The sequence below is a fragment of the Hylemonella gracilis ATCC 19624 genome (assembly GCF_000211835.1).
Lineage (GTDB): Bacteria > Pseudomonadota > Gammaproteobacteria > Burkholderiales > Burkholderiaceae_C > Hylemonella > Hylemonella gracilis.
In genome coordinates, this window is record NZ_AEGR01000001.1 from 1 (window position 1) to 54,529 (window position 54,529).

General features: G+C 63.7%; 59 protein-coding genes and 2 pseudogenes (1 of these 61 cut by a window edge). 37 read left to right on the plus strand and 24 right to left on the minus strand.

Annotated elements, in window-relative coordinates:
• From HGR_RS17455 to HGR_RS00040, 8 genes and pseudogenes are all read left to right on the plus strand, one after another.
• Window positions 1–747, plus strand: a pseudogene (locus HGR_RS17455) (hypothetical protein); the annotation flags it as partial.
• Between the two features lie 406 nt (window positions 748–1,153).
• Window positions 1,154–1,897, plus strand: coding sequence for an EAL domain-containing protein (locus HGR_RS00010; protein WP_006295971.1), 744 nt, complete (start codon window positions 1,154–1,156; stop codon window positions 1,895–1,897).
• A gap of 78 nt (window positions 1,898–1,975) precedes the next feature.
• On the plus strand, window positions 1,976–2,461 hold the full coding sequence (locus tag HGR_RS00015; RefSeq protein ID WP_006295972.1) for an arsinothricin resistance N-acetyltransferase ArsN1 family B: 486 nt from the start codon (window positions 1,976–1,978) through the stop codon (window positions 2,459–2,461).
• A 14-nt stretch (window positions 2,462–2,475) separates the two neighbouring features.
• Window positions 2,476–2,946 carry a group II truncated hemoglobin gene (locus HGR_RS00020; RefSeq protein WP_039851764.1) on the plus strand — a complete coding sequence of 157 codons (471 nt, stop codon included), beginning with the start codon at window positions 2,476–2,478 and terminating at the stop codon, window positions 2,944–2,946.
• A gap of 139 nt (window positions 2,947–3,085) precedes the next feature.
• Entirely contained in the window at window positions 3,086–3,511 is a 426-nt protein-coding gene (locus HGR_RS00025) for a GFA family protein (RefSeq protein ID WP_006295974.1), read from the plus strand.
• A gap of 13 nt (window positions 3,512–3,524) precedes the next feature.
• Window positions 3,525–4,004: a DUF4188 domain-containing protein gene (locus tag HGR_RS00030; protein ID WP_006295975.1), complete on the plus strand. Its 480-nt coding sequence runs from the start codon at window positions 3,525–3,527 to the stop codon at window positions 4,002–4,004.
• 51 nt (window positions 4,005–4,055) lie between these two features.
• Complete coding sequence (locus HGR_RS00035) at window positions 4,056–4,469, plus strand: VOC family protein (protein ID WP_006295976.1); 414 nt, start codon at window positions 4,056–4,058, stop codon at window positions 4,467–4,469.
• Window positions 4,470–4,560: 91 nt separating this feature from the next.
• Window positions 4,561–4,929 carry a hypothetical protein gene (locus HGR_RS00040; RefSeq protein ID WP_039851767.1) on the plus strand — a complete coding sequence of 123 codons (369 nt, stop codon included), beginning with the start codon at window positions 4,561–4,563 and terminating at the stop codon, window positions 4,927–4,929.
• 207 nt (window positions 4,930–5,136) lie between these two features.
• On the opposite strand, the gene HGR_RS00045 is transcribed toward HGR_RS00040, so the two are convergent.
• The 3 genes and pseudogenes from HGR_RS00045 to HGR_RS18050 form a co-directional block, all read right to left on the minus strand.
• A complete protein-coding gene (locus tag HGR_RS00045) occupies window positions 5,137–5,433 on the minus strand; it encodes a DUF6958 family protein (protein ID WP_006295977.1) in 297 nt (98 codons plus the stop codon).
• Entirely contained in the window at window positions 5,423–5,674 is a 252-nt protein-coding gene (locus HGR_RS17635) for a hypothetical protein (RefSeq protein WP_202796588.1), read from the minus strand. Before HGR_RS17635 ends, HGR_RS00045 begins: the two co-directional genes overlap by 11 nt.
• 6 nt (window positions 5,675–5,680) lie before the next feature.
• A pseudogene (locus HGR_RS18050) lies at window positions 5,681–5,968 on the minus strand (hypothetical protein); the annotation flags it as partial.
• Window positions 5,969–6,127: 159 nt separating this feature from the next.
• Between HGR_RS18050 and HGR_RS00055 the strand changes: the two are divergent.
• The 7 genes from HGR_RS00055 (at window position 6,128) to HGR_RS17150 (ending at window position 10,756) form a co-directional block, all read left to right on the plus strand.
• On the plus strand, window positions 6,128–6,583 hold the full coding sequence (locus HGR_RS00055) for an anthrone oxygenase family protein (protein WP_202796589.1): 456 nt from the start codon (window positions 6,128–6,130) through the stop codon (window positions 6,581–6,583).
• Window positions 6,584–6,608: 25 nt separating this feature from the next.
• Complete coding sequence (locus HGR_RS00060) at window positions 6,609–7,031, plus strand: DUF3052 family protein (protein ID WP_050797342.1); 423 nt, start codon at window positions 6,609–6,611, stop codon at window positions 7,029–7,031.
• 55 nt (window positions 7,032–7,086) lie between these two features.
• Window positions 7,087–7,617 carry an SLOG cluster 4 domain-containing protein gene (locus HGR_RS00065; RefSeq protein ID WP_006295981.1) on the plus strand — a complete coding sequence of 177 codons (531 nt, stop codon included), beginning with the start codon at window positions 7,087–7,089 and terminating at the stop codon, window positions 7,615–7,617.
• A gap of 82 nt (window positions 7,618–7,699) precedes the next feature.
• Window positions 7,700–8,155 (plus strand): nuclear transport factor 2 family protein, encoded by a 456-nt coding sequence (locus HGR_RS00070; RefSeq protein ID WP_006295982.1) that lies wholly within the window; start codon window positions 7,700–7,702, stop codon window positions 8,153–8,155.
• A gap of 135 nt (window positions 8,156–8,290) precedes the next feature.
• On the plus strand, window positions 8,291–8,644 hold the full coding sequence (locus HGR_RS00075; RefSeq protein WP_006295983.1) for a YciI family protein: 354 nt from the start codon (window positions 8,291–8,293) through the stop codon (window positions 8,642–8,644).
• Window positions 8,644–9,903: an RNA polymerase sigma factor gene (locus HGR_RS00080; RefSeq protein ID WP_006295985.1), complete on the plus strand. Its 1,260-nt coding sequence runs from the start codon at window positions 8,644–8,646 to the stop codon at window positions 9,901–9,903. Before HGR_RS00075 ends, HGR_RS00080 begins: the two co-directional genes overlap by 1 nt.
• Before the next feature lie 199 nt (window positions 9,904–10,102).
• Window positions 10,103–10,756 (plus strand): PDZ domain-containing protein, encoded by a 654-nt coding sequence (locus tag HGR_RS17150; RefSeq protein ID WP_138922339.1) that lies wholly within the window; start codon window positions 10,103–10,105, stop codon window positions 10,754–10,756.
• A 163-nt stretch (window positions 10,757–10,919) separates the two neighbouring features.
• Here the strand turns inward: HGR_RS17150 and HGR_RS00085 are convergent, their stop codons facing one another.
• The 7 genes from HGR_RS00085 to HGR_RS00115 form a co-directional block, all read right to left on the minus strand.
• Window positions 10,920–12,230: a citrate synthase gene (locus tag HGR_RS00085; RefSeq protein WP_006295986.1), complete on the minus strand. Its 1,311-nt coding sequence runs from the start codon at window positions 12,228–12,230 to the stop codon at window positions 10,920–10,922.
• A gap of 46 nt (window positions 12,231–12,276) precedes the next feature.
• The gene (locus HGR_RS00090) at window positions 12,277–12,564 is read right to left on the minus strand and encodes an FAD assembly factor SdhE (protein ID WP_006295987.1); all 288 of its coding nucleotides are present in this window, start codon (window positions 12,562–12,564) and stop codon (window positions 12,277–12,279) included.
• A gap of 37 nt (window positions 12,565–12,601) precedes the next feature.
• A complete protein-coding gene (locus tag HGR_RS00095; RefSeq protein WP_006295988.1) occupies window positions 12,602–13,306 on the minus strand; it encodes a succinate dehydrogenase iron-sulfur subunit in 705 nt (234 codons plus the stop codon).
• A 32-nt stretch (window positions 13,307–13,338) separates the two neighbouring features.
• Window positions 13,339–15,147 carry a succinate dehydrogenase flavoprotein subunit gene (gene sdhA, locus HGR_RS00100; RefSeq protein WP_006295989.1) on the minus strand — a complete coding sequence of 603 codons (1,809 nt, stop codon included), beginning with the start codon at window positions 15,145–15,147 and terminating at the stop codon, window positions 13,339–13,341.
• A 3-nt stretch (window positions 15,148–15,150) separates the two neighbouring features.
• Window positions 15,151–15,516 (minus strand): succinate dehydrogenase, hydrophobic membrane anchor protein, encoded by a 366-nt coding sequence (gene sdhD, locus HGR_RS00105; RefSeq protein WP_006295990.1) that lies wholly within the window; start codon window positions 15,514–15,516, stop codon window positions 15,151–15,153.
• A gap of 20 nt (window positions 15,517–15,536) precedes the next feature.
• Entirely contained in the window at window positions 15,537–15,980 is a 444-nt protein-coding gene (gene sdhC, locus HGR_RS00110; RefSeq protein ID WP_006295991.1) for a succinate dehydrogenase, cytochrome b556 subunit, read from the minus strand.
• A 195-nt stretch (window positions 15,981–16,175) separates the two neighbouring features.
• The gene (locus HGR_RS00115; RefSeq protein WP_039851786.1) at window positions 16,176–16,946 is read right to left on the minus strand and encodes a GntR family transcriptional regulator; all 771 of its coding nucleotides are present in this window, start codon (window positions 16,944–16,946) and stop codon (window positions 16,176–16,178) included.
• Between the two features lie 299 nt (window positions 16,947–17,245).
• Here HGR_RS00115 and HGR_RS00120 point away from each other — a divergent pair, with 299 nt between their 5' ends.
• Genes HGR_RS00120 through acnB form a run of 3 tightly spaced genes read left to right on the plus strand, consistent with a single transcriptional unit; the run spans window position 17,246 to window position 21,936 of the window.
• Complete coding sequence (locus tag HGR_RS00120; RefSeq protein WP_006295993.1) at window positions 17,246–18,232, plus strand: malate dehydrogenase; 987 nt, start codon at window positions 17,246–17,248, stop codon at window positions 18,230–18,232.
• 23 nt (window positions 18,233–18,255) lie between these two features.
• On the plus strand, window positions 18,256–19,329 hold the full coding sequence (locus HGR_RS00125; RefSeq protein WP_039851770.1) for an HpcH/HpaI aldolase/citrate lyase family protein: 1,074 nt from the start codon (window positions 18,256–18,258) through the stop codon (window positions 19,327–19,329).
• A gap of 12 nt (window positions 19,330–19,341) precedes the next feature.
• Entirely contained in the window at window positions 19,342–21,936 is a 2,595-nt protein-coding gene (gene acnB, locus HGR_RS00130; protein ID WP_006295995.1) for a bifunctional aconitate hydratase 2/2-methylisocitrate dehydratase, read from the plus strand.
• Between the two features lie 165 nt (window positions 21,937–22,101).
• Here acnB and HGR_RS00135 read toward each other — a convergent pair whose 3' ends face one another.
• Entirely contained in the window at window positions 22,102–22,671 is a 570-nt protein-coding gene (locus tag HGR_RS00135; protein WP_006295996.1) for a hypothetical protein, read from the minus strand.
• Window positions 22,661–24,619 carry a zinc-dependent metalloprotease family protein gene (locus HGR_RS00140; protein WP_050797343.1) on the minus strand — a complete coding sequence of 653 codons (1,959 nt, stop codon included), beginning with the start codon at window positions 24,617–24,619 and terminating at the stop codon, window positions 22,661–22,663. Before HGR_RS00140 ends, HGR_RS00135 begins: the two co-directional genes overlap by 11 nt.
• Window positions 24,620–24,791: 172 nt before the next feature.
• On the opposite strand from HGR_RS00140, the gene HGR_RS00145 reads away from it, so the two are divergent.
• The 4 genes from HGR_RS00145 (at window position 24,792) to HGR_RS00160 (ending at window position 27,464) form a co-directional block, all read left to right on the plus strand.
• A complete protein-coding gene (locus tag HGR_RS00145; RefSeq protein ID WP_006295998.1) occupies window positions 24,792–25,160 on the plus strand; it encodes a DMT family protein in 369 nt (122 codons plus the stop codon).
• A 93-nt stretch (window positions 25,161–25,253) separates the two neighbouring features.
• Window positions 25,254–25,901: a DUF47 domain-containing protein gene (locus tag HGR_RS00150; protein ID WP_006295999.1), complete on the plus strand. Its 648-nt coding sequence runs from the start codon at window positions 25,254–25,256 to the stop codon at window positions 25,899–25,901.
• 10 nt (window positions 25,902–25,911) lie between these two features.
• The gene (locus HGR_RS00155; protein WP_237701340.1) at window positions 25,912–26,934 is read left to right on the plus strand and encodes an inorganic phosphate transporter; all 1,023 of its coding nucleotides are present in this window, start codon (window positions 25,912–25,914) and stop codon (window positions 26,932–26,934) included.
• Between the two features lie 59 nt (window positions 26,935–26,993).
• Complete coding sequence (locus tag HGR_RS00160) at window positions 26,994–27,464, plus strand: Crp/Fnr family transcriptional regulator (protein ID WP_006296001.1); 471 nt, start codon at window positions 26,994–26,996, stop codon at window positions 27,462–27,464.
• 107 nt (window positions 27,465–27,571) lie between these two features.
• Here HGR_RS00160 and HGR_RS00165 read toward each other — a convergent pair whose 3' ends face one another.
• Window positions 27,572–28,021 carry an NINE protein gene (locus tag HGR_RS00165; RefSeq protein ID WP_039851773.1) on the minus strand — a complete coding sequence of 150 codons (450 nt, stop codon included), beginning with the start codon at window positions 28,019–28,021 and terminating at the stop codon, window positions 27,572–27,574.
• A 196-nt stretch (window positions 28,022–28,217) separates the two neighbouring features.
• Here HGR_RS00165 and rpsP point away from each other — a divergent pair, with 196 nt between their 5' ends.
• From rpsP to ampE, 6 genes are all read left to right on the plus strand, one after another.
• A complete protein-coding gene (gene rpsP / locus HGR_RS00170) occupies window positions 28,218–28,469 on the plus strand; it encodes a 30S ribosomal protein S16 (protein WP_006296003.1) in 252 nt (83 codons plus the stop codon).
• Between the two features lie 97 nt (window positions 28,470–28,566).
• Window positions 28,567–29,148: a ribosome maturation factor RimM gene (gene rimM / locus HGR_RS00175; RefSeq protein WP_006296004.1), complete on the plus strand. Its 582-nt coding sequence runs from the start codon at window positions 28,567–28,569 to the stop codon at window positions 29,146–29,148.
• A 53-nt stretch (window positions 29,149–29,201) separates the two neighbouring features.
• Window positions 29,202–29,990, plus strand: coding sequence for a tRNA (guanosine(37)-N1)-methyltransferase TrmD (gene trmD / locus HGR_RS00180; protein WP_006296005.1), 789 nt, complete (start codon window positions 29,202–29,204; stop codon window positions 29,988–29,990).
• A 121-nt stretch (window positions 29,991–30,111) separates the two neighbouring features.
• The gene (gene rplS / locus HGR_RS00185; RefSeq protein WP_006296006.1) at window positions 30,112–30,504 is read left to right on the plus strand and encodes a 50S ribosomal protein L19; all 393 of its coding nucleotides are present in this window, start codon (window positions 30,112–30,114) and stop codon (window positions 30,502–30,504) included.
• 156 nt (window positions 30,505–30,660) lie between these two features.
• A complete protein-coding gene (locus tag HGR_RS00190; protein ID WP_006296007.1) occupies window positions 30,661–31,380 on the plus strand; it encodes a CoA pyrophosphatase in 720 nt (239 codons plus the stop codon).
• A gap of 70 nt (window positions 31,381–31,450) precedes the next feature.
• Window positions 31,451–32,506: a regulatory signaling modulator protein AmpE gene (gene ampE, locus HGR_RS00195; protein WP_006296008.1), complete on the plus strand. Its 1,056-nt coding sequence runs from the start codon at window positions 31,451–31,453 to the stop codon at window positions 32,504–32,506.
• A 42-nt stretch (window positions 32,507–32,548) separates the two neighbouring features.
• Here the strand turns inward: ampE and HGR_RS00200 are convergent, their stop codons facing one another.
• Both HGR_RS00200 and HGR_RS00205 read right to left on the minus strand, forming a co-directional pair.
• Window positions 32,549–34,987, minus strand: a complete 2,439-nt coding sequence (locus tag HGR_RS00200; RefSeq protein ID WP_006296009.1) for a hybrid sensor histidine kinase/response regulator — start codon at window positions 34,985–34,987, stop codon at window positions 32,549–32,551.
• The gene (locus HGR_RS00205; RefSeq protein ID WP_237701341.1) at window positions 34,984–35,775 is read right to left on the minus strand and encodes a response regulator transcription factor; all 792 of its coding nucleotides are present in this window, start codon (window positions 35,773–35,775) and stop codon (window positions 34,984–34,986) included. Before HGR_RS00205 ends, HGR_RS00200 begins: the two co-directional genes overlap by 4 nt.
• Window positions 35,776–35,997: 222 nt before the next feature.
• Here HGR_RS00205 and HGR_RS00210 point away from each other — a divergent pair, with 222 nt between their 5' ends.
• Window positions 35,998–36,735: a tetratricopeptide repeat protein gene (locus HGR_RS00210; protein ID WP_006296011.1), complete on the plus strand. Its 738-nt coding sequence runs from the start codon at window positions 35,998–36,000 to the stop codon at window positions 36,733–36,735.
• Between the two features lie 34 nt (window positions 36,736–36,769).
• On the opposite strand, the gene rsgA is transcribed toward HGR_RS00210, so the two are convergent.
• Both rsgA and HGR_RS00220 read right to left on the minus strand, forming a co-directional pair.
• Window positions 36,770–37,810 carry a ribosome small subunit-dependent GTPase A gene (rsgA, locus tag HGR_RS00215; protein ID WP_138922341.1) on the minus strand — a complete coding sequence of 347 codons (1,041 nt, stop codon included), beginning with the start codon at window positions 37,808–37,810 and terminating at the stop codon, window positions 36,770–36,772.
• A 14-nt stretch (window positions 37,811–37,824) separates the two neighbouring features.
• Window positions 37,825–39,204, minus strand: a complete 1,380-nt coding sequence (locus HGR_RS00220) for a M48 family metallopeptidase (RefSeq protein WP_006296013.1) — start codon at window positions 39,202–39,204, stop codon at window positions 37,825–37,827.
• Window positions 39,205–39,240: 36 nt separating this feature from the next.
• Between HGR_RS00220 and orn the strand changes: the two genes are divergently transcribed.
• Together orn and HGR_RS00230 are read left to right on the plus strand one after the other, a co-directional pair.
• Entirely contained in the window at window positions 39,241–39,828 is a 588-nt protein-coding gene (orn, locus tag HGR_RS00225; RefSeq protein ID WP_006296014.1) for an oligoribonuclease, read from the plus strand.
• Between the two features lie 257 nt (window positions 39,829–40,085).
• Window positions 40,086–41,798, plus strand: a complete 1,713-nt coding sequence (locus tag HGR_RS00230; protein WP_006296015.1) for a DEAD/DEAH box helicase — start codon at window positions 40,086–40,088, stop codon at window positions 41,796–41,798.
• 100 nt (window positions 41,799–41,898) lie between these two features.
• Here the strand turns inward: HGR_RS00230 and HGR_RS00235 are convergent, their stop codons facing one another.
• Window positions 41,899–42,426, minus strand: coding sequence for a hypothetical protein (locus tag HGR_RS00235; RefSeq protein ID WP_138922340.1), 528 nt, complete (start codon window positions 42,424–42,426; stop codon window positions 41,899–41,901).
• Window positions 42,427–42,467: 41 nt separating this feature from the next.
• On the minus strand, window positions 42,468–42,911 hold the full coding sequence (locus HGR_RS00240) for a helix-turn-helix domain-containing protein (protein WP_006296017.1): 444 nt from the start codon (window positions 42,909–42,911) through the stop codon (window positions 42,468–42,470).
• A 406-nt stretch (window positions 42,912–43,317) separates the two neighbouring features.
• Here HGR_RS00240 and HGR_RS00245 point away from each other — a divergent pair, with 406 nt between their 5' ends.
• The gene (locus tag HGR_RS00245) at window positions 43,318–43,842 is read left to right on the plus strand and encodes a gamma carbonic anhydrase family protein (protein ID WP_006296018.1); all 525 of its coding nucleotides are present in this window, start codon (window positions 43,318–43,320) and stop codon (window positions 43,840–43,842) included.
• A gap of 51 nt (window positions 43,843–43,893) precedes the next feature.
• Window positions 43,894–44,898, plus strand: coding sequence for an Hsp33 family molecular chaperone HslO (gene hslO / locus HGR_RS00250; protein ID WP_006296019.1), 1,005 nt, complete (start codon window positions 43,894–43,896; stop codon window positions 44,896–44,898).
• A 449-nt stretch (window positions 44,899–45,347) separates the two neighbouring features.
• Here the strand turns inward: hslO and HGR_RS00255 are convergent, their stop codons facing one another.
• The 3 genes from HGR_RS00255 to HGR_RS00265 all read right to left on the minus strand — a co-directional run bounded on the left by HGR_RS00255 (window position 45,348) and on the right by HGR_RS00265 (window position 48,774).
• Complete coding sequence (locus tag HGR_RS00255; RefSeq protein ID WP_006296020.1) at window positions 45,348–45,638, minus strand: septum formation initiator family protein; 291 nt, start codon at window positions 45,636–45,638, stop codon at window positions 45,348–45,350.
• A 78-nt stretch (window positions 45,639–45,716) separates the two neighbouring features.
• Entirely contained in the window at window positions 45,717–47,003 is a 1,287-nt protein-coding gene (gene eno / locus HGR_RS00260) for a phosphopyruvate hydratase (protein WP_006296021.1), read from the minus strand.
• Between the two features lie 85 nt (window positions 47,004–47,088).
• Window positions 47,089–48,774: a CTP synthase gene (locus HGR_RS00265; protein ID WP_006296022.1), complete on the minus strand. Its 1,686-nt coding sequence runs from the start codon at window positions 48,772–48,774 to the stop codon at window positions 47,089–47,091.
• 396 nt (window positions 48,775–49,170) lie between these two features.
• On the opposite strand from HGR_RS00265, the gene coaBC reads away from it, so the two are divergent.
• The 3 genes from coaBC to HGR_RS00280 are packed head-to-tail and all read left to right on the plus strand — an operon-like array spanning window position 49,171 to window position 51,341.
• Window positions 49,171–50,397: a bifunctional phosphopantothenoylcysteine decarboxylase/phosphopantothenate--cysteine ligase CoaBC gene (gene coaBC, locus HGR_RS00270; RefSeq protein ID WP_006296023.1), complete on the plus strand. Its 1,227-nt coding sequence runs from the start codon at window positions 49,171–49,173 to the stop codon at window positions 50,395–50,397.
• 16 nt (window positions 50,398–50,413) lie between these two features.
• Window positions 50,414–50,863, plus strand: a complete 450-nt coding sequence (gene dut / locus HGR_RS00275; RefSeq protein ID WP_006296024.1) for a dUTP diphosphatase — start codon at window positions 50,414–50,416, stop codon at window positions 50,861–50,863.
• 40 nt (window positions 50,864–50,903) lie between these two features.
• Window positions 50,904–51,341, plus strand: a complete 438-nt coding sequence (locus HGR_RS00280; RefSeq protein WP_006296025.1) for a GNAT family N-acetyltransferase — start codon at window positions 50,904–50,906, stop codon at window positions 51,339–51,341.
• 38 nt (window positions 51,342–51,379) lie between these two features.
• Here the strand turns inward: HGR_RS00280 and HGR_RS00285 are convergent, their stop codons facing one another.
• Window positions 51,380–53,044, minus strand: a complete 1,665-nt coding sequence (locus tag HGR_RS00285) for a glucan biosynthesis protein (protein ID WP_039851792.1) — start codon at window positions 53,042–53,044, stop codon at window positions 51,380–51,382.
• 29 nt (window positions 53,045–53,073) lie between these two features.
• Entirely contained in the window at window positions 53,074–53,640 is a 567-nt protein-coding gene (locus HGR_RS00290; protein ID WP_006296027.1) for an FKBP-type peptidyl-prolyl cis-trans isomerase, read from the minus strand.
• A 64-nt stretch (window positions 53,641–53,704) separates the two neighbouring features.
• Here HGR_RS00290 and HGR_RS00295 point away from each other — a divergent pair, with 64 nt between their 5' ends.
• Window positions 53,705–54,529 carry the 5' portion of a ribosomal protein uL16 3-hydroxylase gene (locus HGR_RS00295; protein ID WP_006296028.1) on the plus strand. The gene runs 363 nt beyond the window's last position, so the window shows 825 of its 1,188 coding nt (coding positions 1–825); its start codon is at window positions 53,705–53,707; its stop codon lies off the right edge, out of view.

A 54,529-nucleotide genomic window follows, 5' to 3' on the forward strand; every position in this document is an offset into this window, starting at 1 on the left:
AACAACCTGACGACCACGACGACGGGCACGGGCACGACGAGCTTCGGGACCACGAGCCTGGGTGGCAACCTGGGGGTGACGAGCGCAAGTGCGGTGAGTGACACGGGCAGCGTGAGCGTCACGGGCACGACGACGCTGGCCGCGGGTGCGAACGCGATCACGCTGGACAGCGCCGGCAACAGTTTCGGCGGTGCCGTGACCGCCAACGGCACCAGTGTCACGATCGACGGTGGCACCGGCAGTCTGAATGTCGGCAGTGGTGGCATCACGGCCAGTACTGGCAACGTGGATCTGCGTGCCGATACGCAGATCAGCGCGACTGGCAACATCAGTGCCGTGAATGGAACGGTGATATTGTCGGCATCCTCCGCCGGTGCCGGTATCGTACTGAGCAATCTGCCGCCATCCAACCGGATCATTGCGGATAACCTGCAAATCGGTCGCTCCGGTCAAACGGGTGTGATCTCCCTGGGTGGGAACTTCTCGACGGGCAACAACCTGACCTTCGCCCAGGCGGTGCGACTGACCACGGACGTCACGCTCAACACCAGCTCGGGCAACGGCAACATCACCTTCAATTCCACGGTCGACGGCACCGCGTCGGGGCAGCAGGGGCTGACACTGAATACTGGGACCGGTGACATCGCCGTGGCGGGGGACATTGGCAACGGAACCCAACTGGAGTATCTGAGAATCACCCAGGCCCACGACGCCACGTTCTCGTCGCAGATCAACCCAGAGCCGTGAGCGCTGACGCCTAACCCCTCGTACATGGCCTCCCCCCTCAAGGGCAAGAGACTGAGCGATTGAGGACCAGTGAGTAAAGCGCTTGCAATCGTATATCCGGCATCTGAGGTGGGATCATTGAAGTCCCGTGCCGACATGGAATTTGCGTCGCGGCGAGACTATCAATAAAAGCGGCTGCATAAGATCCGCAAGAGTTATCGACGTTTTGCGGTGTGGGGAGCCCGGTTGTACTCAAGGTTGATCTGATCCCGCCTCCGCGCCACTGAACGGTGAATTCCCTCCGAGAGCTTTCATTGGATCCATCGAGAACATCACACCCTCCTTGCCGGCGCTGACCTCCCAGCACAAATCTTAGAATCACCCAGGGAATGAGCATTCAGCTCAGGATGGACATTCGGGAGGGTCTGTGACGACGAGCAATGATGATGTCATTTGGGGGATCGAGCGGGGTGAGTTTCACGTCGAATACATGCCCATCGTTTCGCTGGCCTCGGGCGAGTGCGTCGCTGCGGAAGCGCTGGTTCGTTGGAAGAAGGACGGGAAAACGGTTTCCCCAGCGGTTTTCATTCCCGAAATAGAGGGGACTCCTGCGATAGGGGTTCTGACTTACTGGCTGGTGGAGCAAGTGGCCTTGGAGCTGGGCGCGTGGTTGAGAGCGCACCGAGACTTTCACCTCTCCCTCAACGTTCCCCCTGAGTTGTTTGGACGCGGCGGGTTGCAGTACGCAGCGCACCACGCTGGTGTCAAAGATCTGTACCCGCAGTTCGTCCTTGAGTTGACCGAGCGTGGCGCACCGGATCAGGTTTCGCTCGAAGGCTTGCGTTCCGCCCGTCGGCTCGGTCTCGGCATCGCGATCGATGACGTTGAATCCGGCAACCTGAACCTCTTGCTGCTTGCGAGAACCAAGCTGGACTACATCAAGATCGACAAGAGCGTGGTCGACCAGATCTTGAGCGACGGAATGATCGAAGAGACAAAGGAAGAAATCAGACGTGTCGCTGCCTCAGGCCGTCCGGTGATCGTGGCCGAGGGCATAGAGCACGAAGTGCAAGCCAGGACCCTCAGAGAGCTTGGCGTTCGGCTGGGTCAGGGCTGGTTCTTCTCCAAATCACTGCCTGTGGATGAATTCCTCGCGTTCCTTACCCGCTGAACCGCCGCGCATTTGCGGATTTTTTTGATTTCAATCGAGGCGGCCGTCTTGATGACGGCGTGATTCTGGAGACCTGATGTGATTCGCCTTGCCCTGCCCTCCGACGCCGAAGCCATCGTCGGCATCTACAACCACTACGTCGCCAACACGACCATCACCTTCGAGGAGCTTCCGGTTTCCGTCGACGACATGGCGGGGCGAATCACGGACATCCAGGCGGCCGGGCTGCCTTGGCTGGTGCTGGAAGAATCGGGGCAGTTGCTCGGTTATGCGTATGCCAGCAAATGGAAAACCCGCTCGGCGTACCGCTACTCGGTGGAGATTTCGGTTTACCTCCAGCAGGGCATCCAAGCGCGGGGCCTGGGCAGCCGTTTGTACGAGGCGCTGTTTGACGCGCTGGTGGAGCGTGACATCCATGCCGCGATGGGCGGCATTGTGTTGCCCAACGAGGCCAGCGTGCGCCTGCACGAGAAGTTCGGCATGAAACAGGTTGCTCGCTTTGAGCAAGTGGGGTACAAGTTCGGCCGGTGGCTGGATGTCGGCTACTGGCAGAAGGTCTTCTGATCACAGGCGTGCTGATGCAAACCCCAACCCCTCCCTCCCTCTATGCCTGGCTCGGCGGCATGGACGCGCTGTTGCGTCTGACCACGCGTTTCTACGAGCGTGTTCCCGCCAACCCGACATTGGCGCCGGTGTTCGCCCACATGAACCCTCAACATGCCCAGCACGTCGCCGCGTTTCTGGCGGAGGTGCTGGGCGGGCCAGAGACGTACTCGGCTGACCATGGCGGTCATCCGCACATGATTCGCCAGCACCTGAATCGGCACCTCACCCAGGAACAGCGGCGCGCCTGGCTGGCGCTCTTGCTCGACACCGCCGACGAATTGGGCATGCCGGATGACCCCGAGTTCCGGTCCGCCTTGGTGGGCTACCTGGAGTGGGGTTCCCGCCTCGCGGTACTGAACTCCCAAGACGGCGCGGAGGTCAACCCCGACGCGCCCATGCCCAAGTGGGGCTGGGGCGAGGTCAAGGGGCCGTATGTGCCTTAGCGCTGAAAGTCAAAGCCAACGCGGTTCGACCTGAGGTCGCCACCCGGTCGGCACTACGTTGGCAGGATGTAGAACACGGTCTGGGCGCGGGTTGACTAAGACACTGCCGCGCACCGCTCAAGAAATGCAAGGAGACCCCATGAAGTTGCTGACCGGTGGCTGCCTCTGCGGCGAAATTCGTTATGAGATCTCGGCCGACCCAGGTCCATCGAGGGTGTGCTGGTGCAGGGATTGCCAGCGCATCGCGTCGAACGGGACTGTGAACGTGCTTTTTCCCAGCAACGCGATCCGGATCACGGGCACCCCAAGCGGCCATGACAAGAAAGCCGACAGCGGCAACTTGGTCACCCGACGCTTCTGCGCGACATGCGGGAGTCATCTGTTTTCCGATTCCACCGGCCGTCCGGGGCTCACGGTGGTCCGTATCGGCACCCTGGATGATCCGTCGGCAATCAAGCCCAGCACCAACATCTGGGTTGCGAGCGCGCCCCATTGGGCCTGTGTGGATCAGTCGCTTGAGCGGTTCGACGGCCCTCCCGCTGCGGCAGCGCCGGCCAAGACCTGATGCCGGATAGACCATGATCCACAAGGAACGATTGACCGCGACGCTGGAGGGCGACTTTGTCGTCTTCCTGATCGGCATGCGGATCAACAAACCCTGGTTGATCCATAAGTGGCTCTCGGTCGCCCAGGCCATGCCACGCATGCTCAAGGAACTGAGTCAGCAACCCGAACTGGGGCTGTTGCACGCGGAAATGTGGTTCTCGCGCACCATCATCCAAGTGCAGTACTGGCGCTCGATGGATCAGCTGCTGGCCTACGCCAAGAACAAGGACACGGCGCATCTGCCCGCCTGGCGCGCCTTCAACAAGGCCATAGGCACGGACGGCTCGGTGGGCATTTGGCATGAGACCTACCAGGCCTCGGCGGGCAGCCATGAGAACGTCTATGTCAACATGCCGCCCTTTGGCTTGGGCAAGGCGGGCGTGCTGCAGCCGGCCACGGGCGGCAGGCAGTCCGCCTCGGGCCGCCTGGGCGCTGGGCGTGAGACGCCTTGACCTTGAACCATCATCAATTTCCCAAGTTGGAGTTCATCGGAGACCACGCACATGCTTGACCACATGACCTTTCGTGTTCGCGACATCCAGCGTGCAAAGGCCTTCTACACCGCCGCCCTGACGCCCCTGGGTTACTCCCTGTGTTTCGAGGGCAACTACGGATCGAACCTCCTGGGCTTTGCCTATCCGGACCCTTCCGAACCAGATGGCAAGAAGGCGGACGTGTGGTTCATCGACGGCCCCTCGCCCCATGGCGGCTCGCCCGTGACCACCGGTTGTCATCTGGCCTGGAAGGCCAGCAGCCGCGCTGCCGTTGATGCCTTCTACCAAGCCGCGATTGCCGCTGGCGGCCAGGACAACGGGCCGCCCGGTCTGCGCCCGCACTACCATGCCCATTACTACGGCGCCTTCGTCATCGACCCGGAGGGCAACAATGTCGAGGCCGTCTGCCATCGGCCTGAATAGCCGTGGTGGCACGGTTGACCTCCTTTGGACCCGAACTTCGCACCGGCGAAGGTGGCGAGGGGTCTGTACTGAATCTTGGCAGGTGTCGAACATGTCCATGAAGCGCTGGTTTGAAGAATACGCAAAGCACGCTGCGCTCAATTTCGGCCAGGCGCTGCAAGGCATTCGCTATTTCTACTCACATCCCGACGTGGACGATTTGGCCCCGAGAGGATCGTTCAAGCACTTTGCGCGGTCCCTCGTCATTCGAACCAAGCGGGTCGCGAATGATCTTTTCTTCGCGGCCATTCCCCCCCATTGGCACCACACCCCAGAAGAACTCACCGCCATTTGCGGAGTATCTTTCCCGCGCTGGTTTCAGTATGGCTATTGCGCTTGGCGTTTCACGGATTCCGGAGACCCCAAGACAAGTTTGCTGGACGTTGATCGGCGCTGGGACCCGCGATGCAAAGGCGGCTAGTTCGACTCCAAGTGGTGCCGCTCGGCATGGCCTGGGCGGTTTTGCCCTGGGCGTTGCCTCTTCGCGAGGCGCTCTGAGGCCCCGATATCGGACGCAGACCCATGAACCCGAGCCATCAAACTGTGCGTTCGGCCTGGCCTGCCACGGGATTGCGATGGGCAACGCGAGGGCGGTCGGCTCAGCTCTATTAGCTCTATTGGCTCATCTTTATCGCCTCAAGCGCAGCGGCTTGGTGTTCTCCCGCTGGAGGAGTCCCTTGGCTTCCAGGTCCAGTTGCGTGGCTTTGAGCCACCACCCGGCCTTGGCCCCTGCAGGAAACAAGTCCTGTGGCAGCAGCGGGAGGATTGCGGACTTGACCTCGGCCACGGTCAGCCCCGGGGATGTCTTGGGTAGAACGGACATCAAGGCCTCTTTCATGGCCAGGTACTTGGCGCGGTCCACGCGCTCCACCCGGCCCGGTGTGTTGATGTTCTCGATCTCCACCTTGTCGGTGTCATGGCGCATCCAGGCCTCCCCGCACGAAATCAACCTTGGGCACGCGAAAACCCATGTCCACCCAGGCAAGAAAGAGCCGAAGGTAGAACGCCCAGGTGTGTGTGCCAGGGTTGGGCACATCCTTCGGTAGCACCACGCCTTCGGGCTTGCTCCGGGTCATCGTCCTGATTTCCAGCGGGGGCAAGGTGCCCGCTGGCCAGAGGCCGCCGTAGAGGCTGAGCCAATGGCCACCCCCGAATTCCATGAACATGGGCGTGTTGCAACAGCTCGCGACGACGCGGCGGGTGGGCGAGCTTCTTGACAGTCTGTGCTCCCGCAAATGGCCCGATCCTCTCGCGCACCACACCCTGTCCTTGCGGTACAGCTCAAACCGGGTCGCGCCGTGGTGGTCCAGTACCGGTTTGGCGCCGGGCAGCGTTTGCAAAAAGGCGCCAGCGTGCTGGCAATCCGTGCAGAGGCATTCGGCGCTGATGATGGGCGTGCCCTCAAGCTGCAAGACGCATCGTCCGCAAGCGCAGGGCAGTGGGGTTATCTGAAAGTTCATGGCTGGGGTTCCTCACGTGGGGTGGTCGCAGTTCTCTTAGACTGCTGTCCAGCACCACGACGAACCGCATCCGGCAGATTCGACACGGCGCAGCGGCCCTAGGGTTTTCCTTGGGTGACGGGTGTGCTGAAGTGACAAAAAACGATGATCATTGATTTGATGACCACGGCATCCGTTATCGCCTCGGCGCTTGTCGGCGGGGTGTTCTTCGCCTTCTCCGTTTTCGTGATGCGCGCCCTGGCGTCCATGCCACCCGCGCAAGGCATCCTGGCGATGCAGCGCATCAACATCGCGGTCATCCATCCACTGTTTCTGGGCGTGTTCCTGGGAACGGCACCGTTGCTGGCTGTCTCCACCTACTTGGCTCGGAGCAAGCCCCACGCTGACCCGTGGTTGCTGGCCGCGTTCCTCGTCTACGGGGTCGGTTCGGTGGTGGTGACCCTGGCGTTCAACGTGCCGCGCAACAACCGGCTCGCGGCCCTGGGCGCGGCGACATCCGAAGCGGAGGCTTACTGGCCGGTCTACCTGCGCGAGTGGCTGTTCTGGAACCATGTGCGTTGCATCGCTTCGATCACTGCTGCGGTGCTCGCCATGCGCGCGACCGAGATTGTCTGAACCCGCTGGAATCGCAGGAGGCGCCATGGCCGTTGGTTATTCAGGAACACCCTTGCCCAAGAAGCTCGGCATCACCGAGGCCACGCGCCTGGCGGTGCTGCACGGCCCGGCTGACTACGCCGCCATCGTGGGTGAGTTGCCTGCTGGCGCGCAGATCCAGAACCGGCTCGGTGCGAGCACCCACCTGGTCCACCTCTTCGTGACCGAGCGCGAGGTTCTGGCCTCGGAACTGGCGCGCTTGCGCAAGGCGTTGCACCCGGACGCGGCGGTCTGGGTGTCGTGGCCCAAGAAGTCCGCCAAGGTGCCCACCACCGTCACCGAAGACACCATCCGCGAACTGGCCTTGCCGCTGGGCTGGGTCGATGTGAAGGTTTGCGCTGTCACGGAGGTCTGGTCGGGCCTGAAGTTGGTCGTGCGCAAGGAACTGCGGCCCAAGGGGCCGGCCTGATCGGGTGGTTCACTGGAACTGAAACTGAAACTGAAAAACGAGGAACGTCATCGCCATGTCCCGTGCATCCGCATCTTTCCGTCAACCCCAGGTCTGTGTACTCGGCAGCGCCGAACCGGGTTCCACCGCCTACGAGTTGGCCGGCGAGGCCGGTGCGCTGCTGGCCCGGCACGGTATCACCTTGGTCAGCGGTTGCGGCAGCCCCGCGACCCGGGTCGCGGCGGAACGCGCCATTGCTGCGGGTGGTCTGGTACTCAGCATCGTGCCGCCCGATGAAATGCCGCCTGCGGATTGGCCTGCGACGGTGGTGGTGCCCTGCGGCATGGGCGATGCGCGCAACCTGCTGATGGCGCTGTCGGGCGACGCCTGCCTGGTCATCGGCGGGCGCGCGGGCACGATTTCGGAGGTCTGCCTGGCCTGGTTGCACAAGCGCCCGCTCTTGCCTTTGGTGGGGCATGGGGGCTGGTCCGATGCCTTGCCATCGAATCCTCCGGACGAACGCAAGAACTCGCCCATCCTGCCCTGGAGCGGCATGGCAGAGTTGGAGCGCCAACTTCGTCAACTGCAGATCATTCGACCGACGTGACAGATGACGAGCGGCGTCGTCAGGCTGTGAACAATCCCTGGATCGATCTCCTGCCCCCCTCACTGTGAAGGACGAATTGCCCATGAACACGCAAGAGAACAAGGTTGTCGCTTTCAGATTCTTCGAGCGCTTCACGGCCAGTGATCTCGAAGGCGCCCTGGACACGATGGCCGATGACGCGACATGGTGGATACCTGGGAAGAAGGAGCGGTCGCCCTCTGCTGGCCTGTACCCCAAGGACAAGATTGGCCGCCTCTTTCATCGCATGGTCAATGCGCTGGAGAACGGTTTGAAGATGACGGTGGTGTTCTGCATCGCCGAAGGCGATCATGTCGCCCTTGAGGTCGTCTCCGAGGGCGACTTGAAGAATGGGCGCCAGTATCGGCAGGAGTACCACATGCTTCTGAAGTTCAGAGACGGGAAGATCGTTTCGGTCCGAGAGTACCTCGATACCCAGCACGCCAACGATGTCTGGGCCGCACCGCTCACCGAGCAGGAAATGGAAACGGCCCGCCTGGCGTCGCAGAAAGAAGCTTAGCCCCTCCCATCCTTGTTCCCGAGGGAGGAGTGACTGGAAAATTTTCGTTCGCTTGTCGAAATCATGTCCGCTGCAACGACATGAAGATGTGTCGGGACCTTCCCTGCACACCCACCGATAGCGAAAGGACCGATCATGCAATACACCATTCTGATTCACGAAAGCGACGAGGGATTCGCGGCGCGCACCGATCCGCGACAGCAAGAGAACTACTGGGGAGGGACGATGCGTTACTTGAAGGCGCTCAAGGACGCGGGCGTCTTCGTCGGGGGCGCGGGTCTGCAGCCGCCCAGCATGGCGACGACCCTGCGCTTCGAGCAGGGCAAGCACCTTGTTCAGGACGGGCCTTATGCCGACACCAAGGAGCAATTGGGTGGCTTGTTCATCGTCAACGTGCCGGATCTGGATACTGCGCTCGAATGGGCGGCGCGCTTCCCGCAACGCCCGGGCCTGGTGATCGAGGTGCGTCCGAACTTGCCCAACGACTGATGGGCCCTGATCACCCGGCCCATGCGGCCGTCGCGAGGGTCGCGCGGGAGTCGTGTCGGCGCTTGATCGCGCTGCTGGCGTCCCGCTCGGGCGGGATTGCGCAAGCCGAGGATGCGTTGGCCGATGCGTTTCGCTCAGCCCTGGAGACGTGGCCGAATCAAGGGATTCCTCGGAATCCGGAGGCTTGGCTGCTCACCGCAGCCAGGCGCCGGGTGATCGACGCCCACCGGCACGATGCGGTGCGGGCGGAGGCGGTGACCACCTTGCTGTCCATTGCCGACGAAGCGATGGACGGCGTGGAGGAGGGGGCGGCTTTCCCCGACGAGCGACTCAAGCTCCTGTTCGTCTGCGCTCATCCCGCCATCGATGTCGCGGCGCGAACGCCGTTGATGCTGCAAGTGGTATTGGGGCTCGATGCGGGCGACATCGCCTCGGCATTCTTGGTCAAACCGGCCACCATGGCGCAACGCCTTGCCCGGGCCAAGGCCAAAATCCGTGACGCCAGGATTTCCTATGAGGTGCCAGACCACAAGGCGTTGCCGGAACGCCTGGACGCGGTCTTGCAAGCCATCTATGGAATCTATGGCCTCGGATGGGACGAACTGCTGGGCGCCGACTCACCGCGTCGTGGCCACGCCGCGGAAGCCGTGGAACTGGGGCGCTTGCTGCACTTGCAGATGCCCGAGCAGGCGGAAGTCAAAGGCCTGCTGGCCTTGATGCTCCATTGCGAGGCACGTCGTCCTGCCCGTCGCAATGCGTCGGGTGAGTTCGTGCCACTGGATGAGCAAGACACGTCGCTCTGGCTGCATCCCCTGATCGCCGAAGCCGATGAGTTGCTGGCGCAGGCCTCCTTGTTGAATACCTTGGGAAGATTTCAGCTGGAGGCGGCGATTCAGTCGGTGCACGCACGAAGATCCGCGGGGTACGCGACCGACTGGCAGTCCATCGCGCTGTTGTACGACGGGCTGGCCAGCAGGGCGCCGGCTTTGGGAACCTGGGTCGCGAGGGCCTCGGCATGGTCCAAGGTCCAGGGCCCTGATTTCGCCTTGCAACTTCTGGCCCAGCTGCCCACCGAGGCCGTGGAGGGCTATCAACCGTATTGGGTGCTCCTGAGCACCTTGATGCAAAGGCTAGGCCGGCTGAAAGAGGCCAGCACCGCCTTGGAACGTGCGATCGGCTTGTGCGTCGATCCGGCCACGAGGCAGTATCTGCTTCAGCAAGCGATGTTTATATCGGTCAGCATGCGCGGCCATGCTTGATCGTTGGATGATGAGTCCAATAGGATATGTCTGTTAGTACTTTGAATAAAAGATTCAGGCACGTACGCGCTCAAGTGGTTTTTATCGAGTTTGTCCTATCATTCCAAGGGGAGCGTTGCAGCAATCATATTGGTCGTGAATTCAAACGTTGACTTTGATTAAAGCTTACCCCCATCCATCAATATTCAACAGGGAAAATATGAACGCTATCTTTTCAATAGTATTCTCGCTTTCTGTCGCTGCTTTAGTTGGCGGCTGTGCCTCGGCATCAGGAGTTCATGAATTACTACCGTCTGCGAACTACATGAGTTCTTCTCAAGGAAATGGAAGCGTTGATGTCTTTCGGCAGGGTGAATCGCCGTCGCGACCTTATGTTCGAATTGCAGCCGTAGCAGCCCATGGAAACGCCTACGCGGATCAAGCTACTCTTGAAAGAGTATTGGTTCAAGAGGCGCAAAAGGTTGGTGCCGATTGCGTAACCATTACAGGAAAAGAGATATCCAAAGATGAAGGCGTAGGCACCTATGGCGGCGGCATCATGATGTCTAGCCAAATCCAGCGCCCACATCTATATGGCATCGCATGTCGATACTCGAAAGTTCGCTTGGGAATTAGCTGGGATAAGGAAGGATTTATTACCTACGTCAGCTCTGGATCAGCTGCGGATAGAGCTGGACTTGTTGAGGGCCAGCGGCTGGCGGCAATCAACGGCGTGCCATTTTCGTATGGAGGTTACTTCATGGAAAAAGAAGTTGTCTCAAAATCGCCCGGAGATGTTGTTGTCCTTGAAGTGCTTTCAAGAAACTCGGAAAAAATCAGAAAAGAAGTGGTGCTTGAAGCATGGTCGCGATAAGTTGATCAGTTGAATCGCTCCCTCATTGAGCGGGAAAGTTTCAAACTCATAGCGTTGCTCTTCTGAGCAAATCAACGCATATAAAAAAGCCCGCCGAAACTCGGCGGGCTTTTACTTGGAAAACACAAGTAGCTGTGACTACTTGTATTCCCGATGTAACGGATCAGCGCTTCGTGATGTGCGGCACGTCGCGGCGCACGGAGCCGGTGAACAGCTGACGGGGACGGCCGATCTTGTACTCGGGGTCGCCGATCATCTCGTTCAGTTGAGCGATCCAGCCGACCGTGCGGGCCAGGGCGAAGATGCCGGTGAACAGATTGACCGGGATGCCGATGGCGCGCTGCACGATGCCGGAGTAGAAGTCCACGTTGGGGTAGAGCTTGCGCGAGACGAAGTAGTCGTCTTCCAGGGCGATCTTTTCCAGGGCCTTGGCCAGGGCGAACAGCGGGTCCTTTTCCAGGCCCAGCTCGGTCAGCACCTCATCGCAGGTTTCCTGCATCAGCTTGGCGCGCGGGTCATAGTTCTTGTAGACGCGGTGGCCAAAGCCCATCAGGCGCACGCCGGAGTTCTTGTCCTTGACCTTCTCCATGAATTCGCCGACCTTGGCCACGCCGCCATTGGCCTGCAGGTCTTCCAGCATGTTCAAGCAGGCTTCGTTGGCGCCGCCGTGGGCCGGGCCCCAGAGGCAGGCCACGCCGGCCGCGATCGCGGCGAAGGGGTTGGTGCCGGAGGAGCCGCACAGGCGCACCGTGGAGGTGGAGGCGTTCTGTTCGTGGTCGGCGTGCAGGATGAAGATGCGGTCCAGCGCCTTCTCGATCACGGGGTTGACCTTGTACTCCTCGCAAGGCGTGGCGAACATCATGCGCAGGAAGTTGCCGGAGTAGCTCAGGTCATTCTGCGGGTACATGTAGGGCTGGCCGATGCCGTACTTGTAGGCCATGGCGACCAGCGTCGGCAGCTTGGCGATCAGGCGGATGGCCGAGATCTCGCGGTGCTCCGGGTTGTTGATGTCCGTGCTGTCGTGGTAGAACGCCGACAGCGCGCCGATCAGGCCCGTCAGGATGGCCATGGGGTGGGCGTCGCGGCGGAAGCCACGCAGGAAGAACTGCATCTGCTCGTTCACCATGGTGTGGCGCGTCACCAGGTCGGTGAAGTCCTTCTTCTCCGTGGCGTTGGGCAGGTTGCCCTTGAGCAGCAGATAGCAGGTTTCCAGGAAGTCGCAGTTCACCGCGAGCTGCTCGATGGGGTAGCCGCGGTAGAGCAGTTCGCCCTTGTCGCCGTCGATGTAGGTGATGGCGGACTGGCAAGAAGCCGTCGAGAGGAAGCCCGGGTCATACGTGAACATGCCCGTCTGGCCGTAAAGCTTGCGGATGTCGATCACGTCCGGGCCGATGTTGCCCGAGTAAACGGGCAGGTCGATGGCGGGCTTGCCGTTGCTGAACGACAGGGTGGCTTTGTTGTCTGCTAGTTTCATTTTCTTGACCTTTCTCTCATCAAGCTGGGGGGATCAAAGCAACACCTTAGCGTTGCTGCAACATCTTCAGCACTTCGCGCACTTCGTCACGATCCATCTCGGGTGCCACCTGCGCCAGGGGCTTGCGTCCCAGATTCAGGTCGAGCAGGTCGTTGTCGCTCAGCTCCATCAGCGCGGACAGGCCGGCGGCCTGGCGCACCGTCAGGGACGACTCATGCTGCTGGAAGAAGCGCTCGACGAACAGATCGTTTTCCAGCAGGCCCCGGCGGCAGCGCCACTTGAGCTTGCTCAGACTGCGTTCATCGATGCGCGCATCTTCCGTCATCAAGGTCATCCTGACTTTCTTGCGTGAGTCTCTCGGGCCCGGCCCGTCAGACCGAGCGCGCCACCATCATTTCCTTGATCTTGCCGATGGCCTTGGTGGGGTTCAAACCCTTGGGGCAAACATCGACGCAATTCATGATGGTGTGGCAGCGGAACAGACGGTACGGGTCTTCCAGGTTGTCCAGACGCTCGGCGGTGGCTTGGTCGCGGCTGTCCGCGATGAAGCGGTAAGCCTGCAGCAGGCCGGCCGGGCCAACGAACTTGTCCGGGTTCCACCAGAAGCTGGGGCAGCTGGTCGAGCAGCTCGCGCACAAGATGCACTCGTACAGGCCGTTGAGTTCCTCGCGCTCCTCCGGCGACTGCAGGCGCTCCTTCTCGGGCGGCACTTGCTCATTGACGAGGTAAGGCTTGATGCTGTGGTACTGCGTGAAGAACTGCGTCATGTCCACGATCAGGTCGCGCACGACGGGCAGGCCCGGCAGGGGCTTGAGCACGATGGTGCCCTTGAGCGTCTTCAGGTTGGTCAGGCAGGCCAGACCATTCTTGCCGTTGATGTTCATCGCGTCCGAGCCGCAGACGCCTTCGCGGCAGGAGCGGCGGAAGGACAGCGTCGGGTCCACGGCCTTGAGCTTGACCAGGGCGTCGAGCAGCATGCGTTCATTGCCTTCGAGTTCGATCTCGATGGTCTGCATGTAGGGCTTGGCGTCCTTGTCCGGGTCGTAGCGGTAGATGCTGAAAGTGCGTTTTTGCATGATGTTGGTCCTTGGATGCGCTTGCGTGACGTTCAGAACGTGCGCACCTTGGGCGGCACGGATTCCACGGTCAGCGGCTTAAGGTTGACGGCCTTGTAGGTCAGGCTATTGCTCGCGCTGTGCCACAGGGTGTGCTTCATCCAGTTGGCATCGTCGCGGCCCAGCGGTGCCGTGGGGTGGTCGGCCGGGTGCTCGTAGTCCTTGACCGTGTGCGCGCCGCGGCATTCCTTGCGGGCGGCGGCCGAGATCATCGTGGCCTGGGCGCACTCGATCAGGTTCTCGACTTCCAGCGCCTCGATGCGCGCCATGTTGAAGACCTTGGAGGTGTCCTTCAGGCCAATGCCGCCCACGCGTTCGCGGATGGCGTTGATCTTGCGCACGCCCTCGTCCATGCTGGCTTGCGTGCGGAACACGCCCGCGTGCTGCTGCATGGTGGCGCGGATGTCGTTGGCCACGGTCTGGCAGTACTCGCCCTTGGCGTCGGAGTCCAGGCGGTTCAGGCGTGCCAGCGACTTGTCGGCCGCGTCCTTGGGCAGTTCCTTGTGGGACTTGGTGCGCGAGGCGAACTCGACGATGTGGTTGCCCGCCGATTTGCCGAAGACCAGCAGGTCGAGCAGGGAGTTCGTGCCCAGGCGATTGGCGCCGTGCACCGACACGCAGGAGCATTCGCCCACGGCATAGAGGCCGTTGACGATGGCGCGGTCGTTGCCGTTTTGCTGCACCACGACCTGGCCGTTGATGTTGGTCGGAATGCCCCCCATCTGGTAGTGGATGGTGGGCACGACGGGAATCGGCTCCTTCGTGATGTCCACGTTGGCGAAGTTCACGCCGATCTCGTAGACCGAGGGCAGGCGCTTGTGGATGGTCTCGGCGCCCAGGTGGTCGAGCTTGAGCAGCACGTAGTCGCCGTTGGGGCCGCAGCCGCGGCCTTCCTTGATTTCCTGGTCCATGGAGCGGGACACGAAGTCACGCGGGGCCAGGTCCTTCAAGGTGGGGGCGTAGCGTTCCATGAAGCGCTCGCCCTTGTTGTTCAGCAGGATGGCGCCTTCGCCGCGGCAGCCTTCGGTCAGCAGCACGCCCGCGCCGGCCACGCCGGTGGGGTGGAACTGCCAGAACTCCATGTCTTGCAGCGGGATGCCCGAGCGCGCCGCCATGCCCAGGCCGTCACCCGTGTTGATGAAGGCGTTGGTGGAGGCCGCGAAGATGCGGCCCGCGCCGCCGGTGGCCAGCAGCACGGTCTTGGCTTGCAGGATGTGCAGGTCGCCGGTTTCCATTTCGAGCGCGGTCACGCCCACCACGTCACCCTCGGCGTCGCGGATCAGGTCCAGCGCCATCCATTCGACGAAGAACTGGGTCTTGGCCGAGACGTTCTGCTGGTACAGGGTGTGCAGCATGGCGTGGCCAGTGCGGTCGGCCGCCGCGCAGGCGCGCTGCACGGGCTTCTCGCCATAGTTGGCGGTGTGGCCGCCAAAGGGGCGCTGGTAGATGGTGCCGTCCGGGTTGCGGTCGAAGGGCATGCCAAAGTGTTCCAGCTCGTAGACGACCTTGGGCGCTTCGCGGCACATGTATTCGATGGCGTCCTGGTCACCGAGCCAGTCGGAGCCCTTGACGGTGTCGTAGAAGTGGTAGTGCCAGTTGTCCTCGGACATATTGCCCAGCGAGGCGCCGATGCCGCCTTGCGCCGCCACGGTGTGGCTACGGGTGGGGAAGACCTTGGACAGCACGGCGACGTTCAGGCCGGCGCGCGCCAGTTGCAGCGAGGCGCGCATGCCGGAGCCGCCCGCGCCGACGATGACGACGTCGAACTTGCGCTTGGTGATGGACGAAGAGGTATAGGACATGACTCAGAGGCTCCAGAGGACTTGGAGGGCCCAGCCGGCGCAGCCCGCCAGCCAGACGATGGTGAACACCTGCAGCGACAGCCGCAGCCAGACGGGCTTGATGTAGTCCATCCAGATGTCGCGCATGCCGACCCAGACGTGCCAGACCAGCGCGATCACGACGGCGAAAGTGACCACCTTCATCCATTGCGGCGCGAAGATGGCGGCCCAGCTCTCATAGCCCAGCGGGCCGCTGCTCAGCAGCACGCGCGCCAGCAGCAAGAGGGTGAAGAGGGCCATGATGACGGCGGTGGCGCGCTGGACGATCCAGTCACGCACGCCGTAGTGCGCGCCCACGACGAGGCGCTTGGAGCCGTAGTTGACGGACATGGTGTGTGCTCCTTGTTGACTCAGTACAGGCCGAACAGCTTGGCGCCCAGCACGAGGGTCAGCCCGATGGACAGGACCAATGTGACGACGGCGGAGTTACGGCCGAATTCCTTGGTGACGGCGTGCGTCGCGTCCATCCAAAGGTGGCGCAGGCCCGCGATGATGTGGTGCAGGTAGCCCCAGATCAGGCCCAGCGTGGCCAGCTTGACGAACCAGCCCGGCACGAAACCGATGCCCGCGCTGAATGCGGCTGCGAAGCGTTCGTAAGACAGCTCCGAGGTGGTGGCGGTGTCGAACAGCCAGATGACAAAGGGCAGCAGCAGGAACATCAGTGCGCCGCTGACGCGGTGCAGGATGGACACCCAGCCGGCCGCGGGCAGGCGGTAGGTGGGGAGGTCCTTGAGGGCGTTGATGTTGCGGAACTCGGGCCGCTGGGCCCGCGTGGGAGTGGCAAGCTCGGACATGGTGTGTCTCTCTTGGTGAAAAGAAAAATTCGCTCCGCGATGCACGGGTGGCGGCAGGGGGAGCGAGGTCGCCGGATTCTAGGTCAAGGCGGGACTTATCTGCATTCCCGTGTGATTCATTTCGTGCTGTTGGGTGCGTGATCCGTTTTTTGCATGGGGGTATCGCGTGAGAGGGTTCCTTGCGTCGTGCTCCATTCAACTGAGCACGTTGCGGTAGTGGTGCATGTCGGTCAGGTACAGGCCGCGGCGCAATTCCATCGGAACATCGTTGTAGGTGTAGGCGACGCGCTCCACGCTCAGCAAGGGCGTCGAGCGGCTGATCTTGAGCAAGGCGCTTTGCGCCGCGTCCGGCAGCACCGCGCGGATTTTTTCCTCGGCGCGCACCATGCGCACGCCAAACTCGGTCTCGAACAGGGCGTACATCGGCCCCAGGTTGTCGCGCAGGCGCTCGGCCGTGAGTCCCTTGAAGGGTGCGCCGGGCAGCCACAGGTCTTCCAGAATGGTGGGGCGGCCCGAGAAGGACAGCACCCGGCGCACTTGAAGCACGCCGTCGCCCGCGCGCAGGGCGAGCGCTCGCGCCACCTCGGCGCTGGCGCGTACCCGTTTGCAATCGATCACGTGGCGCTCGGCGGGGGTCGCTTGGCGTGGCTCGCCCGCGTCGAAGGCATCGGGCATCAGCCGCAGGAAGCGGTACTGCACCTGTTGCTCGGCATGTGTGGCAACGAAGGTGCCCTTGCCCTGGCGGCGCAACAGCAGGTTGTCCGCGGCCAGCTCATCGATGGCCTTGCGCACCGTGCCCTGGCTGACGCGGTAGCGCGCGGCCAGGTCGAGTTCACTGGGGATGGCTTCGCCCGGCTTCCATTCCCCGGACTGCAGGCTTTGCAGGATGAGCCCCTTGATCTGCTGGTACAGGGGGCTGAACGCTGGCGCGAGCGGGGAAGTCGCCGAGGCTGGCGACGCCGCCATGCCGTCCGCGGCGTCACCGGCGCTGGGGGGCGTTTGGGAGCTCATGGCTGGGGCAGGGCGGGTCGCGGGCGTGAGGGGAATGAAGTTGCCGAGCCGCGCGCGGAAGCTCGCGAGCTGGGCTTGATCGGTGTCAATCATATCTTATATAAGACATAAGACAAATTGAATCGGCGCTGTTTTCGGGCTACACTTCCAAATGCTTCCCAGCGGTGCCATGCCCGCGTGTTTGCGGCAGAGTTTCGCAGCGCCACGGCTGTGCCCGCGTTCAACTTCTTCAACAAAATCCTGGAGTTCCTGCCATGAGCAAAAAGCCCGTTCGCGTCGCCGTCACCGGCGCTGCCGGTCAAATCGGTTACGCCCTGCTGTTTCGCATCGCCTCGGGTGAAATGCTGGGCAAGGACCAGCCCGTCATCCTGCAATTGCTCGAAATTCCGGATGAGAAGGCCCAGAAGGCCCTCAAGGGCGTGATCATGGAGCTGGAAGATTGCGCCTTCCCGCTGCTGGCGGGCGTGATCCCCACGGGGGACCCGCTGGTGGCCTTCAAGGACGCCGACTACGCCCTGCTGGTGGGTGCCCGTCCGCGCGGCCCCGGCATGGAGCGCGCCGACCTGCTGGCCGCCAACGCCCAAATCTTCACGGCCCAGGGCAAGGCCCTGGACCAAGTGGCTTCGCGCAACGTCAAGGTGCTCGTGGTTGGCAACCCCGCCAACACCAACGCCTACATCGCGATGAAGAGCGCGCCCAGCCTGCCGCGCGAGAACTTCACCGCCATGCTGCGTCTGGACCACAACCGCGCCGCTTCGCAAATCGCCGCCAAGACCGGCGGCAAGGTCGGCGAGATCGAAAAGCTCACCGTCTGGGGCAACCACTCGCCCACCATGTACGCCGACTACCGCTTCGCCACCATCGGCGGCAAGAGCGTCAAGGACGCGATCAATGACCAGGTCTGGAACGAAACCGTGTTCCTGCCCACCGTGGGCAAGCGCGGCGCGGCCATCATCGAAGCGCGCGGCCTGTCGTCCGCCGCTTCCGCCGCCAACGCCGCCATCGACCACATGCGCGACTGGGCCCTGGGCTCCAACGGCAAGTGGGTCACCATGGGCGTGCCTTCCAACGGCGAGTACGGCATTCCGAAGGATGTGATCTTCGGCTTCCCGGTCACGACCGAGGGCGGCAAGTACAAGATCGTCGAAGGCCTGGCCATCGACGAGTTCAGCAAGAAGTGCATCGACAAGACCCTGGCCGAGCTGCAAGGCGAGCAGGACGGCGTCAAGCACCTGCTGTAAAAGGAAAAGGACGCGGAAGCACCATGCACCCGACGCCAGAGGCATCGGGCCCTCGGGCCGTCCACCCTCACGCAGGTGATCGTGGAGTCGCGGCCCTCAGTCCGCGCGATGTCCTCCTCGGTGCCCAGGCCGCCACCGGCTTGCTGCCGGTGTGCGACCACTATTGCGGCGTCGAGGCGCGCATGCGCAAGAGCCTGGCCTTGCAGGCCGAGTTGGCCGAGGAGTTCGGCGCCGTCGTCTTCGACGTGACGCTGGACTGCGAGGACGGCGCGCCCGCGGGCGGCGAGGCGGAGCATGCCGCGCTGGTGGCCAGCATCGCCCTGGGCGCCGCGCCCTCGGCGCGGGTCGCGGCCCGCGTGCATCCGGTGGACCACCCGGCCTTCGCGGCGGATGTGCACACCATCGTCGGCCAAGCGGGTGCCCGGCTGCGCCACTTGATGATCCCCAAGGTGGAATCGGTGACCGACGTGGCGCGCGCCGTCGCCGCCGTGGACGCGGCGGGCGGGCAGAACCTGCCCCTGCATTGCCTGATCGAATCGCCCCTGGCGGTGCGCAACGCCTTCGAGATCGCCGCGCATCCGCGCGTGCAATCGCTGAGCTTTGGCCTGATGGATTTCGTCTCGGCCCATGGCGGCGCCATTCCCGACAGCGCCATGACGGTGCAAGGCCAATTCGAGCATCCGCTGGTGCTGCGCGCCAAGCTGGAAATCTCGGCCGCTTGCCATGCGCATGGCAAGACGCCCGCGCACTGCGTGGTCACCGAATTCAAGAACGCCGACGCCCTGGGCGCAGCCGCCCGCAAGGCCGCGCGCGAACTGGGCTACACGCGGATGTGGAGCATCCACCCCGACCAGATTCGCCCCATCCTGCGCGCTTACGCCCCGGAGCAGCACGACATCGAGCGGGCCGCCGCCCTCATCGAGGCGGCCGAGCAGGCGCAATGGGCGCCCATCAGCCACCAGGGTGTGCTGCACGATCGCGCGAGCTACCGCTACTACTGGCAGGTGCTGGAACGCGCGTTCCGCACCGGCAAGACCCTGCCCGCGAGCGTGCAGGGCCACTTCATTCACCATCAACCAGACCCTGAACTCATCTGACAGGAGCACACCATGTTGCAAGCCTACCGCGCCCATGTCGCTGAACGCGCCGCGCTCGGCATCCCGCCGCTGCCGCTGACCGCCAAGCAGGTGGCCGAGCTGATCGAACTCATCAAGAACCCGCCCGCGGGTGAAGACGCCTTCCTGATGGACCTGCTGACCCACCGCGTGCCCCCGGGCGTGGACGACGCGGCCAAGGTGAAAGCCAGCTTCCTGGCGGCCGTCGCGCACGGCGACATCAAGGTCGGCCTGATCTCCAAGGCCAAGGCCACCGAGTTGCTGGGCACCATGGTGGGCGGCTACAACGTCCACCCGCTGATCGAGCTGCTGGACGACGCCGAAGTCGCGGGCGTCGCCGCCGAGGGCCTGAAGAAGACCCTGCTGATGTTCGACTACTTCAACGACGTGGCGACCAAGGCCAAGGCGGGCAACGCCAAGGCCAAGGAAGTCATGCAGAGTTGGGCGAACGCCGAGTGGTTCACCTCGCGCCCCGAAGTCGAGAAGAAGATCACCGTCACCGTGTTCAAGGTGCCGGGCGAGACCAACACCGACGACCTGTCGCCCGCGCCCGATGCCTGGAGCCGCCCCGACATCCCGCTGCACTACCTGGCCATGCTGAAGAACACCCGTCCCGACGCGGCCTTCAAGCCCGAGGAAGACGGCAAGCGCGGTCCGATGAAGTTCATCGATGACCTGAAGAAGAAGGGTCACCTGGTCGCCTACGTGGGCGACGTGGTGGGCACCGGTTCCAGCCGCAAGTCGGCCACCAACTCGGTGATCTGGGCCACCGGCCAAGACATCCCCTTCGTGCCGAACAAGCGCTTCGGCGGCGTCACCCTGGGCGGCAAGATCGCCCCGATCTTCTTCAACACGCAGGAAGACTCGGGCTCGCTGCCCATCGAAGTCGATGTGTCCAAGCTGGAGATGGGCGACGTCGTGGACGTGCTGCCCTATGATGGCAAGATCGTGAAGAACGGCCAGACCGTCGCCGAGTTCAAGCTCAAGAGCGACGTGCTGTTCGATGAAGTGCGCGCCGGCGGCCGCATCAACCTGATCATTGGCCGCGCCCTCACGTCCAAGGCGCGTGAGTTCCTGGGCTTGCCCGCGTCCACGGTGTTCCGTCTGCCGCAACCGCCTGTCGCCACCAAGGCGGGCTTCACGCTGGCGCAGAAGATGGTTGGCCGTGCCGTCGGCCTGCCGGAAGGCCAGGGCGTGCGCCCGGGCACCTACTGCGAGCCCAAGATGACCACGGTCGGCTCGCAAGACACCACCGGCCCCATGACCCGCGACGAGCTGAAAGACCTGGCGTGCCTGGGCTTCAGCGCCGACATGGTGATGCAGTCCTTCTGCCACACCGCTGCTTATCCGAAGCCGGTGGACGTGAAGACGCACCGCGAGCTGCCCGCCTTCATCAGCAACCGCGGCGGCGTGGCCCTGCGCCCCGGGGACGGCGTGATCCACTCCTGGCTCAACCGCCTGCTGCTGCCCGACACCGTGGGCACGGGCGGCGACAGCCACACCCGCTTCCCGATCGGCATTTCCTTCCCCGCGGGCTCGGGCCTGGTGGCCTTCGCGGCCGCCACCGGCGTGATGCCGCTGGACATGCCCGAGTCGGTGCTGGTGCGCTTCAAGGGCCAGATGCAGCCGGGCGTCACGCTGCGTGACCTCGTGCACGCCATTCCGCTCTACGCCATCAAGGCCGGTCTCCTGACCGTGGCCAAGGCGGGCAAGAAGAACATCTTCTCGGGCCGCATCCTCGAAATCGAGGGCCTGCCGGACCTGAAGGTGGAGCAGGCGTTTGAACTGTCCGATGCCTCGGCCGAGCGCTCCGCCGCGGGCTGCACGATCAAGCTGAACCACGAGCCGATCAAGGAATACCTCACCAGCAACGTCGTGCTGATGAAGAACATGATCGCCGAGGGCTACGCCGACGCCAAGACGCTGCAGCGCCGCATCGAGAAGGTCGAGGCCTGGCTGGCCAAGCCCGAGCTGCTCGAAGCCGACAAGGACGCCGAGTACGCGGCCGTGATCGAGATCGACCTGGCCGACATCACCGAGCCCATCGTCTGCTGCCCCAATGACCCGGACGACGCCAAGTTCCTGTCCGACGTGGCGGGCGCCAAGATCGACGAAGCCTTCATCGGTTCGTGCATGACCAACATCGGCCACTTCCGCGCCGCGGCCAAGCTGCTGGGCGGCCAGCGCGACATCCCGGTCAAGCTGTGGATCGCGCCGCCGACCAAGATGGACCAGAACGAGTTGATCAAGGAAGGCCACTACGCCGCCTTCGGCACCGCCGGTGCGCGCACCGAAATGCCTGGCTGCTCGCTGTGCATGGGCAACCAGGCGCAGGTGAAGGAGGGCGCGACCGTCATCTCCACCTCCACCCGCAACTTCCCGAACCGCCTGGGCAAGAACACCAATGTGTACCTGGGATCGGCCGAGCTGTCCGCCATCGCCTCGCGCCTGGGCCGCCTGCCGACCAAGGCGGAGTACCTGAAGGAAATGGGCATCATCGACGCCGACAAGGCCAGTGTCTACCGCTACATGAACTTCGACCAGATCGAGGAATACAAGGAAGTGGCGGAGAAGGCTGCGGCCTGCTGAGCGGGTGCGGTCTGAAGCGGGCGCAAGCCCGCCTTCGGACTCTGCGGTACAAACAAAAGGCCCCAGGGCGTTGCCCTGGGGCCTTTTTGTTTTTTGTTTTATTTTTTGCTCTAGTTTTTGTGTGGGTCGCAGCGGCTCAATTGCCGGTGCGCGCCGGATGTGTGATCAGGGCAGGCGTTCCAGCACGAGGTCCAGGTTCGGCTCGTCTTCGGTGGCAATCCCGGGTTTGGCGACGGGCTCGCTCTGCTTCAGCACGCGCACGCGCCAACGCTGCCCGGATTCCTCGAAGCTGACACTGGAGGTGGGGGCATCGACCCGCAGGGCTTGCTGGAACCCGGCCGAGTTTTGGACGACCCACTGGCCCGCAGCCTGGCGCAGCAAGCGTGCCTGACCGATCAGACGCCGCCCCGAACGCGCATGCGTCAGCTCGATGCGGTCCGGCGGGGTTCCGGCGCTGCCACCCCAGGTGCGGACCACGGTCGGGCCGGAGGGGTGCAGGTCACGCGTCACGCTGTCAGGCGGCGGCAGCGAGGCACTGCTGCTGTCTGCGCTGGGGCCGCTCGGCGCACTGGCGTTCGTTGCGCTGGTCGAAGCGCTGGTCGAAGCGCTGGGCGAGGAACCCGGCTTGCCCTGCACGGAAGCAGCAGGCGGGTTGGCGACGCAGCCTGCGGTCAGGCTGAGCAGCAACCCGAGCAGCAGGGACCGATGAGCGAGGCGGAGTTGTTTATTGACCATTGCGCAGGCTCTCAAAGAAAAGCATGGACGGCGGGGTTTCTTCGGCGATTGGCTGTTTGTCTGCCGTGATCGGGTTGGCGACCACCGCGTTGGCAGATTTGAGGATGCTGAACCCTGAATTGCCGTTGTAGCTGCGTGCGAAGGGGAGTTGGAGGTTGCCCCAATCGTTGTAGTCGGTCAGCGTCCCAGAGGTGCCATCCCCGTTCAAATCCACAGCGATGAAACCACTCGTTTGGTTGCCACTATTGTCCCAGTCGGCGTAGGCGGTACCCGAAGAGTTGCCGCGCCCGACATTGGCGGACTCTTGCAGGCTCGCCTCGTTCAAAGAACTGCCAGTTCCGTCCGAATAGTCCATCTTGAACAGTGAAGGTGCACCGCAAGGAGATGAATTGTTGAATGTGCAAAGTGTGAGGCCACCGTGACTTGCCACTTTTTCATAGCGCCAACGTTCGTAAGCTGTACTGCTAGCGGGATTGGCGTCGAGACCGTAGATCTGGTACAGGTAATTCATCACGCTCCAATAGTTGGGCTTGTAGTTGGTGTCCACATTGCCGCCATGGCGCAGACCCAGGTTGTGTCCCAATTCATGCATGACGGTGGCCGCCTGACTATTGATCAAGCCGTTCACGCCAAGCGCAGTCGATGTTCCGGTCGCTGTGGTGTAGCCCCAGGCACCGAGTGAAACGATAAGGTCGTTACCCACCAGCTCTGCGATGCCCGAGGAACCGGCAGTCCCATCAGCCTTTTGCGAGTTCGCGAACAGCAGGTAGTGGAAAACTGCACGGCGGCGCAGATCCATGGACTCGGCCTTGTAGTCGTAGAGGCTGCGCCGATTGCTCGTGTTGGATGTGCAGGTGGTTTGATCCAAGCCCACGCATGGCTCATAAGGCACGACGCCGCTGCCCTGGCCCAAGTTGAAATCCGCGGTCGAGAAGCTGCTGTTGTAGGCGGTGCCTGCGTCAAAGTGCACCGAAATACTCTTGGCCGCGAACGCGTCCACCACTTTCTGCAGCGCCTCTTTGCGCGGAATCACACCGGGGTCGGTGCTGTTCATCTGATCCACTTCGATGAAGATGTCCTTTTGGCCCGTGCGCGCGCCCATGGCATAAAGGTCCAGACCACCGAAGGTGCCACCGGATACTTCGGCTGTGTCGGGGATGCCGTCGGCATCCGCGTCGGCGCTGTCACCCACGTCGTTTCGGCCCGCAGGGGTAGCCCAATCGACGCTGGTCCAATCGCTCGCGCTGTCGCTGTCCGTGCTGATGGGGTAACGGCGAACCAAGGAGTTGCCGTAGGTGCTTGACGCATTCGGTAAGGAGTCCGCCGATGCGCCAGACCATTGGCCGCTGCTCATCGGTGTCTGGCTGGACGAGCCGAAGCGGACGAAGTCCACGGTGTTGTAGCTCTTCACCAATTCGATGAAGCCACTGCTGGTCCAAAAAGGTACGCGGCCGCCGGAGCTGACGCGGACCATTTGAGTGCCGCCTTGCACGGTGTTGTCGACGTTGCCCGAGATCAGCACGTAGCCTCCGGCCGGCACGGTAAAGCTGGGTAGCGTGAAGTTGTAGATGGTCACGGAGCCGCCGGACGAGGAATTGATGCTCGTGGATCGGAGGTCATAGCCCGATAGGTTGATGGCCGAAGCTGTGGGGTTGTAGACCTCGAACCAGCAATCTACGTTGTAGTAATAACAGCTACCCACCTCAGAAATCACGAGGTCCGTGGGCGTCCGCGCGGTGCTTCCACCACTCCCGCCGCCACCACCGCCTCCACCCCCCCCGCCACCACAGGCTGCCAGCAGGGCGGCGCCAGAGATCAGCACGGGCCAGAGCAGGCCGCGCCGCAGGCGGGCGATGCGCGAAACCGGACTGAGCGGTGTGAAAGAAGATAAAAGAGAGAGGAAGCGAAGACCGAAAAAGCGGCCTTGCCGAGCGGGCGTGAAGGGCATGGACAGGTTCAAGAAGGGTTGGGGGCGGGAGGATCTCCATGGCTCAGTCGCTCGGCTGGCGGCGCATGAAGATCAACGAGGTCCGGGGTATTCTATGAACCGCTGTCATTAATGAATCCTGAATGCACATTCGAGGCAGCACGCAATTGTTTCTGCTTGTAAGAGCCTTCCCATGCCGACCCTGCAATCCATCCCCCTGTCCGTCCAGACCGTCTTGCTGCTGATCGCCAGCAACGTCTTCATGACCTTTGCCTGGTACGGCCACCTCAAGAATCTGGCCACCGCGCCCTGGTACACCGCGGCCTTCGTGAGTTGGGGCATCGCCTTGGCCGAGTACCTGTTGCAGGTGCCGGCCAATCGCATCGGTTTCCAGCAGGCGGGGTTCACCGTCGGGCAGCTGAAGATCATTCAAGAGGTGATCACCCTCAGCGTCTTCGTGCCCTTCGCCGTGTTCTACCTGCGCGAGCCCTTCAAGCTGGACTACCTCTGGGCGGCCTTGTGCATGGTGGGCGCGGTGTATTTCATCTTCCGCAGCGCCTGAGCCGGGGCGCTGCCCCGCGCCGGGCGGAGCGCGGTGCTCCATGCGACGGCGGTTAAACTCGCGGTTTCATCAATTTGTCACAAAAAAGACGCCATGCTGTTTGGAAAACTGATGCCGCGCGACGGCAATTTCTTCGAGAAATTCAACCAGCATGCGGACCGCACCGTGCAAGCCGCCCGGGCGTTTGCGCTTTTGGTGGCGAACTATGGCGATGCGCAGCTGCGTGAGCAGTACAACCGCGAGGTGGACGAGGCCGAGCACGCGGCCGACCGCATCACGCAGGACGTCAGCCGCACCTTGCACCTGACCTTCATCACGCCGATTGACCGTGAGCAGATCCACACGCTGATCAACACCATGGACGACGTGGCCGATCTGCTGCAGGACGCCGCCGAGACCATGGCCCTGTACGACGTGCGCGAGATGACCGATGAAATCGTGCGCCTGACCGAACTCTGCGTGAAGTGCTGCGAGCGGGTGAAGGACGCGGTGTCCCTGCTGAGCACCATCGGCGAGGCCAAGTCGGCCGAGGCCGCGCTCAAGACCTGCGAGGAAATCGACAAGTTGGAATCCGACGCCGACCGCGTGATGCGCACCGCCATGAGCAAGCTGTTCCGCGAGCAGGCCGACGTGCGTGAACTGATCAAGCTCAAGGCGATCTATGAATTGCTGGAGACCGTGACCGACCGTTGCGAGGACGTGGCCAACGTCATCGAGGGCATCGTCCTCGAAAACGCCTGAGGACGTGGGCATGGAGAACCTCACTCACATGACGCCGTCCGCGCTGTGGATCATCGTCATGCTGGTCTGCCTGGCGCTGGTCTTTGACTTCATGAACGGCTTTCATGACGCGGCCAATTCCATCGCCACGGTCGTTTCCACGGGCGTCTTGCGCCCGGGCCAAGCCGTTCTCTTCGCGGCCTTCTTCAACGTTGTGGCGGTGTTTGTCTTCCACCTGAGCGTGGCGGCCACCGTCGGCAAGGGCATCGTGCAGCCCGGCGTGGTGGACACGAACGTGATCTTCGGCGCACTCGCGGGCGCGATCACCTGGAACCTGATCACCTGGTACTACGGCATTCCCAGCAGCTCTTCGCACGCGCTGATCGGCGGCATCGTGGGCGCGGTGATCGGCAAGTCCGGCACCGATGCCTTGCTGGCCAGCGGCATCCTCAAGACCGTGCTCTTCATCTTCGTGTCGCCCCTGCTGGGCTTTCTGCTGGGCTCGCTGATGATGCTGCTCGTGGCTTGGGTGTTCCGGCGCACCTCGCCCGCGCGGGTGGACGGGTGGTTTCGCCGCCTGCAGCTGGTGTCGGCGGGCGCCTACAGCCTGGGGCATGGCGGCAATGACGCGCAGAAGACCATCGGCATCATCTGGATGCTGCTGATCGCCACCGGCTACGGCGCGGCCAGTGACGCGTCGCCGTCGGGCTGGGTGATCGTGTCCTGCTACGTCGCGATTGGCCTGGGCACCATGTTTGGCGGCTGGCGCATCGTCAAGACCATGGGTCAGAAGATCACCAAGCTCAAGCCCGTGGGCGGCTTCTGCGCCGAAACCGGCGGGGCGCTGACCCTGTTCTTCGCCACGGCCCTGGGGGTTCCGGTGTCGACCACGCACACCATCACCGGCGCCATCGTGGGCGTGGGTTCATCCCAGCGCGCCAGCGCCATGCGCTGGGGGGTGGCGGGCAACATCGTGTGGGCGTGGATTTTCACCATCCCGGCCAGCGCCTTCGTGGCCATCGTGGCCTACTGGATCAGCCTGGGCTTGTTCTGATTCTGTTCGTCCTTTACATTTGCGGCCACCCACCACATCGCCGCTAGGAAGGACGAACCATGGCAACGCCCGTTGACCTGCTTCAGAACGTCTCTCTCTTCAAGGACCTGTCAGCCGCCGAGCTGCAGACGATCAACGGCATCGCGCAGGTCCAGACCTACGCCGCGGGCGACCAGGTTTTCGGGGAGGGCGATCCGGCGGATGCCCTGTACGTCATCAAGTTTGGTTCGGTGCGCATCAGCCACAGCGCGCGCGACAACGAGGTGGACATCGCGCAGCTGGGCTCGGGCTCGCACTTCGGTGAAATGTCCTTCGTGGACGGTGAGCCCCGTTCGGCAACGGTCGAAGTGCTGGAAAAAAGCGAATTGGTGCGCATCGGATTCACCGAGCTGAAGGCCTTGTTCGGCAAGCAGCCGGGGATCGCCGTCAAGGCCTACCAGTCCCTGGCGCATTTCCTGTGCCGACGTCTGCGCGTGACGACGACCGATTTGTCCTTCGCGCGCGAGCGCAAGAGCGCCCGGCATTCCTGAGCGGGCGGCGCTGCCCGCTCAGCCTTCATCGCGGCGCGCTGGACCGGCGTCGGGCCACCATCCGCCGACGGTTCGTCATTGCCGGCTTACCTCGTTGCCTCATCGCGTTATTGCGAGATCTTCTGACCCTCTTCGATCTGGTACTCGAAATAGCGCTGGAAGCTGAAGGCGATGGACGACATCAGCGCCGTCGCGCCGATCAGCAGCGAGCACACCACCGCACCGATGGTCAGCCATTGGGTGCGGCCGGCGCTGTCGTCCGGCGCGGCCTGCGGGTTGTGCCGTGCGTTCCATTTCTCGGGCGTGGCCAGGCCGTAGACGATGGCCGTGAGCGCGCAGGCCGCGATGGTGAAGCCGAACAGAGGGGTGAGCACCCAGCTCCAGCCATCGTCGACGCCGAATTCCAAGGCCCGCCGAATGCCGTACAGGCCCAGCGCCGTGGGGATGGGCAGGAACCAGCCCAGCGTGTCCGTCCAGCCGTGCAGGTAGAAGCGGTGCAGGCCGAACGGCCCGCCCAGGAAGGCCATCCAGGCGGCCAGCGTCTTGTTTTTTCTCATGGGGACGGATTGTGCCGCAGCCCGCATCCGACGTGAGTCGGCGCTGGGGGCGATGCGGCTATAATCAGAGGCTTTCCGATGTGTCGCTGGCCGGGTGGTCAGTTGCGTGTCTCAAACGTCGGGAGAAACCGGGCCTGCTTGTTGTATCTAGCGATCAGGCCAAATTGATTCCCCTTTCGAGGGACAAGGACAAACCATGGTCGTGATTCGACTCTCCCGCGGTGGTGCCAAGTCGCGCCCCTTCTTCAACATCGTCGTGGCCGACAAGCGCAACCGCCGTGACGGTAACTTCATCGAGCGCATCGGTTTCTACAACCCGATCGCGACCGACAAGGAAGAAAGCATCCGCGTCGCGCAAGACCGCCTGACCTACTGGCAAGGCGTCGGTGCCCAGGCTTCCCCCACCGTGGAACGCCTGATCAAGCAAGCGGCCAAGAAGGCCGCCTGAGCCTTTCCTCGCCCGCCAGGCGGAGTCTCGCATCACGCATCCGGTGCTCCACGTGAGCACGGCTCGGCGGGCTGACATCTGGCGGTGACCGCAGCCCATGACCCCTGGCCATCCCCTGCTCGCCCTGGAGCCCGCCGAATTGCCGGCGGACGCCATCGAGGTCGGGCGCATCTTGGATGCCTGGGGCATCAAGGGCTGGTTCAAGGTCCTGCCGTACAGCGCCTCGCCCGAGGCGCTTTTTACTTCCAAGCGCTGGTTTCTGATGCCCTCCGAGAAGGGCGCCAAGACCTTCGACGGGGTGGTCCGTCTGGCCGTCAAGGAAGCCAAGGAGCATTCCGACTCGGTGGTGGCCACCGCCCATGAGGTGACGGATCGCTCGGCTGCCGAGGCCCTGCGCGGCGCCCGCATCTTCGTCTCGCGCTCGAGCTTTCCCACGCCGAACCAGGACGAGTACTACTGGGTCGATTTGTTGGGCCTGGATGTGGTCAACCGTGAGAGCGTGCTCCTGGGGCAGGTGCGGGATTTGCAGTCCACGGGCCCGCAGACCGTTCTGGTGATCGCCTATGACGGGCCAGATGGCAAGCCTGCCGAGCGCATGATTCCCTTCGTGTCGGCCTACGTGGACGGCGTTGACTTGGCCGCACGTCGCATCTCGGTCGATTGGCAACCCGATTACTGAGCGGGCGAGGGCGCGGTGATTCCGCCGCCCCACCGCTGTTGCGAGGGTGTTCCATGCGTTTCGATGTCCTGACCCTGTTCCCTGAGCTGTTCGTCCCGCTGCTGACCAGCGGCATCACGCGCCGTGCCTACAGTGCCAACGGCGAGGGCGGGGCCATCGACGTGCACTTGCACAACCCCCGAGATCAGGCCCAAGGCAATTACCGCCGCGTGGACGACCGACCCTTTGGCGGCGGCCCGGGCATGGTCATGATGGCCGAGCCGCTGGCCCTCAGTCTGGCAGCTGCCCAGTCGGCCCGCGTGGCCGCGGGGCACTCGCGCGGGCCAGTCCTGCTGTTTTCCCCTCTGGGCCGCACCCTGAACCACGCCGAGGTCGAGCGGTGGGCGGCGAGTGATGGCGCGGTGTTGGTCTGCGGCCGTTATGAGGGGCTGGATCAGCGATTCATCGACACCCATGTGGACGAGCAGATCAGCCTGGGGGATTTCGTGCTTTCCGGCGGGGAAATTGCCGCCATGGCGCTGCTGGATGCCGTGGCGCGCCTGCAGCCTGGCGTGCTGGGCGACGCCGAAAGCCACGCGCAGGACAGCTTCAACCCGGCCCTGGATGGTTTGCTCGACTGTCCGCACTACACCCGCCCCGAGAAATGGAAGTGGGATGACACCGGCCAGGAGTTGGGCGTGCCGGAGGTGCTTCTGTCGGGCAACCACGCCCGGATCGAGCGTTGGCGGCGCGAGCAGCGCTTGGCGCTGACGGCGCGCCTGCGCCCCGAATTGCTGGAACAGGCCCGCCAGGCCGGTCGACTGTCGCGCCAGGACGAATCTTTTCTGTCCGGCCTGCTATAATCGCGGGCTGTCCAGATCCTCTGTCCGGCCGCTGTTTTCGCGGAGCTTGCTGACCAAGTTGGCAACGACATCTGAAAACGGCCTTTAGCGCAGCGCGGACACGATCGCAGAAGAGGAACCCATGAACCTGATCCAGACCCTCGAGCAAGAGGAAATCGCCCGCCTGACCGAGAAATCGGGCAAGACCATCCCCGCTTTCGCACCCGGCGACACGGTGATCGTCAGCGTCAACGTCGTCGAAGGCAACCGCAAGCGTGCCCAGGCCTATGAAGGCGTGGTCATCGCCAAGCGCAACCGCGGCCTGAACAGCGCCTTCACCGTGCGCAAGATTTCCAGCGGCGAAGGCGTGGAGCGTACCTTCCAGACCTACAGCCCGCTGATCGCCAGCATTGAAGTCAAGCGCCGTGGTGACGTGCGCCGCGCCAAGCTGTACTACCTGCGTGACCGCAGCGGCAAGTCGGCTCGCATCAAGGAAAAGCTGGCTTACAAGACCACGGAAACCGCTGCGGAGTAAACCCCGCCAGCCTGGCTCGAAAGGCCAGTTCCACGAAAAACCGCCCTCGTACATGGTCCGCAGGGCGGTTTTTCTTTTGGGGCATCATCCGGCCAAGCCGGCATGCAGCTGTGCTTCCAATCTGCCAGTCAGGCCCCAGGCTGAGGCTCTGAACCGATGAGCGCATCCGATCCCACTCCGCTGTCCAAGATTCCGAATTTCGACCCGCGCGCCGTTCCCGTGCGCGCGGTGGACAGCCATCTGCCTGCCGTGCCGACTGATCGACTCACAGCCGAGGCCTTGCGGCAGCGTTTTCTCGCGCCGCCGGTGTGGCAGCCGGAGGTGCGTGCCGAGCCGCGCTTTGTACAGCGTCAACCCGCGTCGGCCGCCGTGCTCGTGCCCCTGGTCATGCGTCCTGAGCCCACGCTGCTGCTGACCCAGCGCACGACGCAGCTGCGCAACCATTCCGGGCAGATCGCCTTTCCCGGAGGCCGGGTGGATGCCCAGGACGCGGGCGTGACCGACGCGGCCTTGCGCGAAGCCGAGGAGGAGGTGGGGCTGGCGCGTGATCAGGTCGAGGTGCTGGGCACCTTGCCGACCTACACCACGGGCACGGCCTTCGTGATCACGCCCGTGGTTGCGTTGGTGCACCCGGGGTTCACCTTGATGCCCAACCCCGCTGAAGTGGCAGAGGCCTTTGAAGTGCCGCTGGCGTTTCTGCTGGACCCGTCACACCACCGCAGGCATGCCCACGAGTTCAATGGCGTCGTGCGCGAGTGGTTCTCGATGCCTTGGCCTGGCACGCAGGACGGCGGACAGGGCGGTGGCACCGAGCGCTTCATCTGGGGCGCGACGGCAGGCATGCTGCGCAATCTGTACCGGTTCATGGCGGCTTGAGGCAGGTTTTCCGGTTTCGATTCAGCCCAGGCCATGCACCACCGGGTATGGCCCCGTTATCATCGTGGGCATGAGCTTTTTCTCTCTGTTGCTGGCCTTGCTGATCGAGCAGGCGCGCCCGCTGGGGCGCGGAAACATCGTGCATGCCCGGGTGCGGGCCTGGTTGCGCTGGGTGGTGCGCAAGTTCGACATCGGTCGTTCACCTTGGCTGGCCTGGGGCATCGCGGTGCTCGTGCCCGCTGTCTTGGCGACTTGCATTTACCTCTGGCTGAAGTATTCCCTGGGCTGGTTTGGGGTTCTGTTGGCGCTGGCCTGGAACGTCGCGGTGCTCTACCTCACCCTCGGCTTTCGGCAGTTCAGTTTCCATTTCAGCGCGATCCGTGACGCCCTGGAGGCGGGCGATGAGCAAACGGCCCGCCGCTTGTTGGCCGAGTGGCAGCAGATCGACGCCAGCGAGTTGCCCCCGCGCGAGATCATCCGTCACGTGCTGGAGTATTCCGTCGTGGCCGCGCATCGCCACGTGCTGGGCGTGCTGTGCTGGTTCTTGGTGGGGTCCCTGCTCGGACTGGGGCCCGCGGGCGCGGTGTTCTATCGCCTGAGCGAGCTGATCACACGCTACTGGCCGCATGTCTCGCGCAAGCAGGCGCCGTGGGTCAGCGAGGGTGTGCTGGCCGTCGCTGCCCGGGCCTGGAGCTGGGTCGACTGGCTGCCGGCGCGCGCCACCGCCTTCGGCTTCGCCGTGGCCGGGCGCTTCGAGGACGCGGTCGATGCCTGGCGGCGCCACGAGGAATTCAAGCGCATGCAGCAGAAGGAAGCGCAGGAATCCGCCCCAGGCACCGGCATGCAGGTCCGGGTGGAGGCCCTGGCGGGCGCGCGACCGGGCGAGCAATTGGCCGACAACGCCCGCGCGCAGGACAACGACCACCTGATCATTGCCGCCCTGGCTGGCGCGCTCAACGTGCGCCTGGGGCTCTCCGAGGCGTCCCGCGCCCGCCTGGGTGGAGGGGTTGACTGGCAAGAGCCGCAACTGGCGCATTTGCGCAGCAGCGTCGGCCTGATCTGGCGCGCGGTCGTGTTTTGGATGCTGCTGCTGGCTCTTGTCACGGTGGGGCGCTGGCTGGCCTGAGCGAGTGGGCGGCGGCGAAAGCCGTCACTGCAACCGCCACCGTTACGGTGCGGGAGATTCGACTTCCCGCGCCAGGCGGTCGATCTGTCGCAGCAATTCACCGCTGGTGGCCGGTTTGAGCAAGGTCGCGTCGAAACGCCGATCAGCCGGCCAATCCATGGGCGGCATGGGCGGTGCCGCGGAGTACAGCACCACTGGCATGTCGGGCCGCAGGGCGCGCGCCTGGGTCAGCAGTTCCCAGCCGTCCATGCGCGGCATCATCTGGTCGGTCAGCAGCAGGTCGTAGCGCTCGTCCCGCAGCATCTGGGCCGCTTCCTGGCCATCCGCCGCCGTGTCGACTTCGAAGCCGTAGCCGCCCAGCAGGTCGGTCAATTGATCGCGATTCGCGCTCAGATCGTCCGCGACCAGGATGCGGCGGCCTCGACCCTCCACTTCGGCGGCGTGGCTCTCGACGAAGATGTCGCGGACCTCGCTTTCATCGGCCAGTTCCAGGTCCAGCACGAAGCTGAAGCGGCTGCCTTCGCCGGGCACGGACTCCAACGCCAGTTCCGCATCCATGCCGTTGAGCAACTGGCGCACGATGGCCAGGCCCAATCCAACACCGTCCACGCCCTGCGCATTGGCCCCGCGCCCAAAAGGTTGCATCACCTTGCTGCGCTCGCTTTCGGAAATGCCGGGCCCCGTGTCGCTGACTGAAAAGCGCAGGCGGGTGTGGCCGCTTCCTTGTGTCTGCTCGATCTTGTCCAGGCATTCGACCTGCAGGCGGATGCTGCCCTGGGTCGTGAACTTGGCCGCGTTGCCCATGAGGTTGAGCAGCACTTGGCGCAAATGCCGGAAGTCGGCGCGCACGGCCAGGGGCAGGTCTGCCGCGATCTCGGCTTCGAAGCGGTTGTGCTGCCGCTGCGCCAGCAGCCGACCTTCCTGCTCCATCTCGTTCAGCAAGGCGTAGAGATAACCGGGCTGGGCGTGGATCTCCGGGCCTTTGAGGTCTTGGCGCGCGAACTCCAGCAGTTCATCGATCAGTTCCATCTGACGGCGCGCGCTGCGCTCGATGTGTCGCGTGGTTTCGGCTTCGAGCGCCGCCGCCGATTGCGTCATGTTGATGATGCCCGCCAGCGGTGAGCGCAGATCGTGGCTGATGCGCGCCAGCAGATTGCGCCGTGCATCCAGGGCTTCACGCAACTGACCCGTGCGTTCGGCGACCGCGCTCTCCAGCCGATCCAGCTCGCTTCTGCGCTGGCTTTCCAGCGCGGCCTGGGCGCGTTGCTCGCGCCGGCGGCTGCCCAGCACTTCCAACACCATCGTGGCTGCCAGCCAGATCGCGCCGTTGAGGGTCCCTGACAGGTTCTGGGTGTAGGCGGACTGCCAGACCAGGCTGCTAAGAAACTCCAGTGCGGGGGGGAAATGCGGTGCCCAAGGCACGCTCTTGTCGAAATCAAAGACGTATTGCGATAGAAGCTGCACCGCCATTAAGTGCATGCCCAGCCAAGCCATGAACTGATGGCGATGGCCATGCACGAGCACGGCGACGAATGCCACCATCACCCACAGGCCCATACTGCTCAGCGCGGGCGCCGCATACCAGCCGATGAGGCGGGTGGCGATGTAGAAGCCAACGAGCCCTACGATCATGTAGGTCCACAGGGGTGGCAGGCGGCTCAGTCCATACAACTGCCGCACATAAATCATAAAACCCGAGATCGCGAAGGTCCCTGTCACCACCGCGAATGCTTCTGTGTAAGGCAGCAGGGTGGGCAAATAGAAGAGATAGCCGTTGACGACGCAAACGAAGAGCGCGTTGGAGAGGGCGCCGAACGATAGCGCCAGCAGCATGCCCGAGCGCAGAATCCAGCCAACGGTCAGACCGACCGCGACCACCAGCAGCACGATGCCTTGCGACAGACCATCGATGATGTGCGTGCTTTGCTGCGTCTGTAGCCAGGCCGCGTCCGAAAAAAGCTGCGGGTTCATCAGCAGCAAGCTGGAGGTGCTCGAGGCGCGGGCCAGCACACGCACCGTCTCCCCAGCCTTCAGGTCCAGCAGGAACACGGGCTGGCGCTGCGCCACGGACCAGGTTCGTAAGGGATAAGCGCGGCCCGCGCGTTGACTGTGCCATTGCCCGTCCGCGCGCAACATGTGCACCTGTTGGTCCTCGACGTTGGGTTTGGCCAGGTTGAGCCAGCGGCGGCATGGTTGCGTTTGCGAGTTGCGCAGGCTCAGCGTCAGCCAGACGGCGGACTGTGTGTACTGCGGCAAGGCCAGAGGATCAAGCGCGGTGAAGGCACTGGCCGGTAGCTGGGCGATCTCCTCGGGGGTGCGCTGCCCTGTTCGGTCCACGTAGACCTCGACCTGGCCGCCCAGCAACTGCTGAGGCGTCTCACACGCTTCAAGCGGCATTGCGCTGGCTGCGAATGGGATGGCCAAGGCCGTGGCGAGCACCAAGCCAAGCCGCAGTCCGCTCGACCATTCGCGGTGCTTCATTCCGGGGTGCCTTTGCCGCGGGCCTGTTGGCGGTAGTCACTGGGCGTCATGGACTGCTGTTCGCGAAACGCGGTGGCGAAATTGGCCGCGCTTTGGTAGCCGGTCAACTCGGCGATATCCTGGATTTCCAGGTCACTGTTCACCAGCAGGTCTTTCGCTTTTTGCAGCCGCAGCTGGCGCGCGAAGGCAAAGACCGTGCTGCCGGCCCGCTGGCGGAACACTTGGGACAAGCGTTTCTCGTGAGTGCCGACGGCCGCGGCGATCTCGGTCAGGCCCGGCAACTCGGCCAGGTGCGTCTCGATGAATTGCATGGCCGCGCGCAGCAGTGCTTCGTCCGCGTCGGTTGGCGTGTGCGCCTCGGCAGGTGCGTCGTCGCCTTGAGATGCTGAGGTGTCCGAGTCCTCTTGGGGTGCTGGCTTGGCCTTGGCACGCCGCGCCAGTTGCATGTGAATGCGAATGCGAGCCAGGACCTCCTGCGGTTCAAACGGTTTGGTGACATAGTCCACGCCGCCTTCGGTCAGTCCGGCCAAGCGCTGGTCGGCTGCGTGCTGCGCGGACAAGAAAATCACCGGGATGTCCTGCGTCTCAGGCGCCGCGCGCAGCCGCCGCAACAAGGCCATGCCGTCCATGCCCGGCATGGAGATGTCGAGCACGATCAGGTCAGGCTGCAAGGCGAGTGCACGCAGATGCCCACGATGAGGTTCCGCCGCCAAGGACACCTGCCAGCCCTGCTGCCGAATCAATGCCACGAGCGAGCGCAAGGCTTCGGGCTCGTCGTCGATGAGCAAGATGTGGGGCTGATCAACAGAGGGGACGTGGGCGGCACACATGTTTCAAATGAGAGTGATTCGCCTGCAACACAGAGGCCTACGACGGTGGGCAAATCCACGCAAATGTAATAACCGCCGTTTTTCCTTTTTGGCAAAGGCGTTGTCCGCTGCGCCAAACGTGCCGCGCGTCCAAGTCGGCGATCCTTCGTCCATCGGTTGTCCTTTGGAGAAGAGCTCATCATGCTGCAGAACCTGCGAACCCTGGCGTACCAACAACAATTCGAAGTCCTCGCGCTGGCCGCCAAGTGCTACTACTTGGAGGGCGATGACCTCCAAGCCTTGCTGCTGCAAGGCCTGGCCCATGCACATTTGGGAGACCATCAACAAGCGCGAGAACTTCTGGTTCAGGTGCAGCAACGCCGGCATGAATTGAGCTTCGAGGCTCAGGCCGATCTGGGCGCAGCGCTGCTGCTGCTGGGGGACACCGCGCAGGCGGACTTGCTGCTGCGCGCGTCGGTGCGTCAGATGCCCCAGCAATTGCCGCAGCAAGCCTATGCGCGCGCGCACCTCGCGTCGCTGGCGCAGCAGAACGGTCGCTCGGACGAAGCCCTGGAAGGTTATCGGCAAGCCTTTGGGCACATGCCGGGTTTGGTGATGGTTTGGTCCAACCTGGTGCGTCTGCTGTTGGATCGCCGCCTGGCCGGAGAGGCCCAGGATGTGCTGGAACATGCCCGTGCGGCTTTCGAGGCGGTGCAGGACCAACTCGACGAGCCCATCGCACTGCAGCAGAAGGCTGGCTTGGATCTGCTGCAGTGGGAAATCTGGTGCTCGACGGAGCAGTTTGCCGCAGCCGAGAGTTGGTTGAGCGAACGGATCGCCGACCTGGGCGAGGCGGACGTCTTTCGTCAGGCCCTCATGCGTTCGCGCCAGATCGGCGTCATGCAGCGCATCCCCGCGCGCAGCATGAGCCTGCACTGACGCAACATGGCCGCCGCCTCGGTGGTGGCGGCGCTCAGTACCTCGGCGGCATGGAGAGTTCGGCATGCAGTTCACGGTAGATACGATAGCGGCTGGAGGTGACGGAAGGTTCGGGTCCAACCTCGCGTTGCGTCGGTTCATCGGTGCTGAGCCTGCCGTCCGCGAGAGCCGGCCCAGGCTCGACGGCGGCGATCACGGCGCATCCGGGTTCGTGCAGGTGCGTGCAGTTGTAGAAGCGGCATGCGCTGGCATGCGCCCGCAGGTCTGGCATCAAACCGGCCAGTTGCGGGGCCTCGATGTGGCGCAGCCCAAATTCCTGAAACCCAGGTGAGTCAATCAGAGCGGTGCGTCGTGCCTTGGGCTCGGCGTCCTGGTCCACCCAGTACCAGCGCGTATGGGTCGTGGTGTGCTTGCCACTGTTGAGCGCACTCGAGATATCGCCTGTTTGGGCCTGAGCGCCCGGTGCCAACAAATTGATCAGGGTGCTCTTGCCCGCGCCGGATGGACCTAGCACCAAGGTCGCCAGGCCTTGAAGGCGCTGGCGCAGCGTCACGACGCTGTCCTGTCCTGCGCCATGTTTCAGATTCAGCGGCAGCACGGGATAGCCCATGCGACGGTAGGCGGCAAGCCGTTCCCAAGCGCGCGCATGCGCCTCGGTCAGATCGCTCTTGTTCAAGGCGATCAGGGGCGCAATGCCGGCAGCCTCCGCGGCGATCAGCGCGCGAGCCAATTGGCTTTCCGAGAATTCCGGTTCGGCCGCGATCAGGATCAGCACCAGATCGATGTTCGCGGCGAAGCTCTTGCTGCGCAATTCGTCTTGGCGGTAGAACAGATTACGGCGCGGCTCGATGGCTTCGACGCTGCCTTCGTCACCCGTGGGCGACCAGCGCACGCGGTCCCCCACCACGGCGTCGTTCTTTTTGCCGCGCGGGTGGCAGATCAGTCGCTGGCCGCCGGGGCCTTCGGGGCTTTCCACCAGCAGATGCCGCCCATGGCTGGCCACGACCAGGCCCGAGGACAAATGCCCTGCTTCCGCGGCAGGGCGTTTCGCCGCGCGCCCGCCACCCCGTGTCACCGTGCCACCGCCATTCAAGCCGTGCCCTGAGGGTGAGGGGCGGCGTTCACACCCAGTCGCGCCAATCGCTGGCTGGCGGGCGGGTGCGAGTAGTAAAAGGCGACGTAGATCGGATCAGGCGTCAGCGTGGAGGCGTTGTCTTCATAGAGCTTGAGCAGCGCGCTGGCCAGATCCGCCGGCTGAGCTTGCTGGGCGGCATAGGCGTCGGCTTCGAATTCGTGCTTGCGAGATCCGCGCGACATCAAGGGCGTGATGAAGAACGTGAAGATGGGCGAAACCAGCAGGAACAGCAACAAAGCCAAGGCGTCGTTCGATGTGCCGAGCGCCGACGAGAAGCCGCGAGCAACGTCGGGGGGCAGCGAGGACAGTGCCGCACCGAGGGCGGGTGCCAGCAGCTCCAGACTGGGCGTGACCCCCAAGCCCGCGTAGAACCAAGGCTGCTGCGCCAGCCAGCCCAGCAGCCCGAAACCCGCGAGGCTGATGGCGAACAGCGTGACGATGCGCTTGACGATGTGTTTGTGCTTGAAATGGCCCAACTCATGCGCCAGCACGGCGTCCACCTCGCCGGGGCTGAGTTTGTTGAGCAAGGTGTCAAAGAAGACCACGCGCTTGGCTGTGCCGAAACCGGTGAAGTAGGCGTTGGCGTGCGCGCTGCGGCGACTGCCGTCCATGACGTACAGCCCTTGAGCCTGGAAACCGCAACGTTGCATCAACGCCGTCACGCGGGCTTTCAGCGACTCGTCTTGCAGCGGCTGGAACTTGTTGAACAGCGGTGAGATGAACGTCGGATAGACCCACAGCAAAAGCAGGTTGAAGCCCATCCAGGCACACCAAGCCCAGAGCCACCACAGTGCTCCGGTGGCGCCCATGAACCAGAGCACCAAGGCCGCGATGGGCAGACCGATGGCCGCGCCCAGCAACGCACCTTTGACGATGTCGCTGAGCCAGAGCTTGAAGTTCATCTTGTTGAAGCCGAAGCGCTGCTCGATCACGAAGGTTTGGTAGAGCGAGAAGGGCAGCTCGATCAGTCCGCCCACCAAGACAAAGGCCGTGATGAGCGCGAGTTGCTGGACCATGCCTGGCCCCATCCAGCCGAGCAGCGCCTGGTTCAGCGCATCCAGCCCACCCAGCAAGGTCCAGCCCAGCAGAACGACGCTTGAAAAGGCCGTTTCCAACAGGCCAAAGCGAAGCTTGGTCACGCTGTAGTCGGCGGCTTTCTGGTGCGCGTCCAGGCTGATGGCGCTGGAAAAAGCGGCAGGCACCGTGGCGCGATGGCGGGCGATGTGGCGGATCTGCCGGGTGGCGAGCCAAAACTTGGTCAACAGACCCAGCAGGAGCGCGGTCGCGAACAGCAGGGTCAGGGCGAAAGACGGGGGCAGGGCTGGAGCTTCCATGGCCGCGAAGTTTAGGGGATCGGGGACAATACGGACATGAGCGACGCCCTGAATGCCCCGAATCTTCCCGAGACTTTGAAGAAATCTGACCAAAACCTGGTCTGGATCGATTGCGAGATGACGGGGCTGGACCCCGAAAAGGAACGCCTGATCGAAATCGCCATCATTGTCACCGGCCCGAATTTGGAGCCGCGCATTGAGGGGCCCGTGATGGTCATCCACCAAAGCGACGAGATTCTGGACAAGATGGATGCTTGGAACAAGGGCACCCATGGTCGCAGCGGACTGATCGAGAAGGTCAAGGCTTCCACGCTGACCGAGGAGGAGGCCGAGGAGCAGCTGCTCGCCTTCATCAAGCAATACGTGCCCAAGAGTGTCACGCCCATGTGCGGAAACACCATCAGCCAGGACCGGCGCTTCCTGGTGAAGTACATGCCCAAGCTGGAAGCCTGGTTCCACTACCGCAACCTGGACGTGAGCACCCTGAAGGAGCTGGCCAAGCGTTGGCGCCCCGAGGTCTACAGCGCGTTCAAGAAGGCGCAAAAGCACACGGCCTTGGCGGATGTGCACGAATCCATCGACGAACTCATGCACTACCGCGCCCATTTCCTCAAGCTGTCCTGAATCCCGGGCATGCAGCCAGCTGCAAGACGTGCGATAATCTGAGTCGCGCCACTCAGTCGAGGGCGCTGACGTACATCTCCCCATCACACACCGGACGTGAGTTCTCCCTGAAAGAACTCGTTGAGAAATGTCCAACCATGCCCTTGTGCATGGATTCCCGTTTGATGGTTGATGTCTCTTAACCATTGAACGGGGCGCACCGCAACTCAGGCGGAGCGCCATGCCGCGTTTTTCGCGGCTTTCCGTGTGAGCATGACATGACCGACACCTTGAACGTGACGGGCGGCCTCGTTTCCGAGTCCACGCCCATTGAAACCACCATTTCCGAAACCATCGCGCCCAACGGCTTCGTGGAACTTGGCCTCGCGCCGGAACTGATCCAAGCCGTGGCCGACCTGGGCTACACCCAGCCCACCGCCGTGCAACAGCGCGTCATTCCCTTGGCTTTGCCGACGCACGACCCTAGCCATCACGGCTACAACGACCTTATGGTCTCCAGCCAGACGGGCAGCGGCAAGACGGCGGCTTTTCTGCTGCCGGTGTTGCACACGCTGATCCAGCAGCAGGCCGATGCTGCTAACCGTGAACGCGAGGAATACGAGCGTGCGTGCGCGGATGCCGCCGCCAAGGGCGAGCCCGCTCCGAAGCGCCACAAACGCAAGGACCCGACCAATCCCCGCAACTTCAAGGCTGCGGTGCCGGGCGCGCTGGTCCTGTGCCCCACGCGTGAACTGGCGCAGCAGGTCGCCCATGACGCGATCGAGCTGGTCAAGCATTGCCGGGGTCTGCGCATCGCGAACGTGGTGGGCGGCATGCCCTATCAGCTACAGATCGCCAAGCTGCAGAACGCCGGCCTGGTCGTGGCCACGCCGGGTCGCCTGCTGGACCTGCAGCGTTCCATGCAGATCAAACTGGACCAGGTGCAGTTCCTGGTCGTGGACGAAGCCGATCGCATGCTCGACCTCGGCTTCACCGACGATCTGGCCGAGATCAACGCGCTGACGGCGAACCGCCGCCAGACCATGATGTTCTCCGCCACCTTCGCGCCGCGCATCCAGCAGCTCGCCATGCGCGTGATGCACGACAACGGCTCGCAGGTCAAGAAAGTGCAGATCGATGCGCCGCACGAGAAGCACGCCAACATCAAGCAGGTCCTGCATTGGGCCGACAACTTCGCGCACAAGCGCGCCTTGTTGGACCATTGGTTGCGTGACGCGAACATCGACCAAGCCATCGTCTTTGCCAGCACGCAGGTGGAATGCGACGGCCTCGCCGCTGACTTGCAGCAAGCCGGTTTCGCCGCTGTTGCCTTGCATGGCGCGCTGAGCCAGGGCTTGCGCAACCGCCGCCTGATGGCGCTGCGCAGTGGGCAGGTGAAGTTCCTGGTGGCCACCGACGTGGCCGCGCGTGGCATCGATGTGCCCACGATCACCCACGTCTTCAACTTCGGCTTGCCCATGAAGGCCGAGGACTACACGCACCGCATCGGTCGCACGGGTCGCGCGGGTCGTGACGGTATCGCCGTGACCATCGCTGAATTCCGTGACCGCCGCAAGATCGGTGACATCGAGTTCTACACCAAGCAGCCTTTCAAGGCCGAGGCCATTCCCGGTCTGGAGCCTCAGCAGCGCATGCCTTCCTTCCGTGCTGAGCGCGGCGACAGGGGTGACCGCGGCGATCGCCAGGGTCGTTCCGACCGCGGCGGCAGTTTCGGCCGGGGCAACTTCGGCAAGGGTCCGGGTGCGGGTCGTCCGGAAGGCGGACGCGGTGCAGGCGCGGGCCGGCCGGAGTTCGGCAAGGCCCATGGTTTCGGTGATCGCGGTGATCGCCGTGAGCGCGGCGCCGCCGACAACACTCGCGGCGGCCGGACCGAGGGCCCACGCCAGGGCTTTGTCCGCCCGATGGGGGATGCGCCGCGTGGTGGCGGTGGCGGTGGTAAGCGCCCCTTCGTGGCGCGCGCGCCGCGCTGAAGGACATTCGACTGTGCCCCGGCATTGAGTGCCGGGCAACAAAAAAGGGGCGCTGCATGCGCCCCTTTTTTTTAGCTGTCGCCAAGGTGCGGCGGAGGGCTTACTCGAGTCGCAGGTAGTTGCAGGACAGGGCCCAGTCGAACCAGTTGCACATGAACCCTTCTTCCTTGGCCAGGACCAGACGGCGGCCAGCGGGCGGCATCAGCCAAGCGCGCGCGTTTTCCGGAGGCAGTCCGTAGGTCACGCTCACGCCGCCGCCCGAGGCGTGGCCCTGCGTTTCGCCAATCGTGGTGTAGGGCAAGCGGATCTGCGAGCCGTCGTTGCAGCGCAAGTCCAACACGCCGCCGGTGGTGTTGGTGTAGTTCATGGTGCCCAAGCAATCCAGTGCCGGGTCTTTGTCGTCGCTCAATTCCACCGTGGCACGACGATCGGTGTACAGCACGGCTTTGCCCGTCAACAGGCGGTCACCGATGACGGCCAGGGCGAGGGTGGGCGTGGCGACGGCGCGCATGGCTTTGCCGTGCATCCAGGCGCAACCGCTCATCAAACTGCCTGCCACGACGGCTGCGATCAGGCCCAGATGCCTCGGCCAGGATTGAGAGGTGAGGGGAGAGTCATTCGAAACCATGTTGCAGCTCATGCTTTCCGGGGACAGTTTCGGTGGGCGTGTCACATCTCTGCCAGCTTGGCCGCGGCGCCACGCTTGCCCAATTTACGGATCGCGGCGATGTTTTGTAGTTGGCTCGCGCGGGGACGGGCTTGGCCCTTTTCCCAGTGATAGACGGTTTGTTGCGTCACGCCAACCAGCTTGCCCATGTCCGCCGCGGAAAGGTCCAGTTTCTTGCGCAGTGTCGCAAAACCGGAGGCGCGGAAACGCAGCCTTGGGTTGTCCTCGTCCTCCCCGGCGGTATCACTGCTGACGGGTTTGGCGCGCCCACCGCTTTTAGCCTGCTTGGCCAATTGCCGTTGCTGGTCCTTGATCTGCCGTTTGAGCGCGGCGAGCTCCGTGCGATAACGGGAAGAGGCTTTCTGGAGCGCCTGCAGTTCGGCGCGGACTTCCTTGCGCGCCAGACGGACGATTTCGGCTTTGAGCAGGGAGGCGAGCTGTGCCATGGAGGTTGGGGGTGTGTGGAGGATGAAAGTGTTTGGAATTTCTGGCGGCAGCGCCCGAGTTAGCAAATCTTGGGAAGCATTGATGCTTGGGCACTCGCGCGTAATGCATGCATTAAGACGCGGCAGGGCTTAGGATACACCACGGAAAACGGGCGGAGCTTACAAAAGCGAGGCTTTGGGTGTCCTTTCCTGTGACTCGGGGCCGCTTAATTCTGATTGTGTTGCGCTTTTGCGCCGACCTAGGGCATCGGTTGGCGCCTGGCTTCTCCTGGATGCAGGGGCAGGGGGCCTCCAAGGCTTCATACAATTCTGTCCATGGCGCGCGGTTCACAAGGCACCCCGATCACGCGCGCGCGCCCCAGTGAAGAATGCAATTCGTGGCGCGGGGTGTCGAAGAAAGGCGGGTATGGCGATTTATGAACTCGACGGGCACGCCCCGACGCTGGGCACCAATGCCTGGGTGGCCGACAGCGCGCAGGTGATCGGGAAGGTGACGATCGAGGCCAACGCGAGTGTGTGGTTTGGCACCGTCGTGCGGGGTGATACCGAGCATCTGCATATCGGCAGGGGCAGCAATGTGCAGGACGGGTCGGTGCTGCACGCCGATGCCGGCGTGCCGCTGCACATCGGCGATGACGTGACCGTGGGCCACAAAGTGATGTTGCATGGCTGCACGGTGGGCGATGGCTCGCTGATCGGCATTGGGGCCATCGTGCTCAACCATGCTCGCATTGGGAAGAACTGTCTGGTCGGCGCGGGTGCATTGGTCACCGAGGGCAAGCAGTTCCCCGATGGCAGCATGATCCTCGGCAGTCCGGCCAAGGCCGTGAAGCAGCTCAGCCCGGAGCAAATCGAGGGACTGAGGCGCATCGCTCAGCACTATGTTGACAACGCCGCTTTGTACCGCCAGGGCTTGAAGAAAATCGCTTGACCCGCATCTGAGCCGATCGCTCCCTACATTGACCTTTATTCAAACTCCAGCGTGTCTGAACTTCACAAATTCTTGTTTGAGGGCTTGCCCGTGCGCGGGTCCCTGGTGCGCCTGGGCAGCGATGCCTGGGGCGAAATTCTGCGCCGCCGAGCGCAGAGCCTGTCCGGCGCTGAGTCTGACCGCGCGTCCGGTGCTTATCCCCAGCCGGTTCAGAATCTGCTGGGTGAAATGGCCGCTGCGGCGGTGCTCATGCAGTCCAGCATCAAATTCGATGGCGCGCTGATTTTGCAGGTCTTTGGTGACGGCCCGGTGAAACTGGCCGTGGCTGAGGTGCAGTCTGACCTGCGTCTGCGTGCCACGGCCACGGTGCAGGGCGACGTGGCAGCCGATGCGCAGCTTTCTGACATGTTGAATGTGCATGGTCAGGGACGTTGCGCTGTCACGCTGGACCCCAAGGGCCGCCAGCCGGGCCAGCAGCCCTACCAGGGCGTGGTTCCTCTGACGGAGGCCGATGGTCGAGGCCTGCGCACCTTGTCCGAAGCGTTGGAGCATTACATGCGACAGAGTGAGCAGCTCGAAACCACGCTGGTGCTGGCGGCCGATGACCAGGTGGCTGCCGGCCTGTTGATCCAGCGTTTGCCCGTTCAGGGCGCGGGCAACCTGGAGGGCGAGAAGGGTGTGGAGCAGGCGGCCGAGATGCAGGAGCATTACAACCGCATCGCGACCTTGGCAGCCAGCTTGAAACGCGAGGAGCTGCTGACGCTGGATGCGGACACTATTCTGCGGCGCCTGTTCTGGGAGGAGCGCCTGCAACGCTTCGAACCACAGCGGGGCGAGCAGGGTCCTCGATTCGCGTGCACGTGCAGCCGAGAGCGGGTGGCCGGCATGATCCGCGGCCTGGGACAGGAAGAAGTGCGGGACATCCTGGCCGAGCAGGGTGCGGTGCAAGTGGATTGTGATTTCTGTGGCGCCAGCTACCGCTTTGACGAAATCGACGCAGCCCAATTGTTCACCCAGGCGGAAGACCAACCGCCCTCGAGTTCCACGGTGCAATAGGGCTGGAAGCCCGGTGTGCAAGTCCGCTGAACAAGCGGAACTCGCAATCGGGATCAGCGCAAGTCTCGCAGGGGCCGCGCCAGCGGCCCTCCCTGTGTTCTAGGGGAATTTCCTGCGGAAACAACAACTGCGTCGCCGCGCTCAGGCGCTGCGGCCCTTGCCCATAGACCACGCCATAGGTGCGGCCCGCCGCACTCAGCCATGCGCGCAGTCGGGCATCCTCGGCGCGGCGGAGGGCTTGGCTTGCAGCATCCGGTTGTACGCTCGGGTCCGGCCAGTCCAGACCCATCAGCAGGACACGATCCCAGGTGAGAGTCTCGTCAAGGTCTGGTGCATCCAGGAAGGTATGCGCAGACCAGTGCCGCAAGAGAGCTTGCGTCAACCAGCTCTTGCCAGTGCCGACGGCACCCAGCAGTGCGACCTTCATGCGCGCGTTGACTCCCGGCGATCTATTGATCGATCTGCACGTAGATTTCGTTGGGCTTGACCATGCCTAACTCTCGCCGCGCTTTCTCTTCGACCATGTCCAGCCCTTCTTGCAGGTCCTGGACTTCCGCAGCCAGCCGCTCGTTCTGTTGCTTGGCCTCTATGTTGCGCTGGGTTTGAGCTTCCAGCTTATTGGCCAAGGCGGCAACCTGGGGCACGCTGCCGCGACCAAACCACAGCTGCGCGTGCACGATGAGCAGGAGTGCCACCAGCAGCAGCGGTAGCAGACGGGAAGGGCGAGGCGGTCGTGCCATGGGGGATCGTGTCTCGCCTGCCTCGTCGATGGGTCCTGAAGTCAGCGTGTCAGCATGCCGCGTCCGAAGCAAGCAGGCTTACTTCAGGTTGTAGAAGGCCGCGCGGCCGGGATACACCGCGACTTCGCCCAGGTCTTCCTCGATGCGCAGCAGCTGGTTGTACTTGGCCATGCGGTCGCTGCGGCTGAGCGAGCCCGTCTTGATCTGGCCAGCGTTCGTGCCCACAGCGATGTCGGCGATGGTGCTGTCTTCGGTTTCACCCGACCGGTGGCTGATCACCGCGGTGTAGCCCGCCCGTTTGGCCATCTCGATGGCGGCGAAGGTCTCGGACAGGGTGCCGATCTGGTTGATCTTGATCAGGATGGAGTTGGCGATCGACTTGTCGATGCCTTCCTTCAGGATCTTGGTGTTGGTCACGAAGAGGTCGTCACCCACCAACTGCACCTTCTTGCCCAGGCGCTCGGTCAGCGTCTTCCAGCCCTCCCAGTCGCCCTCGGCCATGCCGTCCTCGATGCTGATGATGGGGTACTTGTCGCACCAAGTGGCCAGCATGTCCGTCCATTCGGGGGCGGAGAGCTTCAGCCCGCCTTCGCCTTCCAGCACGTACTTGCCTTCTTTGTAGAACTCGCTCGAGGCGCAGTCCAGGCCCAGGGCGATCTGCGAACCCGCTTCGTAGCCCGCACTGGCGATGGCCTCAAGGATGAGTTGGATGGCGGCTTCATGGTTGGCCACGTTGGGCGCGAAACCGCCTTCGTCGCCGACCGAGGTGGGCATGCCCTTGGCGTCGATGATTTTCTTGAGGGCGTGGAACACCTCGGCACCCCAGCGCAGCGACTCGCGGAAGCTGGTCGCGCCCACGGGCAAGATCATGAACTCCTGCAGGTCCAGGCTGTTGTTGGCATGCGCGCCGCCGTTGATCACGTTCATCATCGGCACGGGCATTTGCACCGCGCTCATCCCACCGAAGTAGCGGTACAGCGGCAAGCCCGCCTCCTCGGCCGCCGCACGGGCCACAGCCATGCTGACGGCCAGCATCGCGTTGGCACCCAGGCGGCTTTTGTTGTCGGTGCCGTCGAGGTCGATCAGCGTCTTGTCCAGGAACGACTGCTCGGCGGCGTCCAGGCCAAGCACCGACTCGCTGATCTCGGTGTTGATGTGTTCGACGGCCTTGAGCACGCCCTTGCCCAGATAACGGCTCTTATCGCCATCGCGCAATTCGATGGCTTCACGCGAACCCGTGGAAGCCCCCGAGGGCACGGCAGCGCGGCCCATGGTGCCGCTTTCCAGCAGCACGTCGCATTCCACCGTGGGGTTGCCACGGCTGTCCAAGATTTCACGACCGACGATGTCAACGATGGCGCTCATGTTGTCTTCTCTTTACTCGAAGTTGAAAAACGGTGGGATAGCGGAAGTGGGCAGCGGGTAAACCAGAGATGGTGGTTTCCGTCGTTCAGGCCGCGGCCTTCAGCGCCGGGCTCGTGGCGCTGTTCTGGCCGCTGCCCTGACGCGACAGCGCGGCCTTGACGAAGGAGTTGAACAGCGGATGCCCATTCCAGGGGGTGGACTTGAATTCAGGATGGAACTGGACGCCGACGAACCAGGGGTGGGTGGCCTGCGGCAGCTCGACGATCTCGGTCAGATGCTCGCGCTGGGTCAGCGCCGAGATCACCAGCCCCTTGTCGCGCAAGGTGTCGAGGTAGTTGACGTTGGCCTCGTAACGGTGGCGGTGGCGCTCGGTGACGACGTCGCCATAGATGCTGTGTGCCAGCGTGCCTTTGACCACGTCCGAACTCTGCGCGCCCAGGCGCATGGTGCCGCCGAGGTCGGAGTTGGCGTCGCGCTTCTTGATGGTGCCGTCCGCGTCCTTCCATTCGGTGATCAGGGCGATCACGGGGTGCGCGCAGCCGGGTTCGAACTCGGTGCTGTTGGCGTCCTTCAGGCCCGCCACATGGCGCGCGAACTCGATGGTGGCCACCTGCATGCCCAGGCAGATGCCCAGGTAGGGCACCTTGTGCTCGCGCGCGTAGCGTGCCGTGCAGATCTTGCCTTCGATGCCGCGCTTGCCGAAGCCGCCGGGAACGAGGATGGCGTCGTACTTCGCCAACTGGCCCACCGTGTCGTCACTGATGGTTTCCGAATCCACATGCTCGATCTTCACCCGCACATGGTTTTTCATGCCCGCGTGGCGCAGGGCTTCGTTGACGGACTTGTAGCTGTCGGACAGGTCCACGTACTTGCCGACCATGGCGATGGTCACTTCGCCCTGCGGATGCTCCACCTCGCGCACCAGCGCGTCCCAACGCTTCAGGTTGGCGGGCGGCGTATTGATGCGCAGCTTGTCGCAGATCAGGCCGTCCAGGCCTTGTTCATGCAACACGCGCGGTACCTTGTAGATGGTGTCCACGTCCGGCATGGAGATCACGCCCCAGTGCGGCACATTCGTGAAGAGGCTGATCTTCTCGCGCTCGTCGTCCGGGATGGCACGGTCGGCGCGGCACAGCAGCGCGTCGGGCTGGATGCCGATCTCGCGCAACTTCTGCACCGTGTGTTGGGTGGGCTTGGTCTTGAGTTCACCCGCGGCCGCGATCCATGGCACGTAGGTCAGGTGCACGAAGGCCGCGTTGTTCGGGCCCAGGCGCAGGCTGAGCTGGCGCACGGCTTCGAGGAAGGGCAGGGATTCGATGTCGCCGACCGTGCCGCCGACCTCGACAATGGCCACATCCACCGCGTCGGGCGTGCCCATGCCGGCACCACGCTTGACGTATTCCTGAATCTCGTTGGTGACATGCGGGATCACCTGCACGGTCTTGCCCAGGTAGTCGCCACGGCGTTCCTTTTCAAGAACGCTCTTGTAGATCTGACCGGTGGTGAAGTTGTTGCTGCGCTTCATCCGGGTTTCGATGAAACGCTCGTAGTGACCCAGGTCCAGATCAGTTTCGGCGCCATCGTCGGTGACGAAGACCTCACCGTGCTGGAAGGGCGACATGGTGCCCGGGTCCACGTTGAGGTAGGGATCCAGCTTGATGAGGGTGACTTTGAGGCCGCGCGATTCAAGGATTGCGGCCAGAGACGCGGAGGCGATGCCCTTGCCCAGGGAAGACACCACGCCGCCGGTGACGAAGACGAATTTGGTCATGTCGAGTCGAACCGTGCAAGGTTCGATGAGCAGGTAAAGCGAGATTATAGGCGTGGTGGATTGGCGTTCTTTTCGCAGAAAGGCGGATGCCGCGTTGGGGCTGGGGCGGGCGCGCGATTTCGGGGATGGCGCTTGGGGCGGGTATGAGGCCACAGCGTGACGACAAGTGTCGTCACGCATCCTGCATCTTGTTTGCGATAACGTGTTTGAGCGTAGCGCTGCAAGCGCGAAGCGAGTTGTTATCGCTGTGGCTTCATACTCGCCCTGAGCGCGAAGTCGGCGTAGCCGACCATCACCGTATGAGCGCGCCCGCCCCAGCCCCAGCGCGGAATCCATCCCCCAGTCAATCGGACGCAGCTCATAGACCGCATTTGGGAGCTGCTACATTCCCGGGCCATGAACGAGCTTGCTGGAAAACACATCGTCCTGGGCCTCTCCGGTGGCGTGGCTTGCTACAAGTCCGCGGAGTTGTGTCGGCTGCTGATCAAGGCGGGCGCGACCGTGCAGGTCATCATGACCGAAGCCGCCGCGCAGTTCATCACTCCCGTGACCATGCAGGCCTTGTCCAATCGGACGGTGTACCTGTCGCAGTGGGACGCACGCGAGCCCAACAACATGCCCCACATCAACGCGACGCGGCAGGGTGACAGACATGCGGATGCCATACTCGTCGCGCCGGCCAGCGCGGATTTCATCGCCCAGTTGGCGCAGGGTCGCGCCAGTGAGCTGCTGGGCCTGATGTGCCTGGCGCGCCCCATTGACAAGGTGCCCTTGCTGCTGGCCCCCGCGATGAACCGCGAAATGTGGGCCCACCCTGCCACCCAGCGCAACCTGGCCCAGGTGGCCGACGATGGGGCCACGCTGCTGGGTGTGGGCAATGGTTTGCAGGCCTGTGGCGAGACCGGGGACGGCCGCATGCTGGAGCCCGCGGACATTCTGGAAGACCTGATCGCCTTCTTCCAGCCCAAGCTGCTGCGCGGCCAGCGTGTGCTGGTCACGGCGGGGCCGACTTATGAAGCCATCGACCCCGTGCGTGGCATCACCAACCGCTCCAGCGGCAAGATGGGATTCGCCATTGCCCGTGCCGCGCGCGAGGCGGGCGCGGACGTGACCCTGGTGGCGGGACCGGTGCATTTGCCCACGCCGCGCGGTGTGCGTCGCATGGACGTGCGGTCGGCACAGGAGATGCAGCGGGCCGTTGAGTCCGAAGTGCTCCATGCTTCTGTTTTTGTAGCGACCGCCGCCGTCGCCGACTGGCGCCCTGCCAGCGTGGCCGAGCAGAAGATCAAGAAGGACGGCAGCGGCAAACCGCCTGCGCTGGACTTCGTCGAAAACGACGACATCTTGGCTGGCGTGGCGCAGTCGTCGCGCGCGAAGAGCGGCGCGCTGTACTGCGTCGGTTTTGCCGCGGAGAGCCACGAACTGCTGGCCCATGCCCAGGCCAAGCGCGTTCGCAAGGGGGTGCCCTTGCTGGTGGGCAACATCGGCCCGGCCACCTTCGGTCAGGACGACAATGCCTTGTTGCTGGTCGATGAACGCGGCACCAAAGAACTTTCCCGTGCCGACAAGCTCAATCTGGCGCGCCAACTGGTGACCGAGATCGCCTTGCGTCTCACGAAGTAATTTTTCCGTTTCTCCCATGCTCATCGACGTCAAGATCATCGACGCGCGTCTGCGCGAACACATGCCCGCCTACGCCACGCCCGGCAGCGCCGGCCTGGACCTGCGGGCCTGCCTGGACACGCCCCTGACCCTGGCTCCCAATGCCTGGCAACTCGTGCCCACGGGCATGGCGATCCATCTGGCCGACCCCGGGTATGCCGCGCTCATCCTGCCGCGCTCGGGCCTAGGTCACAAGCACGGCATCGTTCTGGGCAACCTCGTGGGCCTGATTGACAGCGACTACCAGGGGCAGCTGATGGTCAGCGCCTGGAACCGCAGCGCCACGGCTTTCACCATCGAGCCCATGGAGCGCATCGCCCAACTGGTAATCGTGCCCGTGGTGCAGGCTCGCTTCCATCTCGTGGACGAGTTCGCCGCGGAAACCGAACGGGGTGCGGGCGGCTACGGATCAACCGGCAAGCGCTGAACCGTTCGCGACGCATCCACACCGCCACAGCCACAGGCCCATGACACTGCGCGTCGCCCCCTTGCAGCCTGGAGACCGGTCCGCCTGGGAGCGCCTCGCGCGCGGCTACAAGGCTTTTTACAACACGCCCACCACCGATGATGAGTACGCCCGCGCCTGGATCCGCCTCTTGAACGAGGAGGGCATCCACGGTCTGGGCGCCTATCTCGACGGTGAGTTGCGGGGGCTGGCCCACTACCTCTTCCACGCCAACACCTGGGCGTCGAGCGTTTGCTATTTGCAGGATCTCTACACGGACCCCTCGGTGCGCGGCCAGGGCCTAGGCCGCGCGCTGATCGAGGCGGTGGCGGACCAGGCCCGGCAGCGGGGAGCGGCACGCTATTACTGGCTCACCCAGGCCCACAACGCCACGGCCCGTGCCTTGTATGACCGGCTCGCCCATCACGGCGGTTTTGTCCGCTACGACTATTCGCTTTGATGGCGGACTGCGTTCAGCGGCCTCGGTGCGGGGCCGGCTTACACCGGGTGGTACTGGTAGAGCCAAGTCTCTGACAGCGTCTGGCCCGCTTGGCGCAGGTAGAGCCGCATGTCCACCGGATCTTGGCCGCTCGCGGTGAGATCGAACGCGGCGCGCCAGTGGCCCGGTACCCCATTGGGCACGGCCTCGCAGAAGACATTGCTGAAGGTTCCGCGCGAGGCGCTGAGCACGGCTTCGGGCCGCACGCCCCAGGGCAACTGGCCCAACGGGCCTCCCAGAAACTCCACCACGAACTTGCGCACGCCCCGGGGGCGCTGCTTGCCCGGTTCGCCGCCATGGCCCAGTCGCGTGGCGACGCACTGCGCCAGCGCCGCTCGCGACGCGGCCGGTTCGTCGGCGCGCCAGTGCAGCCTGTACTTCAGCCGTTGGCTGCTGCCCGCCTTGGCCTCGGCTTGAGGCACCCACATGGCGACGATGTTGTCGTGAATTTCATCGTCGGTCGGGATCTCGATCAGCTGCACGCTGCCCGCGCCCCAGTCGCCCAGCGGTTCGACCCAGAGGCTGGGGCGGCGGTCGTAGGCCACGCCGTCCAGGTAATGGTCGAAGTTGCGGTCGCGTTGCATCAGACCGAAGCCTCGGGGCGCGCGGTCCGCGAAAGCCGAGGCCATGGTGCGCTTGGGATTGTTCAGCGGTCGCCAAATGCGTTCGCCGCTGCCCGTCCACAGGGCCAGGCCATCGGAGTCGTGGACCTCGGGTCGCCAGTCCACGGCGGTGGACTTGTCCGTCTCTGAGAACCAGTACATGGAGGTCAGCGGGGCGATGCCGAGGCGCGCCACGTCGCGGCGCAGGAAGAGTGCGCAGTCGATCTCCATCAGCACCGCGCCGTTCTTGCCTGTGTCGCGCCGCAGTTCGAAGCGGTAGGCACCGCTGATGCTGGGGCCATCCAGCAAGGCAAAAACGGTCACTGGGGCCGTGCTGGTGTTGTCCCCTGGTTTGCCCGAGGGCGGCAGGAACCAGAAGTGGGTGAAGGCAGGAAACTCCTCCGGTTTACCAGCCTGCGCCACGTCCAGGGCCACGCCACGCGCTGACAGACCGTATTGGTAAAGGTCGCCGATGGCGCGGAAGTAAGACGCGCCCAGAAACGCCACCCAGTCATTTTTTTGCCAAGGCAGTTGCTTCTGTGCCTCGGCGCCGCCGAGCCGGCTTTCCTGGAAGCGGAACCCCGCGAAGCCCGCGCCGGCCGGAAGCTCGCGTGCCGGGCTGTCGGCGGGCATGTCGAAGTAGGCCGGGTTGTAGAGGATTTCGCGCGCCTGGCGACCCGTCGCGTCCAGCAGGTGCATGTGCACGGGGGTTTGGAAGTAGCGACCCAGATGGAAGAAGGTGACCGGGAAGGCGCCGGGCCCTTGCGCGAACAGCGCGAATTCGCTCTTGTAGCGCAGCTGGCCGTGGGCGTCGTAATCGATGCGTTCGAGCACGTTGCTGGGCAAGGGCGGCGGCGGGGCGTAGGCCTGAGCGGCCAGGTTCCGCGCGCGCGCAACCAGCTCGTCAAAAGAAAACGCCTGCGCGGGCCCGTATTCCAGCTGGGTCGGCAGCGCGGCCCATGCGGAACGTGGCAAGGTGCTCCAGGCGCCGAGGGCGCTGATCGCGCCCGCGCCGACCAGCAGTTGGCGGCGGCTCAAGGTCTCGGGGTTGTCTTGGCTCATGTCATCTGTCTCGCCAGTGCCGGCCATGCTCAATGCACGGAACTGCCGCCGTCGCCCTGTTCGTGCAGGGGGGCGATGCGGAAAAAGCCGGTGCCCGCGGTGCCGCGTCCGATTTCTTCCTCGGTGGCTACGCGCACGCCCTCGACTTTCAAGGCGAGGCGCAAGGCAATGCCCGCCAGCGGATGGTTGCCATCGAGCACCACGTGGTCGGGGTAGATCTCGGTCACGGTGTAGAGCGCGTCGCGCGGGGCGTCCGGATTGCAGCCTGGGGGCAGGGCATGGCCTTCAAGCGTCATGCCTTCTTCCAGCTCGGCGGGGAAGAGCTCGCGTTTTTCCAGGAAGAGCAATTGGTCGTTGAAATCGCCGAAGGCTTCCTCGGGCTCCAGGTGCACCGCCACGCTGGCGCCGACGCCGTGGCCTTGCAAGGCTTGTTCGATCTTTTCAAACAGGTCCTCGCCCCCGATCAGGAATTCGACGGGGTCGTCGAGCACGTCGAGTTCCTCGCCCAGGGTGTCGGTCAGGGTCCAGGTGAGCGCGACCACGCATTGCGGCGTGACGGCGTCCAGGCGCTTGTCGTTCGGATAGTCTGTGTTCATGGGGGACAATTGTCGCCCAAGCTTTTTTCACCCGCGCTGAACCCGTGCACACGAAAGCCTTCCCATGGATGTGAACCTGCCGCTGACCTTGCTGGGCGGCATCAGCCCCGCCGTTTTCATGCGCCGCTACTGGCAGAAAAAGCCCCTGCTGGTGCGCCAGGCCGTGCCGGGCATGCAGGCCCTGCTCACGCGCGCGCAGCTCTTCACCCTGGCGGCACGTGAAGACGTGGAATCCCGTCTGGTGACCTTGCACAAGCGCGGGCGCCAGGAAAACTGGGGTCTGCGCCGCGGTCCCTTCGCGCGACGCGACCTGCCCGCGCTCAAGCCCGCCACGGGCGATTTCTGGACCCTGCTCGTGCAGGGCGTGGACTTGCACGACGAAGCGGCGCACCAATTGATGCAGCAGTTCCGCTTTGTGCCCGATGCGCGCCTGGACGATTTGATGATCAGCTATGCCGTGCAAGGTGGCGGCGTGGGGCCGCATTTCGACAGTTACGACGTGTTCCTGTTGCAGGCGCATGGCAAGCGGCACTGGAAGATCGGCAGCCAGCAGGACTTGAAACTCAAGGCCGGTGTGCCGCTGAAAATCCTTTCCAACTTCCATCCAGAGCAGGAATTCGTGCTCGAGCCGGGTGACATGCTGTATCTGCCCCCACAGTACGCGCACGATGGCGTCGCCGTGGAAGGGGAGTGCATGACTTACTCCATTGGTTTTCGCTCTCCCAAGGCTGGCGGGCTCGCGCAGGAACTGCTGCAGCGCTTGGCGGAGGATGCCGCCGAGGGGATGGACCCTGCGTTCGCCGATCTGCTGTACCGCGACCCGAAGCAGCCTGCGGTGGACGCGCCGGCCAGTCTGCCCAGCCCGCTGCTGCGGTATGCACGCCAAGCC

Coding starts and splice junctions, on each gene's coding strand:
- HGR_RS00020 (WP_039851764.1), top strand. CDS start 2,476: ATGCAAACCCCAACCCCTCCCTCCCTCTATGCCTGGCTCGGCGGCATG.
- HGR_RS00025 (WP_006295974.1), top strand. CDS start 3,086: ATGAAGTTGCTGACCGGTGGCTGCCTCTGCGGCGAAATTCGTTATGAG.
- HGR_RS00030 (WP_006295975.1), top strand. CDS start 3,525: ATGATCCACAAGGAACGATTGACCGCGACGCTGGAGGGCGACTTTGTC.
- HGR_RS00035 (WP_006295976.1), top strand. CDS start 4,056: ATGCTTGACCACATGACCTTTCGTGTTCGCGACATCCAGCGTGCAAAG.
- HGR_RS00040 (WP_039851767.1), top strand. CDS start 4,561: ATGTCCATGAAGCGCTGGTTTGAAGAATACGCAAAGCACGCTGCGCTC.
- HGR_RS00045 (WP_006295977.1), bottom strand. CDS start 5,433: ATGCGCCATGACACCGACAAGGTGGAGATCGAGAACATCAACACACCG.
- HGR_RS17635 (WP_202796588.1), bottom strand. CDS start 5,674: ATGTTCATGGAATTCGGGGGTGGCCATTGGCTCAGCCTCTACGGCGGC.
- HGR_RS00055 (WP_202796589.1), top strand. CDS start 6,128: ATGACCACGGCATCCGTTATCGCCTCGGCGCTTGTCGGCGGGGTGTTC.
- HGR_RS00060 (WP_050797342.1), top strand. CDS start 6,609: ATGGCCGTTGGTTATTCAGGAACACCCTTGCCCAAGAAGCTCGGCATC.
- HGR_RS00065 (WP_006295981.1), top strand. CDS start 7,087: ATGTCCCGTGCATCCGCATCTTTCCGTCAACCCCAGGTCTGTGTACTC.
- HGR_RS00070 (WP_006295982.1), top strand. CDS start 7,700: ATGAACACGCAAGAGAACAAGGTTGTCGCTTTCAGATTCTTCGAGCGC.
- HGR_RS00075 (WP_006295983.1), top strand. CDS start 8,291: ATGCAATACACCATTCTGATTCACGAAAGCGACGAGGGATTCGCGGCG.
- HGR_RS00080 (WP_006295985.1), top strand. CDS start 8,644: ATGGGCCCTGATCACCCGGCCCATGCGGCCGTCGCGAGGGTCGCGCGG.
- HGR_RS17150 (WP_138922339.1), top strand. CDS start 10,103: ATGAACGCTATCTTTTCAATAGTATTCTCGCTTTCTGTCGCTGCTTTA.
- HGR_RS00085 (WP_006295986.1), bottom strand. CDS start 12,230: ATGAAACTAGCAGACAACAAAGCCACCCTGTCGTTCAGCAACGGCAAG.
- HGR_RS00090 (WP_006295987.1), bottom strand. CDS start 12,564: ATGACCTTGATGACGGAAGATGCGCGCATCGATGAACGCAGTCTGAGC.
- HGR_RS00095 (WP_006295988.1), bottom strand. CDS start 13,306: ATGCAAAAACGCACTTTCAGCATCTACCGCTACGACCCGGACAAGGAC.
- sdhA (WP_006295989.1), bottom strand. CDS start 15,147: ATGTCCTATACCTCTTCGTCCATCACCAAGCGCAAGTTCGACGTCGTC.
- sdhD (WP_006295990.1), bottom strand. CDS start 15,516: ATGTCCGTCAACTACGGCTCCAAGCGCCTCGTCGTGGGCGCGCACTAC.
- sdhC (WP_006295991.1), bottom strand. CDS start 15,980: ATGTCCGAGCTTGCCACTCCCACGCGGGCCCAGCGGCCCGAGTTCCGC.
- HGR_RS00115 (WP_039851786.1), bottom strand. CDS start 16,946: ATGGCGGCGTCGCCAGCCTCGGCGACTTCCCCGCTCGCGCCAGCGTTC.
- HGR_RS00120 (WP_006295993.1), top strand. CDS start 17,246: ATGAGCAAAAAGCCCGTTCGCGTCGCCGTCACCGGCGCTGCCGGTCAA.
- HGR_RS00125 (WP_039851770.1), top strand. CDS start 18,256: ATGCACCCGACGCCAGAGGCATCGGGCCCTCGGGCCGTCCACCCTCAC.
- acnB (WP_006295995.1), top strand. CDS start 19,342: ATGTTGCAAGCCTACCGCGCCCATGTCGCTGAACGCGCCGCGCTCGGC.
- HGR_RS00135 (WP_006295996.1), bottom strand. CDS start 22,671: ATGGTCAATAAACAACTCCGCCTCGCTCATCGGTCCCTGCTGCTCGGG.
- HGR_RS00140 (WP_050797343.1), bottom strand. CDS start 24,619: ATGCCCTTCACGCCCGCTCGGCAAGGCCGCTTTTTCGGTCTTCGCTTC.
- HGR_RS00145 (WP_006295998.1), top strand. CDS start 24,792: ATGCCGACCCTGCAATCCATCCCCCTGTCCGTCCAGACCGTCTTGCTG.
- HGR_RS00150 (WP_006295999.1), top strand. CDS start 25,254: ATGCTGTTTGGAAAACTGATGCCGCGCGACGGCAATTTCTTCGAGAAA.
- HGR_RS00155 (WP_237701340.1), top strand. CDS start 25,912: ATGGAGAACCTCACTCACATGACGCCGTCCGCGCTGTGGATCATCGTC.
- HGR_RS00160 (WP_006296001.1), top strand. CDS start 26,994: ATGGCAACGCCCGTTGACCTGCTTCAGAACGTCTCTCTCTTCAAGGAC.
- HGR_RS00165 (WP_039851773.1), bottom strand. CDS start 28,021: ATGAGAAAAAACAAGACGCTGGCCGCCTGGATGGCCTTCCTGGGCGGG.
- rpsP (WP_006296003.1), top strand. CDS start 28,218: ATGGTCGTGATTCGACTCTCCCGCGGTGGTGCCAAGTCGCGCCCCTTC.
- rimM (WP_006296004.1), top strand. CDS start 28,567: ATGACCCCTGGCCATCCCCTGCTCGCCCTGGAGCCCGCCGAATTGCCG.
- trmD (WP_006296005.1), top strand. CDS start 29,202: ATGCGTTTCGATGTCCTGACCCTGTTCCCTGAGCTGTTCGTCCCGCTG.
- rplS (WP_006296006.1), top strand. CDS start 30,112: ATGAACCTGATCCAGACCCTCGAGCAAGAGGAAATCGCCCGCCTGACC.
- HGR_RS00190 (WP_006296007.1), top strand. CDS start 30,661: ATGAGCGCATCCGATCCCACTCCGCTGTCCAAGATTCCGAATTTCGAC.
- ampE (WP_006296008.1), top strand. CDS start 31,451: ATGAGCTTTTTCTCTCTGTTGCTGGCCTTGCTGATCGAGCAGGCGCGC.
- HGR_RS00200 (WP_006296009.1), bottom strand. CDS start 34,987: ATGAAGCACCGCGAATGGTCGAGCGGACTGCGGCTTGGCTTGGTGCTC.
- HGR_RS00210 (WP_006296011.1), top strand. CDS start 35,998: ATGCTGCAGAACCTGCGAACCCTGGCGTACCAACAACAATTCGAAGTC.
- HGR_RS00220 (WP_006296013.1), bottom strand. CDS start 39,204: ATGGAAGCTCCAGCCCTGCCCCCGTCTTTCGCCCTGACCCTGCTGTTC.
- orn (WP_006296014.1), top strand. CDS start 39,241: ATGAGCGACGCCCTGAATGCCCCGAATCTTCCCGAGACTTTGAAGAAA.
- HGR_RS00230 (WP_006296015.1), top strand. CDS start 40,086: ATGACCGACACCTTGAACGTGACGGGCGGCCTCGTTTCCGAGTCCACG.
- HGR_RS00235 (WP_138922340.1), bottom strand. CDS start 42,426: ATGGTTTCGAATGACTCTCCCCTCACCTCTCAATCCTGGCCGAGGCAT.
- HGR_RS00240 (WP_006296017.1), bottom strand. CDS start 42,911: ATGGCACAGCTCGCCTCCCTGCTCAAAGCCGAAATCGTCCGTCTGGCG.
- HGR_RS00245 (WP_006296018.1), top strand. CDS start 43,318: ATGGCGATTTATGAACTCGACGGGCACGCCCCGACGCTGGGCACCAAT.
- HGR_RS00255 (WP_006296020.1), bottom strand. CDS start 45,638: ATGGCACGACCGCCTCGCCCTTCCCGTCTGCTACCGCTGCTGCTGGTG.
- eno (WP_006296021.1), bottom strand. CDS start 47,003: ATGAGCGCCATCGTTGACATCGTCGGTCGTGAAATCTTGGACAGCCGT.
- HGR_RS00265 (WP_006296022.1), bottom strand. CDS start 48,774: ATGACCAAATTCGTCTTCGTCACCGGCGGCGTGGTGTCTTCCCTGGGC.
- coaBC (WP_006296023.1), top strand. CDS start 49,171: ATGAACGAGCTTGCTGGAAAACACATCGTCCTGGGCCTCTCCGGTGGC.
- dut (WP_006296024.1), top strand. CDS start 50,414: ATGCTCATCGACGTCAAGATCATCGACGCGCGTCTGCGCGAACACATG.
- HGR_RS00280 (WP_006296025.1), top strand. CDS start 50,904: ATGACACTGCGCGTCGCCCCCTTGCAGCCTGGAGACCGGTCCGCCTGG.
- HGR_RS00285 (WP_039851792.1), bottom strand. CDS start 53,044: ATGAGCCAAGACAACCCCGAGACCTTGAGCCGCCGCCAACTGCTGGTC.
- HGR_RS00290 (WP_006296027.1), bottom strand. CDS start 53,640: ATGAACACAGACTATCCGAACGACAAGCGCCTGGACGCCGTCACGCCG.